General features: G+C 72.3%; 47 protein-coding genes and 1 pseudogene (1 of these 48 running past the window's edge). 11 read left to right on the top strand and 37 right to left on the bottom strand.

Translation table 11 applies throughout. The features are described 5' to 3' along the window. From ADL05_RS20690 to ADL05_RS20680, 3 genes are all read right to left on the bottom strand, one after another. Positions 1–1062: the 5' end (the start) of a bifunctional salicylyl-CoA 5-hydroxylase/oxidoreductase gene (locus ADL05_RS20690; RefSeq protein WP_053618651.1), read on the bottom strand. Its footprint begins 1371 nt before the window's first position; 1062 of the gene's 2433 nt are visible here — the first part of the coding sequence; it begins with the start codon at positions 1060–1062; its stop codon lies off the left edge, out of view. A gap of 88 nt (positions 1063–1150) precedes the next feature. Next, positions 1151–2797 carry an AMP-binding protein gene (locus tag ADL05_RS20685; protein ID WP_053618650.1) on the bottom strand — a complete coding sequence of 549 codons (1647 nt, stop codon included), beginning with the start codon at positions 2795–2797 and terminating at the stop codon, positions 1151–1153. Positions 2798–2820: 23 nt separating this feature from the next. Then, positions 2821–4116 carry an acyl-CoA dehydrogenase family protein gene (locus ADL05_RS20680; RefSeq protein WP_053618649.1) on the bottom strand — a complete coding sequence of 432 codons (1296 nt, stop codon included), beginning with the start codon at positions 4114–4116 and terminating at the stop codon, positions 2821–2823. A 163-nt stretch (positions 4117–4279) separates the two neighbouring features. Here ADL05_RS20680 and ADL05_RS20675 point away from each other — a divergent pair, with 163 nt between their 5' ends. Continuing rightward, on the top strand, positions 4280–5176 hold the full coding sequence (locus ADL05_RS20675; protein WP_082376648.1) for a PaaX family transcriptional regulator C-terminal domain-containing protein: 897 nt from the start codon (positions 4280–4282) through the stop codon (positions 5174–5176). On the opposite strand, the gene ADL05_RS20670 is transcribed toward ADL05_RS20675, so the two are convergent. The 5 genes from ADL05_RS20670 to ADL05_RS20650 all read right to left on the bottom strand — a co-directional run bounded on the left by ADL05_RS20670 (position 5163) and on the right by ADL05_RS20650 (position 10122). Next, complete coding sequence (locus ADL05_RS20670; protein ID WP_053618647.1) at positions 5163–5624, bottom strand: RidA family protein; 462 nt, start codon at positions 5622–5624, stop codon at positions 5163–5165. The genes ADL05_RS20675 and ADL05_RS20670 overlap by 14 nt on opposite strands. Beyond that, the gene (locus tag ADL05_RS20665) at positions 5624–6451 is read right to left on the bottom strand and encodes an enoyl-CoA hydratase family protein (protein ID WP_053618646.1); all 828 of its coding nucleotides are present in this window, start codon (positions 6449–6451) and stop codon (positions 5624–5626) included. The genes ADL05_RS20670 and ADL05_RS20665 overlap by 1 nt, the downstream gene beginning before the upstream one ends. Further along, positions 6448–7212, bottom strand: coding sequence for an SDR family NAD(P)-dependent oxidoreductase (locus ADL05_RS20660; protein WP_053618645.1), 765 nt, complete (start codon positions 7210–7212; stop codon positions 6448–6450). The genes ADL05_RS20665 and ADL05_RS20660 overlap by 4 nt, the downstream gene beginning before the upstream one ends. A gap of 355 nt (positions 7213–7567) precedes the next feature. After that, positions 7568–8539, bottom strand: a complete 972-nt coding sequence (locus ADL05_RS20655) for a hypothetical protein (RefSeq protein WP_053618644.1) — start codon at positions 8537–8539, stop codon at positions 7568–7570. Between the two features lie 308 nt (positions 8540–8847). Beyond that, positions 8848–10122 carry a glutamate-5-semialdehyde dehydrogenase gene (locus tag ADL05_RS20650; protein WP_053618643.1) on the bottom strand — a complete coding sequence of 425 codons (1275 nt, stop codon included), beginning with the start codon at positions 10120–10122 and terminating at the stop codon, positions 8848–8850. Positions 10123–10580: 458 nt separating this feature from the next. Here ADL05_RS20650 and ADL05_RS20645 point away from each other — a divergent pair, with 458 nt between their 5' ends. The 3 genes from ADL05_RS20645 (at position 10581) to ADL05_RS20635 (ending at position 13522) form a co-directional block, all read left to right on the top strand. Further along, positions 10581–11855 carry an AMP-dependent synthetase gene (locus ADL05_RS20645; RefSeq protein ID WP_231640839.1) on the top strand — a complete coding sequence of 425 codons (1275 nt, stop codon included), beginning with the start codon at positions 10581–10583 and terminating at the stop codon, positions 11853–11855. Between the two features lie 142 nt (positions 11856–11997). Next, positions 11998–12960 (top strand): aldo/keto reductase, encoded by a 963-nt coding sequence (locus ADL05_RS20640; RefSeq protein WP_053618642.1) that lies wholly within the window; start codon positions 11998–12000, stop codon positions 12958–12960. Between the two features lie 97 nt (positions 12961–13057). Continuing rightward, complete coding sequence (locus tag ADL05_RS20635) at positions 13058–13522, top strand: MarR family winged helix-turn-helix transcriptional regulator (RefSeq protein ID WP_053618641.1); 465 nt, start codon at positions 13058–13060, stop codon at positions 13520–13522. A 313-nt stretch (positions 13523–13835) separates the two neighbouring features. Here the strand turns inward: ADL05_RS20635 and ADL05_RS20630 are convergent, their stop codons facing one another. From ADL05_RS20630 to ADL05_RS20610, 5 genes are all read right to left on the bottom strand, one after another. Continuing rightward, complete coding sequence (locus ADL05_RS20630) at positions 13836–14888, bottom strand: 3-oxoacyl-ACP synthase III family protein (RefSeq protein WP_053618640.1); 1053 nt, start codon at positions 14886–14888, stop codon at positions 13836–13838. Positions 14889–14945: 57 nt separating this feature from the next. Next, positions 14946–16001 carry a cyclase family protein gene (locus tag ADL05_RS20625; protein ID WP_156365939.1) on the bottom strand — a complete coding sequence of 352 codons (1056 nt, stop codon included), beginning with the start codon at positions 15999–16001 and terminating at the stop codon, positions 14946–14948. Positions 16002–16049: 48 nt separating this feature from the next. Next, positions 16050–16799, bottom strand: a complete 750-nt coding sequence (locus ADL05_RS20620) for an HAD family phosphatase (protein WP_053618638.1) — start codon at positions 16797–16799, stop codon at positions 16050–16052. 34 nt (positions 16800–16833) lie between these two features. Further along, on the bottom strand, positions 16834–17922 hold the full coding sequence (locus ADL05_RS20615) for a ScbA/BarX family gamma-butyrolactone biosynthesis protein (RefSeq protein WP_053618637.1): 1089 nt from the start codon (positions 17920–17922) through the stop codon (positions 16834–16836). A gap of 146 nt (positions 17923–18068) precedes the next feature. Further along, entirely contained in the window at positions 18069–19619 is a 1551-nt protein-coding gene (locus ADL05_RS20610) for an MFS transporter (protein ID WP_053618636.1), read from the bottom strand. Positions 19620–19765: 146 nt separating this feature from the next. On the opposite strand from ADL05_RS20610, the gene ADL05_RS20605 reads away from it, so the two are divergent. After that, positions 19766–21424: an FAD-dependent oxidoreductase gene (locus ADL05_RS20605; RefSeq protein WP_053618635.1), complete on the top strand. Its 1659-nt coding sequence runs from the start codon at positions 19766–19768 to the stop codon at positions 21422–21424. A 158-nt stretch (positions 21425–21582) separates the two neighbouring features. On the opposite strand, the gene ADL05_RS20600 is transcribed toward ADL05_RS20605, so the two are convergent. After that, positions 21583–22194 (bottom strand): TetR/AcrR family transcriptional regulator, encoded by a 612-nt coding sequence (locus ADL05_RS20600; protein ID WP_053618660.1) that lies wholly within the window; start codon positions 22192–22194, stop codon positions 21583–21585. Positions 22195–22251: 57 nt separating this feature from the next. Between ADL05_RS20600 and ADL05_RS20595 the strand changes: the two genes are divergently transcribed. The 3 genes from ADL05_RS20595 to ADL05_RS20585 all read left to right on the top strand — a co-directional run bounded on the left by ADL05_RS20595 (position 22252) and on the right by ADL05_RS20585 (position 26151). Next, positions 22252–23013, top strand: a complete 762-nt coding sequence (locus ADL05_RS20595) for an SDR family NAD(P)-dependent oxidoreductase (protein ID WP_053618634.1) — start codon at positions 22252–22254, stop codon at positions 23011–23013. A 427-nt stretch (positions 23014–23440) separates the two neighbouring features. After that, complete coding sequence (locus ADL05_RS20590) at positions 23441–24772, top strand: AMP-dependent synthetase (protein WP_231640838.1); 1332 nt, start codon at positions 23441–23443, stop codon at positions 24770–24772. Positions 24773–25338: 566 nt separating this feature from the next. Then, complete coding sequence (locus ADL05_RS20585) at positions 25339–26151, top strand: cyclase family protein (protein WP_231640837.1); 813 nt, start codon at positions 25339–25341, stop codon at positions 26149–26151. A gap of 132 nt (positions 26152–26283) precedes the next feature. On the opposite strand, the gene ADL05_RS20580 is transcribed toward ADL05_RS20585, so the two are convergent. The 4 genes from ADL05_RS20580 to ADL05_RS20565 form a co-directional block, all read right to left on the bottom strand. Beyond that, positions 26284–26730 (bottom strand): type II toxin-antitoxin system PemK/MazF family toxin, encoded by a 447-nt coding sequence (locus ADL05_RS20580; protein WP_053618632.1) that lies wholly within the window; start codon positions 26728–26730, stop codon positions 26284–26286. Positions 26731–26831: 101 nt separating this feature from the next. After that, positions 26832–27716, bottom strand: a complete 885-nt coding sequence (locus ADL05_RS20575) for an alpha/beta hydrolase fold domain-containing protein (protein WP_156365938.1) — start codon at positions 27714–27716, stop codon at positions 26832–26834. A gap of 202 nt (positions 27717–27918) precedes the next feature. Continuing rightward, positions 27919–28995 carry a suppressor of fused domain protein gene (locus ADL05_RS20570; protein ID WP_053618631.1) on the bottom strand — a complete coding sequence of 359 codons (1077 nt, stop codon included), beginning with the start codon at positions 28993–28995 and terminating at the stop codon, positions 27919–27921. A gap of 41 nt (positions 28996–29036) precedes the next feature. Further along, a complete protein-coding gene (locus ADL05_RS20565) occupies positions 29037–29846 on the bottom strand; it encodes an endo alpha-1,4 polygalactosaminidase (protein ID WP_053618630.1) in 810 nt (269 codons plus the stop codon). A 271-nt stretch (positions 29847–30117) separates the two neighbouring features. Between ADL05_RS20565 and ADL05_RS20560 the strand changes: the two genes are divergently transcribed. Next, positions 30118–30807, top strand: coding sequence for a DUF2306 domain-containing protein (locus tag ADL05_RS20560; RefSeq protein WP_053618629.1), 690 nt, complete (start codon positions 30118–30120; stop codon positions 30805–30807). A 16-nt stretch (positions 30808–30823) separates the two neighbouring features. Here ADL05_RS20560 and proB read toward each other — a convergent pair whose 3' ends face one another. The 15 genes from proB to ADL05_RS20485 form a co-directional block, all read right to left on the bottom strand. Continuing rightward, positions 30824–31981 (bottom strand): glutamate 5-kinase, encoded by a 1158-nt coding sequence (gene proB / locus ADL05_RS20555; protein WP_053618628.1) that lies wholly within the window; start codon positions 31979–31981, stop codon positions 30824–30826. A 103-nt stretch (positions 31982–32084) separates the two neighbouring features. Then, the gene (gene obgE, locus ADL05_RS20550; protein WP_053618627.1) at positions 32085–33449 is read right to left on the bottom strand and encodes a GTPase ObgE; all 1365 of its coding nucleotides are present in this window, start codon (positions 33447–33449) and stop codon (positions 32085–32087) included. Positions 33450–33582: 133 nt separating this feature from the next. After that, on the bottom strand, positions 33583–33843 hold the full coding sequence (gene rpmA, locus ADL05_RS20545) for a 50S ribosomal protein L27 (RefSeq protein ID WP_053618626.1): 261 nt from the start codon (positions 33841–33843) through the stop codon (positions 33583–33585). A 13-nt stretch (positions 33844–33856) separates the two neighbouring features. Continuing rightward, positions 33857–34168 carry a 50S ribosomal protein L21 gene (gene rplU, locus ADL05_RS20540; RefSeq protein WP_053618658.1) on the bottom strand — a complete coding sequence of 104 codons (312 nt, stop codon included), beginning with the start codon at positions 34166–34168 and terminating at the stop codon, positions 33857–33859. Positions 34169–34511: 343 nt separating this feature from the next. Further along, a complete protein-coding gene (locus ADL05_RS20535) occupies positions 34512–37688 on the bottom strand; it encodes a ribonuclease E/G (RefSeq protein ID WP_053618625.1) in 3177 nt (1058 codons plus the stop codon). Between the two features lie 161 nt (positions 37689–37849). Further along, positions 37850–38626 carry a TIGR03936 family radical SAM-associated protein gene (locus ADL05_RS20530; protein WP_053618624.1) on the bottom strand — a complete coding sequence of 259 codons (777 nt, stop codon included), beginning with the start codon at positions 38624–38626 and terminating at the stop codon, positions 37850–37852. Between the two features lie 714 nt (positions 38627–39340). After that, positions 39341–41278: a TIGR03960 family B12-binding radical SAM protein gene (locus ADL05_RS20525; protein WP_053618623.1), complete on the bottom strand. Its 1938-nt coding sequence runs from the start codon at positions 41276–41278 to the stop codon at positions 39341–39343. 122 nt (positions 41279–41400) lie between these two features. After that, the gene (rodA, locus tag ADL05_RS20520) at positions 41401–42579 is read right to left on the bottom strand and encodes a rod shape-determining protein RodA (protein ID WP_053618622.1); all 1179 of its coding nucleotides are present in this window, start codon (positions 42577–42579) and stop codon (positions 41401–41403) included. A gap of 3 nt (positions 42580–42582) precedes the next feature. Continuing rightward, on the bottom strand, positions 42583–44682 hold the full coding sequence (gene mrdA / locus ADL05_RS20515) for a penicillin-binding protein 2 (RefSeq protein ID WP_053618657.1): 2100 nt from the start codon (positions 44680–44682) through the stop codon (positions 42583–42585). Between the two features lie 2 nt (positions 44683–44684). Next, on the bottom strand, positions 44685–45245 hold the full coding sequence (mreD, locus tag ADL05_RS20510; RefSeq protein WP_053618621.1) for a rod shape-determining protein MreD: 561 nt from the start codon (positions 45243–45245) through the stop codon (positions 44685–44687). Then, positions 45242–46141: a rod shape-determining protein MreC gene (gene mreC, locus ADL05_RS20505; protein WP_053618620.1), complete on the bottom strand. Its 900-nt coding sequence runs from the start codon at positions 46139–46141 to the stop codon at positions 45242–45244. The genes mreD and mreC overlap by 4 nt, the downstream gene beginning before the upstream one ends. Position 46142: 1 nt before the next feature. Beyond that, positions 46143–47177 carry a rod shape-determining protein gene (locus ADL05_RS20500; protein ID WP_053618619.1) on the bottom strand — a complete coding sequence of 345 codons (1035 nt, stop codon included), beginning with the start codon at positions 47175–47177 and terminating at the stop codon, positions 46143–46145. A 435-nt stretch (positions 47178–47612) separates the two neighbouring features. Then, positions 47613–48020, bottom strand: coding sequence for a nucleoside-diphosphate kinase (gene ndk, locus ADL05_RS20495; RefSeq protein WP_053618618.1), 408 nt, complete (start codon positions 48018–48020; stop codon positions 47613–47615). Between the two features lie 180 nt (positions 48021–48200). Continuing rightward, positions 48201–48554 (bottom strand): DUF4233 domain-containing protein, encoded by a 354-nt coding sequence (locus ADL05_RS20490; protein WP_053618617.1) that lies wholly within the window; start codon positions 48552–48554, stop codon positions 48201–48203. Between the two features lie 36 nt (positions 48555–48590). Next, a complete protein-coding gene (locus tag ADL05_RS20485; protein ID WP_053618616.1) occupies positions 48591–49943 on the bottom strand; it encodes a folylpolyglutamate synthase/dihydrofolate synthase family protein in 1353 nt (450 codons plus the stop codon). 110 nt (positions 49944–50053) lie between these two features. Here ADL05_RS20485 and ADL05_RS20480 point away from each other — a divergent pair, with 110 nt between their 5' ends. Continuing rightward, positions 50054–51313, top strand: a complete 1260-nt coding sequence (locus ADL05_RS20480) for a folylpolyglutamate synthase (RefSeq protein ID WP_053618615.1) — start codon at positions 50054–50056, stop codon at positions 51311–51313. 114 nt (positions 51314–51427) lie between these two features. Here the strand turns inward: ADL05_RS20480 and ADL05_RS20475 are convergent, their stop codons facing one another. The 3 genes from ADL05_RS20475 to ADL05_RS20465 form a co-directional block, all read right to left on the bottom strand. Continuing rightward, positions 51428–52858: an LVIVD repeat-containing protein gene (locus ADL05_RS20475; RefSeq protein WP_053618614.1), complete on the bottom strand. Its 1431-nt coding sequence runs from the start codon at positions 52856–52858 to the stop codon at positions 51428–51430. Positions 52859–53013: 155 nt separating this feature from the next. Next, on the bottom strand, positions 53014–54423 hold the full coding sequence (locus tag ADL05_RS20470) for an LVIVD repeat-containing protein (protein WP_053618613.1): 1410 nt from the start codon (positions 54421–54423) through the stop codon (positions 53014–53016). 223 nt (positions 54424–54646) lie between these two features. Further along, the gene (locus ADL05_RS20465; protein WP_156365940.1) at positions 54647–55870 is read right to left on the bottom strand and encodes an LVIVD repeat-containing protein; all 1224 of its coding nucleotides are present in this window, start codon (positions 55868–55870) and stop codon (positions 54647–54649) included. Between the two features lie 397 nt (positions 55871–56267). On the opposite strand from ADL05_RS20465, the gene ADL05_RS20460 reads away from it, so the two are divergent. Further along, positions 56268–56975, top strand: coding sequence for a DUF305 domain-containing protein (locus tag ADL05_RS20460; RefSeq protein WP_053618612.1), 708 nt, complete (start codon positions 56268–56270; stop codon positions 56973–56975). Between the two features lie 557 nt (positions 56976–57532). Here the strand turns inward: ADL05_RS20460 and ADL05_RS30660 are convergent. Beyond that, positions 57533–57671, bottom strand: a pseudogene (locus ADL05_RS30660) (ATP-dependent Clp protease ATP-binding subunit ClpX); the annotation flags it as partial.

Raw genomic sequence — 57671 nt, 5'->3', positions numbered from 1 at the left:
GAACGCGAACTGGACGGGTTCCTGACCCACGTGCCCGCCGATGTCCTCGAACCACTCCAGACTGGCCTGGGCGGCGCGCTGGGTACTGGCCACGAGGGGGACGCGCTCGGCCTCGTAGGCGGCCAGGGCCGCGTCGAGGGAATCGTTCTCGTGCAGGCAGGCGGCGAGGGCCAGGGCGTCCTCCATGGCGAGTTTGGTGCCCGAGCCGATGGAGAAGTGGGCGGTGTGCGCGGCGTCGCCCAGCAGCACGGTGTTGCCGTGCCGCCAGGTGGCGTTGCGCACGGTGGTGAAGCTCTGCCACCGCGAGTGGTTGGGCCGCAGCCGGTGCCCGTCCAGCACCTCGGCGAAGAGCTTCTCGCAGCGGGCGATGCTCTCGGTGTCACTCGCCCCCGGTGCCGGGTCGCGCGGGGCGAGGTCGGCGAACCCGGCCGCGCGCCACACGTCCTCGTGCATCTCCACCAGGAACGTGCTGGTGTCCGTGGCGTAGGGGTAGCAGTGCAGCTGCATCACGCCGTGCGGTGTCTCCAGGACGTGGAACCGGAAAGCGTCGAAGACCAGGTCCGTGCCCAGCCACATGAACCGGTTGCCGCGGCGGTCGAGGGTGGTGCCGAAGGCGTCGGCGTGCGCGGCCCGGGTCGCGCTGTTGGCGCCGTCGGCGGCCACGACGAGGTCGTGGGTGCGGGCCAGCCCGGCCGCGGGCGGTGCCTCGGTGCGGGTGCGCACCACGACGCCGAGTTCGGCGCAGCGGGCGCGCAGGATCCGCAGGAGGCGCCGGCGCCCGATCGCCGCGAACCCGTGGCCGCCGGAGGTGACGACGGCGCCCCGGTAGTGGATGTCGATGTCGTCCCAGCGCGCGAACTCCGCCGCCAGCGCGGCGTACGCCTCCGGGTCGGCGTGCTCGATGCCGCCGAGGGTCTCGTCGGAGAGCACGACGCCGAACCCGAACGTGTCGTCGGGCGCGCTGCGCTCGTAGACGGTGATCTCGTGCGCGGGGTCGAGCCGCTTGGTCAGTGCCGCGAAGTAGAGGCCGCCGGGACCGCCCCCGACGCACGCGATGCGCATGCCGCCCGCCTTTCTGCTGGATTCGGTTCCGGTCCGCGTCCCCGGCCCCGGCCGTGCGCCCGGGACACGCTGGTCCTGCGGTCCCGGCTCAGGGCGCCTCGCGGAGCTTGAACCGCTGGAGCTTGCCGGTGGCCGTGCGGGGCAGCGCGGCCAGGAACTCGATGGACCGCGGCGTCTTGTAGGGGCTGATCCGCTCGCGGACGTGCGCCTTGAGCCGGGCGGCCGTGTCGTCCCCGGGGGCGGTGCCCTCGCGCAGGACCACGTAGGCGCGGGCGATCTGGCCGCGCTCGGGGTCGGCCACGCCCACGACGGCGGCCTCCTCCACCTCCGGGGCGGTGAGCAGTGCCTCCTCCACCTCCGCGGGGGAGATGTTGTAGCCGGCGGAGACGATCATGTCGTCGCTGCGCGCCCGGTACCACAGGTAGCCGTCCTCGTCGCGGACGTAGGTGTCGCCGGTGACGTTCCAGCCGTGCCGGACGTAGACGGTCTGGCGCTCGTCGGCGAGGTAGCGGCAGCCGACCGGGCCCCGGATCGCCAGGTGGCCGGGCTGGCCGTCGGGCACGGGCCGGCCGTCGTCGTCCAGGACGGCGGCGGTGAAGCCGGGGACCGGCACACCGGTGGAGCCGGGGCGCAGGCGCTCGTCCGAGGAGGACACGAAGATGTGCAGCATCTCGGTGGCCCCGATGCCGTCGAGCATGCGCACCCCCGTCGCCTCGTACCAGGCCCGCCAGGTGGCGGCGGGCAGGTGCTCCCCGGCGGAGACGCACCGGCGCAGGCCGGACAGGTCGTAGCCGTTCCGCCCGTCGGCCTCCAGTCGCGCGAGCATGGCGCGGTAGGCCGTGGGCGCGGTGAACACGATCGTCGCGCCCCGCGCGGAGACCGCCTCCAGCAGGGCCTCGGGGCGGGGGCGCTCCAGGAGGAGCGAGGAGGCGCCCGCGCGCAGGGGGAAGACGAGCAGCCCGCCGAGGCCGAACGTGAACCCGAAGGGCGGGCTTCCGGTGAAGACGTCCTCCGGGGTGGGCCGGAGCACGTGCGCGGAGTAGGTGTCGGCGATCGCCAGGACGTCGCGGTGGAAGTGCACGCAGCCCTTGGGGGCTCCGGTGGTGCCGGAGGTGAAGGCGATCACGCAGGCGTCGTCCGCGGCGACGCGGACCGCGGTGAACGGTGCGGGGTGGCGCTGTGCGCGCGCCGTGAGGTCGTCGGGGCCGGTGCCCCCGTAGGCCAGGACCGTGGGAGCGGCGCCCAGGTCGGCGGCGCTGTCGGCGCAGGCGGTGGCCAGCTCGTCGAGGAAGCGGGCGTCGCACAGGGCGTGGGTGACGCGCGCGGAGCGAAGGACGGTGGCCAGTTCGGTCGACCGCAGGACGGGCAGGACGGTGACGGCCACGCCCCCGGCCTTGAGGACGGCGAGCCAGCAGGCGGCGGTCCACGGGGAGTTGGGGCCGCGCAGCAGGACGCGTTGGCCGGGGACCAGGCCGGTCTCCTCCACGAGCACGTGCGCGATCCGGTCGACGCGGTCGCGCAGATCGCCGTAGGTCCAGGACTCGTCCTCGCCGGTCAGGCACGGGCGATCGGCGCCGTGGGCGGCGATCGTGCCGTCCAGGAGGTGCTCGGCGCAGTTGAGGCGGTCGGGGTAGGAGGGCGCGCGGTCGAACGTGAGGACGGGCCACTGGTCCGGCGGCGGCAGGTGGTCGCGGGTGAACGTGTCGACGTGGCCGGTGGGTGACAGGGACGACATGGAGGCCTCCGGTCGGGGCGGGGCTACGAGTGCCGAGCGATGATCTGGCGCTGCACCTCCGAAGCGCCTTCGTAGACGCGGGGCGCGCGGACCTCGCGGTAGAGGTGTTCGAGCAGGTGGCCGCGTTCCAGCGCGCGGGCTCCGTGCAGCTGGACGGCGGCGTCGACGACGTACTGGGCGGTCTCGGTGGCGAAGAGCTTGGCCATGGCCGAGCGGACGGTGACGGCGTCGCCGCCGGAGTCGTACTCCTGCGCGGCGGAGTAGACGAGCAGGCGGGCCGCCTCGGTGCGTGTGGCCATCTCGGCCAGGGTGTGGGCGACCGTCTGCATCCGGTCCAGCGGGCCGCCGAAGGCCTCGCGCTCGCGGGTGTGCGCCCGGGCGGCGGCCAGCGCGGCGTCGGCCATGCCCACCGCGAACGCCCCGACGCTGGGGCGGAACAGGTCGAGCGTGCGCATGGCCACGGGAAAGCCCTGGTCGGGGATGCCGATGACGTCGTCCGGACCGACGGGGACGCCGTCCAGGACCAGGTGGCCCAGGGCGTGCGGAGAGAGCATCTCCAGCGGTGTGCCCGACAGTCCGGGGCGGTCGGCGGGCACGAGGAACGCGGTCACGCCCCGCGACCGGGTGCCCGGAGTGGTCCGGGCGAAGACGGTGTAGAAGTCGGCGTCGGGCGCGTTGGAGATCCACGTCTTCTCGCCGTGCAGGCGCCAGCCGCCACCGTGGGGGCGCGCGGCCAGGGCGAGGGCGGCGGCGTCGGACCCGGCGCCGGGCTCGGTGAGGGCGAAGGCGGCCACGGCCGTGCCGGAGGCGGCGGCGGGGATCCACCGGCGGCGCTGGTCGTCGGTCCCGGACTGCAGGACGGGATAGGCGCCCAGGCCCTGCAGGGCCAGCGCGGTCTCGGCGTGGGTGTCGACGCGGGCGAGCCGTTCGCGGAGCAGGCAGATCCGGGTGGCGGGTGCCTCCCGCGGTCCGTCGGCGGCGTCGTCACCCCTGCCGTCGCTCCCGGCACCGCTGTCACCACCCTCACCGCCCCCGGCACCGCCGTCACCACGCCCATCGCCCCCGGCAGCACCGTCACCGCCCTCACCGCCCCGGGCAGCACCGTCACCGCCCCCATCGCCCCCGGCACCGCCGTGACCGCGCCCGCCGGCCCCGGGGAAGAGCGCCGCGAGGAGTCCGGCCCCGGCCAGGCGGCGCAGCAGCCCGCGGTCGACCCGGCCCGGCGGGGCCTGCGGCCCCCCGGAGCGCGCGAGTTCCGCGGCGCGCGCGTCCACCCAGTCGGCGAACGCGCGGTCGGCGTCGGTCAGGGAGAACCCCATGGGCGACCTCGACTCTCGTAGTGATCCACCCCACATTCCCGAATCTACAGGAAGCATGACGGCCGTCAATAGAGCAACATGAAGTATCGACCGGCGCCGCCCGTACGACCCCGCCCCCGACGCGGCCCGGGGCCCGTCGGCCCGGCCGCGCTATCGTGTGTCCGTGACGTCAAACAGCGAACAGGCACCCCCGGCCGCGACCGGGGACTCCGAGAGGGTCAACCGCCGCCCGCGCTCGCTGATCGTCTCCTTCTTCGGCACCTACGCCCGCGACATCGGCGGCTGGATCAGCGTCGCCGACCTCATCGCGCTCATGGCCGAGCTCGGCGTGGACGCGCCCTCGGTGCGCTCGGCCGTCTCCCGGCTCAAACGGCGCGGCCTCCTGGCCCCCGAGCGCCTCGGCGGCGTGGCCGGATACCGGCTCTCCGACGAGGGTCGGCGCATCCTCGCCGAGGGCGACCGCCGCATCTTCGGCCACCAGGTGGCCAGGGTCGGCGACGGCTGGGTGCTCGTGGTCTTCTCCGTCCCCGAGTCCGAGCGGCGGCGCCGGCACGCACTGCGCTCCCGGCTGACCACGCTCGGGTTCGGCACGACCGCCGCCGGGGTGTGGATCGCGCCCGCGCACATGGCCGACCAGGCCCGCCAGGCCCTGCGCGACCTCGGCATGGACGGCTACGCGGAGCTGTTCCACGCCACCCACCTGGACTTCCGGGACCTGGGCGAGGCGGTGGCCCTCTGGTGGGACCTGCCCGCCCTCCAGGCGATGTACCAGGAGTTCCTGTCCGAGCACGAGCCCGTCCTGGGCGCCTGGCGCCGCGGCGGACCCGCGGGGCGCACGGGCCCCGCCGGAGCGGGCGACCCGCGGGCGGCGGCCTTCGCCGACCACCTGCGGACCGTCGACGCCTGGCGCCGGATGCCCTTCCTCGACCCGGGGCTGCCGCCCGAGCTGCTGCCCGGCCCGTGGGCGGGCAGCCGTGCCTCCCGGGTGTTCTTCGACCTGCACGCCCGGCTGCGCGAGCCCGCCCTGGCCCACGTGCGCGCGGTGGTCAGTCGGGGATGACGGCCAGTCCGACGAGCTCGACCAGGGCCCCGGGCTCGTAGAGCTCCGTGACGCCGAACAGGGCCATCGCCGGGTAGTGGCGTCCCAGGTGGCGGCGGTAGGTCCGGCCGATGTCCCTGGCGGCGGCCCGGTAGCCGGCGACGTCGGTGGTGTAGACGGTGAGGTTGACGAGGTGCTCGGGCGCGGCGCCCGCGGCCCGCACGGCGGTCACCACGTTGGCCAGGGCCAGGTCGAACTGGGCGGTGATCCCCTCCGCGGCCAGGCGCCCGTCCACCCCCGAGGCGATCTGCCCCGCCAGGTGGACCGTCGTGCCCGGTGCCGTCACGACGGCGTGCGAGAAGCCGACCGGAGGCCCGAGTTCGGGCGGATTGACCAGGCTGTGCGGGGTCGGCAGCATGGGGTTCGGTCGGAAGTCGTCCAGCGGGACGTCGTTCGGTTCCGGTTCCATCAGCGGCCCTTCCATTCGGGTCGGCGCTTGCCGGTGAAGGCGGCGTGGAACTCGGCGTAGTCGGCGCTCTTCATCAGCAGTGCCTGGGTCATGGCCTCCAGCTCGATCGAGCCGGACAGGTTCATGTCCAGCTCGCGCGAGAGCAGGGCCTTGGTCTGGGCGTAGCCGAAGGCGGGTCCGCCCGAGAGGCGCTCGGCCAGCGCGGCGACCGCGGAGTCCAGGGCGTCGTCCTCGACGAGTTCGCTCACCAGCCCGCAGCGGTCGGCCTCCTGCGCGCCGATGGTGTCGCCGAGCATGAGCAGCCTGGTGGCGTGGCCGAGCCCGACCACGCGCGGCAGCAGGTAGGCGGCGCCCATGTCGGCGCCGGAGAGCCCCACCTTGGTGAAGAGGAAGGCGAACCGGGCCGAGCGGGCCACCACCCGGAAGTCGGCGGCCAGGGCGAGGACGGATCCGGCGCCGGCCGCGATGCCGTGCACTCCCGCGATCACCGGGACCGGGCACTCGCGCATGGCCTTGACCACCTCGCCGGTCATCCGGGTGAAGGCCAGGAGGTCGTCGGGGTCCATCCGCAGGGTCGCGCCGATGATCTCGTCGACGTCGCCGCCGGAGCAGAACCCGCGCCCGCTCCCCCGCAGGACCAGGACCCGGGTGTCGCCGCGGTGGGGGAGTTCGAGCAGCAGGTCGCGCAGGTCGGCGTAGGCCTCGAAGGTCAGCGCGTTGAGCTTGTCGGGGCGGTCGAGGGTCACCGTCGCCACCCCGTCGGCCCGGTGGAGGTCGAAGTGGTCCCAGCGGTCGGTCAGGGGTACGGACCCCCGGAACGGACTCACGAGTGGATGCCTCCTCCGTCGATGGTCAGGGTCTGGCCGTTGACCGCGCGCGCCGCCGGGCTCACGAAGTAGGCGACGGCGGCGGCCACCTCCTCCGGTTCGACGAGGCGGCCCAGGGGTGAGGCCGCGGCCAGGGCGGCCTCGGCCTGGCCGGCGTCGCGTCCGGTGCGCTCGACGATGTGGGCCACCGAGCGGTCGGTCATGGGGCTGCGGACGAACGTGGGGCACACGGCGTTGCTGGTGACGCCGGTACCCGACACCTCGGCCGCCACCGCACGGGCCAGCCCGAGCATGGCGTGTTTGGAGGCGGTGTAGGCGGCCGTGTAGCGGGCGCCCACGAGCGCCGCGGTGGAGGCGATGAACACGACCCGCCCGTGGTCGCGTTCGAGCATGCCGTTGAGCAGGGTGCGGGTGAGCAGGAAGGCGGAGGTCGCGTTGACGCGGATCTGGTCCTCCCACAGCTCCAGGCCGGTCCCGCGCAGGGGCGCCGTCCGCGCGGTCCCGGCGTTGTTGACCAGGACCGACACCGGTTCGAGCCGCTCGGCGACCGAGACCGCCTGCTGTTCGTCGCGCAGATCGCACACCTCGGTGCGCACGGCCAGGCCGTAGGCTCCGGCCTCCCGTTCCAGGGCGGCCAGGCGCGCGGAGTCGCGCCCGAGGGCCACGACCTCGTACCCCTCGGAGGCGAGCGCGACCACGATCGCCCGTCCGATACCGCCGGATCCTCCCGAGACCACGACACGCCGCACGGAGTCAGCCATGTGTGGACTGTATCACTCGACCATGACCGTCGTCATGGTTCCAACATAGAATCGTCCGGCTCCCCGACCGGGCTCCCCGGGTCCCTTCCATGGTCCCTTCCCGTTCGCGCGGCGATGACCCGCACTCCCGCGTCGATCGCCCCGGCGCGGACTCCGGGCACGTCCCTGACCCCGTGGCCCGCCCCTCCCGTACCGGTGGCGACGACCCGCACGCGGGCTCCACTGGTGTCCGGCGGGGCCCCGGACACACGACAGCGCCGACGGTGTGGGGCCCGTCGGCGCTGCTTCGGTGTTCGTGTCCGCCCGGCTGTGGGGACCGGGCACCCGGCTGTGGGGACCGGGACGTCAGGTGTCCCTAGAAGGCGGGACCGGCCTCCATGGCCTCGTCGATGGTCTCGGAACGCGCTTCCTCGACCTCGTCCTGCAGGCCGTCCTCGTGCTCGGCGAACTCCTCGGTGACGGCGGCGGCCAGGGCGCGCAGGGCGACCTCCTCGGTGAGGATCTCGCCGCGCACGCGGTTGGCGTCGCCGACCTGGGCGGTCGGCTGGTTGCCGGAGGTGACCAGGTCCCCGCCGACGATGTTGTTGTCGACGTAGGCGCCGCCGGTGACGTCGCTGACGGTCAGGTCGCCGTCCACGTAGTTGACCGAGGAGCAGAAGTCCTCCTGCTCGCCGGCGCCGACCGCGATCGGGCCGGTGCCGCCCGTGAACGTGGCGTCGCCGATCACCTCGCTGTCGCACAGGATGCCGCCGCTCGTGGCACCGGTGACCGTGAGGTCGCCGCGCACGGCGGTGTCGTAGACGTCGGCGAACTCCACACCCTCGGCCTTGACCGCGCCGTTCACGTGCGAACCGGTCACGTAGACCGTGCCGGTGGAGGCGTTGATGTTGCGCACGCTGGAGTCGACGACGTAGGCGAAGCCGTCGTTCTCGGCCCCGTCGACGGCGACCGCGCGCACGGCGGCGCCGGTGGAGCTGTCCTCCAGGTAGGTGCCGTAGGAGCCGCGGTTGACGACCCGGTCGCCGACCGAGGTCTCCGAGGCGTCGAAGTAGCCGTCCTTGCGGACGATCACCTCGCCCTCGATCTCGCCGCCGACGACGTGCAGGTTGGCGCCCTGGCGGACGATCACGTCGCCCTGGACGACCGTGCCGTCCAGGAAGCAGCTCTTACCCGCCGGGACCGCCAGGTCCGTCGGCAGTGTGATGGCACCGCCGTGTCCCGAACACACGGTGACCAGGTCTGCCTGGGCCGGGGAGGCCATCAGGGTGGATCCGCCGACGGCCAGTGCCGCCACGGCCACGGTCGCGGCCTTGTTCCGGAGCTTCATGCGAGGGGGTTCCTCTCGTGGTGACTGCGGGGGAAACGGGCGCTCCTCGGTGACCGAGAGCGGGGAGAGCGCCGTGACACCTCAGCGAAGCTACCGACTCATGGTCGCTTTGGGAATCCTCTTTGGACGAATATCCGCTTCCGTCCAGGTTTCCAACACGAGAATGGACCGCGTGCCAAGGCATTCCGGGACCGCACGGGTGTGCGGGCGCGGGCGTCGACCGCGGGAAGGAGGAGGCCGCCCGGAACTCCGGGCGGCCTCGCGGCACGGCGTCGCGCGCACGGCCTCGGACGGCCCCGCGCGTGCGGCTACTTCAGGTGTCCGTCCCCCGTGACCACGTACTTCGTGGAGGTCATCTCGGTGAGCCCCATCGGTCCACGGGCGTGCAGCTTCTGCGTGGAGATGCCGATCTCCGCGCCGAAGCCGAACTCGCCGCCGTCGGTGAACCGCGTGGAGGCGTTGACCATGACCGCGGCGGAGTCCACCCGGGACACGAAGTACCGGGAGGCCCGCAGGGAGTCGGTGACGATGGCCTCGGTGTGCTGCGTGGAGTACCGGCGGATGTGCGCGAGCGCGTCGTCGATGGTGGGCACCACGCGCACGGCCAGGTCCATGGACAGGTACTCGGTGGCCCAGTCCTCCTCGGTGGCCTCGACCACGGTCGCCGGGGAGCCGTGGGCGGCGGCGACCGACAGGACGCGCTCGTCCCCGTGCACCGTCACCCCGGCCTCGGCGAGGGAGTCCAGGACACGCGGCAGGTAGGCGTCGGCGACGTCCGCGTGGACCAGCAGGGTCTCGGCGGAGTTGCACACCGAGCACCGCTGGGCCTTGGCGTTGGTGGCGATGGCCACCGCCTTGTCGAGGTCGGCGTCGGCGTCCACGTAGACGTGGCACAGCCCCTCGCCGGTCTCGATGACCGGAACGGTGGAGTCGCGCACGACCGACTGGATGAGCGTCTTGCCCCCGCGCGGGATGAGGACGTCGACCAGGCCGCGGGCCTTCATCAGGGCGGTCGCGGACTCGCGGGTCCGGCCGGGCACCAGCTGGACGGCGTCGACGGGGACGCCGGTGCCCTCCAGGGCCTCCCGCAGGACCGCGACGATCGCGCTGTTGGAGGAGTAGGCGGAGGAGGAGCCGCGCAGCAGGACCGCGTTGCCGCTCTTGAGGCACAGGGCCGCGGCGTCCACCGTGACGTTGGGGCGGCCCTCGTAGATGATGCCGATGACGCCGAGCGGCACGCGGATCTGGCGCAGGTCCAGGCCGTTGGGCAGGACACCGCCGCGCACGGACTCGCCCACGGGGTCCGGGAGCTCGACGATCTCCCGCACGGCGTCGGCGATGGCCTCCACGCGCTGCGGAGTGAGGGTGAGCCGGTCGATCATCGCCGGCGTGGTGCCGTCCGCCTTCGCCCGCTCGACGTCCTCGGCGTTGGCGGCCGTGACCTCGTCGGCGCGCTTGACGAGGGTGTCGGCGATCGCCAGCAGGGCGGCGTCCTTCACGGCGCGGCTGAGCGGGGCGAGGTCGGCCGCCGCGTCCTTGGCCCGTGCGGCCACCGTGTGGACCTCGCGCTCGATGTCACTCATCACAGACTTCCTCGCTCGGGCGGGCGCCCCGTCGGGCCCCGCGGCGGTGCGGTGCTCCCGGGTGATCGGGTCCAGCTTATAGCGCGGGCCCCGCGACGGCACGGGGCCGGGCACGAATCCGATGCTCCGCCCCCCTTTCACCGTCGAAATACTTCCTGGTGAAGTGATCAAGGTCATATCTGGAAACGCCGCCGCCGAGCCAATCCGGAAGCCGCCCCCCACGACGGAATATAACGATCGGTACACACCTGGTCACCGATGCCGTGACTTCGCTCCGGATTCTCGTCGCACACTTCTGCTTAACTGCTTCATGTGCGTGGTTCCGGCTTCGGCCCCGTCCGCCACTGAATGCGAAATGGCAGGGCGTTTCCCGGTACTTCCAGTTCATTTACGGCACCGCAATCGATCCGGGTGGCCAGTATTGGCCATCTCGGAATACAAGGAATGCGAGTACGAGAATGACGATGACCTTCGAAGCGCGAGTATCACGCCGAGGGGGCCAGTCCCTGAGGCAGGCACTGGCCAGGCTCTCCAGGATCCCGGTCCTGCGGGACAAGTACGGCAGCTTCACCGGCAGCCGTCCACTGGACCTGGCCGACCTGCCCACGCTGGCGCGGGACGAACTGGGCCGGGCGATCGACGCCCTGGTGCGCAGCGACCCCGCGGCCCTGACCCGGGCCTCGCTGCACGTGATGGGCGGCACACGGTCCACCATGCGCTTGGGCGCGGTCCCCTCCGACCTGTATCTGGACGAGATCGCGCCGCACGTGCGCCCCCTCGAGCCGGGCGACCTGCTCGTCACCCTGAGCACTCCCTTCCACATGCGCGCGTGCCACGATCTGCACAACGCGCTCGCCGCCCGGGCCGGAGTGCCCACACTGTCCATGGACGCCCCGACCGACCAGATGATCGACGCCTACCTCGACCTGTTCGAGCGGCACGGCGTCACCGCCCTGGCCACCACCCTGGACACCCTTCGCAGTGTGCTGCGCTTCTGCGCGGCCTCCGGCCGCGACCTGGGCTTCCTGCGCAAGGTGCTCTGGAGCGGGCCGGCCATGGACGCCGACACACGCTCCCTGATCCGCACGCACTTCCCCCACCTGCGCGCCTGGAGCCTGTTCGGGTCGGCCGAAACCTGGATCATCGGCCACAGCGGCCCCGACTGCGCGGTCGACACCTTCCATCCCCTCCCCTACCAGCACACCGAGATCACCGGCGGGCGCATGCTGGTCACGGTCACGCACGGCAAAGCCGTCATTCCCCTGCTGCGCTACGACACCGGCACCACCGCCGAGTGGACGACGTGCCCATGCGGCCTGCCCGGACGCGCGGTCCGCACCCACAGCCGCATCGACGCCCCGCAGGGGCCGCTCAGCCGCCTGGTCTCCCCGCACGATCTGGTCCCGCTGGCCCTCCAGGTCGACTCGGTGGAGGCCGCCCAGGTCATGGTGGTCTCCCCGCACACCGAGGACGAGCGCCTGCACCTGCGGGTCCGACTGCGCCCCGGGACCGAAACCGACCTGTACACCGCCCCGACCTGTACACCGCCGAGTGGATCCGTCACCACGTGCTGTCCGGCTGCCTGGCCCTGGCCGAGGCCGTCGAAGAGGCCCCGGAGACCTTCGAGGTCATCGTCTCCCGCCACCTGCCGCACGAGTCGCCGGAAGGCACGGCCCCGCCCCTGGTGGTCCGGGAGGGCGGCCACCTCCTGGAGTCATCGATGTCGATGTTGAATCAGAGTCCTTATGATAGGTTGACCCCATAGATTCAGGAGGATAGGCCGTACGCGCCGTCCACGGCGTCCTCGCCGTGTCCCCCGCAGGAGGCGCCGTCCCTGAGTCGCGTCGAACACGACCACCGACCACAGGAGTACGTATGCGGACCGTCCCGTTGACCACCAACGGCCCCGACGTATCCGTCCAGGGGCTCGGCTGCATGGGCATGAGCGAGTTCTACGGCCCCAGCGACGAGACCGAGTCCCTCGCCACCCTTCACCACGCCCTGGACCAGGGCCTCAACTTCCTCGACACCGCGGACATGTACGGGCACGGGGCCAACGAGCAGTTGGTCGGAAAGGTGGTCCGAGAGCGCCGCGACGAGGTCGTCCTGGCCACCAAGTTCGGGATCATCCGGGACCGGGACACCGGGGCCCGGAGCTTCCGGGGGGACCCGGAGTACGTGCGCACGGCCTGCGACGCCAGCCTCTCCCGCCTCGGCGTCGACACCATCGACCTCTACTACATGCACCGCCGCGACTCCTCCGTCCCCATCGAGGAGACCGTCGGGGCCATGGCCGACCTGGTCGCCCGGGGCAAGGTCCGCCACCTCGGGCTGTCCGAGGTGAGCGCCGAGGAACTGCGCGCCGCCCACTCCACGCACCCGATCACCGCCGTGCAGTCGGAGTGGTCGCTGTGGAGCCGTGACGTGGAGGAGTCCGTCGTGGCGGAGTGCGCGCGCCTCGGTGTGGGCTTCGTTCCCTACTCCCCGCTGGGCCGGGGCTTCCTCACCGGCGCGCTGCCCGCGGAATCCGAGCTGGCACCCGACGACTTCCGGCGCGGCAAGCCGCGCTTCTCCGGTGAGAACGCCGTGCGCAACCAGGCGCTGCTCGACATCGTGCAACGGGTGGCCGCGGCCCACGGCGCGACCCCGGGGCAGGTGGCGCTGGCCTGGGTCCACGCCCAGGCCGAGCGGTGGGGGCTGCCCGTCGTGCCCATCCCGGGCACCAAGCGGCGCGCCCGCCTGGACGAGAACCTCCGGGGCGCCGACCTGGTCCTGGCCCAGGAGGACATCGCCGACCTCGACACCATCGCCGCGGCCACCTCGGGCGCGCGGTACTGACTCCCCCGTGCCGGGGGCGGCTCGCGCCGCCCCGGTACCGGCCGGGTCCACGGCCGACGAGCACGGAGGGACGAGCGCCCTGAGATACGATTCCCAGATGACCCAGCTTCCCATGGACCAGCGGATCGGTCATCACCTCAAGCGTGCCGAGCAGGAGCTGATCTCCGCGAAGCACGCCGTTCTGCGGCAGTTCAACCTCTCGGTCCCCCAGTACACGGTGCTCCTCGTCCTGTCCGAGGAGCCCGGGGCCTCAGGTGCGATCCTGGCCCGCCGGTGCCTGGTGACCCCCCAGACGATGTCATCGGTGCTCGCGACGCTGAGCAGGCGTGAACTCATCGAGCGCAAACCCCACCCGCTGCACTCCCACATCCTGGAGACCCGGCTCTCCCCCAGCGGCCGCGCCCTGCTCGAACAGGCGGACGAGGCCGCGATCCGGGTGGAGAAGCGGTTGAGCGGCGCCTTCACCGCGGATGAGGAGAAGGATTTCGTGCGCTTTCTGGGACGGTGCGCCGAGGTCTGCGCCGAGGCACGCACCGAATTGGTGGACCTGAACGAGGAATGACACCGGGCCCGCGGGCGCGCCCACGGGCCCGGGTCTACTCAAAGCCGGGCGCGGCGTCCAGGATCATGTGAGCGACGCCGTCGGCATGGCGCACGACGGCCTGGATCCGGAACACGGTGGGCGTCACGGAATGCGGATCCGTGTCCGGTGGTCCCGTGGTGTCCCGAATCCTTTCCGAGGAGGAATCCGGGAACGGCCACGACGGCCGGCGGGATATGGACGGAACCGCGTATCCGCGCGAATGGCGCCCCCGGAGTGTGCGCGTACGCGCGGTCCCCGGCGGCCCGCCCCCGCGCGTCCCCGGGACGGGACCTCACGCGGGGACGTGGACGGGGGCCGCCCCGACGCGGGTGTCGTGGCGGACGGGGCTCGGGACCTCGGCGACGGGGCTCCACCGCACCAGGGCCAGCCCGACGCTCATGCCGCCGCCGAAGCCCGCGAGCAGGACGAGGTCGTCCCGCTGGAGGAGGCCGGACCGGTGCACCGTGTCCAGGGCCACGGGGATCGATCCCGCACCCGTGTTCCCCTGTGTCTCCACGGTCAGGTGCAGGTGGGCGTGGTCCAGCCCCAGCGAGGGCCAGATGTCGGTGAGCATCGCGCCGTTGGCCTGGTGGGGGACGAAGTGGCGGACGTCGTCCCTGTCCACGCCCAGCCCGTCGAGCATCCGGTGGATCGTGCCGGGCAGACGCCGGGTGACGTACTCCCGCACGCCCCGCCCCTCCATCTGGAAGAAGTGCTCCCCCCGCTCCAGGGTCTCCGGGGAGGCCGGCAGGCGTGAGCCGCCCGCGGGCACCCGGATCAGGTGGTGGTGGTCGCCGTCGGTGAGCAGCTCGGTGCCGATGACGCCGGCGCGGTCGTGGGCCGGGCCCAGCAGGACCGCTCCCGCGCCGTCACCGAACAGGACGGCGGTCCTGCGGTCGCCGTAGTCGAGGATGCGGGAGTAGATGTCCGCGCCGATGACCAGGGCGTAGGCGTCCCCGTGGGGGCGCAGCAGGTGTTCGGCCACGGAGAGGGCGTAGACGAACCCGCTGCACACCGCGTTGACGTCGAAGGCGGCGGCCGACCGGGCGCCCAGCAGGTCCTGGGTGATGCTGGCCGTCGCCGGCTGGGGGTGGTCCGGAGTGGACGTGGCGACGATGACGTAGGCGAGCCGGTCGGCGGGAACGCCCGCCTGGGCCAGGGCCCGGCGGCCCGCTTCGGCGGCGAGGTCGGAGGTGGCCTGGTCCGGTGCGGCGCGCCTGCGCTCCCGGATCCCCGTCTTACGGCGGATCCACTCGTCGGTGACACCCGCCGCGTGGGCGAGCGGGGCGTTTCCGACCACGTCGGTCGGCAGGTACGAGCCCGTACTGAGGATGGCGATCGTCATCGTGCTGTCTCCTTCTTGCTGTATGGCTGTGAGGAGGACGGTGGCCCCCGGGCCCGGTCAGACCAGGGCCGTGGCCCGCACCGGAGCGCCGAACCCGCCCCGGAGGCGGGGCACACCGACCATGAGCACGGCCCCCTTGTCGGGCACCTGGTCGAGCGCGGCCAGGTTCTCCAGCCCGTAGTGGCCGGTCGTCAGCAGGATGCTGTGGACGACGGGCTCGGGGTCGGCGCCGATGTCCAGGCTGGGCGTGTCGACGCCCAGCCCCACGACGCCCCTGCCGGTGACCAGGAAGTCGGCGGCCTCCGCGGTGAAGCCGGGAAAACGCGTCGCACCGGTGACCGGGTCGACGTTGAGGAAGTCCCCCGGGCTGTCGACCCTGCGGTACCAGCCGCTGTCCATGGCCACGAACGCCCTCCGGGGCACGCGGCCGTTCGCGCGCTCCCAGGCCCGGATGTCGGCCACCGTGACCCCGGTGACGTTGTCCTGTTCGGCGCGGTCGGCGATGCGGATGACCACCAGCGGCGCCACCAGGTCCTTCAGTGGGACCTCGTCGACGGTGGCCAGACCGTTCTCCCAGTGGGCGGGCACGTCGATGTGCGTGCCCGAGTGCTCGTTGAAGGTCCACTCGGCGGTGTTGAAGCCGATCTCGTCCTCGAACATCACCTGGTTCTGCTCGGGCTTGCGCACGAACCGCTCGAACACCGGGAAGTCGGCGCTGAGCGGATGGGTGAGGTCGGCCATCCGCACCCGTCCGCTGTGCAGCAGTTCCGGCAGCCGGTGCACGGGGCCGCGCGGCGCCGTGGGGGCCGCGGCCGCGGCGGCCGGTCCGGCCAGCACGGTCGCACCGGCCAGGCCGAAGGCTCCGGCCACCGCGGTGCGCAGCGCGTGGCGGCGGCTGGCGCCCCCGGGCCGGGGGCCCTCGGAGGTCCGGGCCGGACCGGGCTCCGTCGAAGGGCGGGTGCCCTCGGGCCGGCGCTCGCGCACCGCCCGGCGGGTCCGCTCCGGTGCGCCGCCCGCGGGCGGCGTGTCGGCGGCGGAGGGGGCGTGGTGGTGCGGGCAGGCGTGCCCGCCCTCGCCGCCGATGGCGGCCATGATCATCGCGGGGGAACACATGGGTCGTCTCCTTGAACAGAACGTGTGGCGTGATCGGACGTGCCGGTCTCACCGGTCGGACGAGCGGGATGCTCCCCCGACGGGGGCCGTCCCGGCCGTCGTGGGGTGCGGCGCGAGTCTGATGCGCTCCCACCCGTGGGTTTCGGCGTGCTCGGCGAGCACCGCGTCCTCGCCGACGGCGACCGGGCGGCCCACGGCCGACAGCAGTGGCAGGTCGCTCGCGTGGTCGCCGTAGGCGGTGCAGTCGGCGAGGGGGACGGCGTGTACCGCGGCGGCCGCACGGGCCGCCGTCCCCTTGGTCGCGCCGATCATCGGGACGAGGACCTCCCCGGTGAGGAACCCGTCGCGGACCACCGGCCGGGTCCCCAGCGCCCAGTGGGCTCCCGCGGCCTCGCCGACCGGTTCCAGGCAGGCGAAGAAGGATCCCGACAGCAGGACGACCAGGTCTCCCTCGGCGCGGTGCCGGCTCAGCCGCTCCAGGACCGGGGAGTGCCAGAACCCGGGGTCCAGGGCGGCCTCGGCGAACCACTCCCGGCCCCGCGCCCGCAGGTCGACGGCGGACTCACCCGCCATGAGCCGGTAGTAGAGGCGGTTGACGTCCCGGCGGGGCACGCCCCGGGCCGCCGCGGCGCTCAGTTCGGCCACGGCCCGTTCGTAGGAACCGGCGGACCGGGAGCCGTCCCGGAGGTGGAACTCCAGGAACGAGAACATGCTCTTGGGTCCGATGAGCGTCTCGTCCACGTCGAAGAAGGCGATGCTCCGGACTCCCGTACCGGGCACGCCACCTGTGGCGATCATGGGTTCTCCTGTCTGTGGAGCGGTGCGGCCGGTGTCACGAGGGGAAGCGGACGAGGCCGACGTCCATCCGGCAGATCGACGCGCCCCCCTGGAGCACGTCCACCTCGACGGCGGTCGGGCCGGTGCCGTCCCCGTCCCCGGACGCGAGGAACTCCACGACCCCGCCCTGGGTGTAGTAGACGCCGTGCGCGGGCTCGTTCGCGGGCACGACGCGGGCCCGCAGGTCGGTCCGGGGCTCCAACTCGCCGAAGCTGGTGAAGGAGGCGGTGATCTCGGCCGGGTAGGCCTTGGCGGGCGAGGTGCCCTGGGCTTCCAGGAGCGTGTTCAGGGCCAGCTGGCGGCCGGCCTCGACCAGCACCATGCCCGGAAGGTGGTCCTGGGCGTGGTCGAACAGGCTCGGATGGTGGGGCAGCACCCGCAGCGAGGCCGACGCGGTGTCACCGTCGCCGGCGAGCCCGGCCAGGACCACGTTGTCGTTGCTCGTCCGGCCGACCAGGTAGGGGGTGGGCACCTCACCGGCGACGGTGAAGTCGAAGGTCGCCGTGGAGGGCACCGGGGCGCCCTCCCGGTTGCGCAGGCGCAGCGCCCGGTAGCTCTCGGGGGACTTGAAGCGCAGTCCGACGAGGGCGTTGCCGACCTCGGTGCCGTCGACGAAGAGCCGGAACCGGGCGTCGTAGCCGACCACGCGCCCCTCCTTGACCCGCTTGTCCTCGACCGAGCACAGCATCCTGAGCTCGCACGGCGCCGAGCCCACGGCCATGCGTTCGGGCCTGGTGATGCTGATGCCCAGGGAGGTGAGGACGAACTTGTGGTCGAAGGGAACGCCGTAGTGGGTGTGCGCGATGGCCAGGCCCACCTGTCGGCACGCTTCGAGCAGCAGCACCGGGTCGTGGCGGCGGGGGCGCAGCAGGTGGTCGCCGTAGTAGGCGTGCGAGCGGGGGAGCTGGGAGGCGGCCGCGTGCGCGTCGTCGCCCAGGGACTGGGTGTCGGTGACGAAGACCTCCGCCAGGGACTCCCGGTGGACGACGGTGCGGTCGAGGGTTCGGACGTAGTCCAGGCGCGGGTCGTCGGTCCGGGTGGCGGCCGTGTCTCCGGTGAGGAGGGGGTGCACGGGCATCTGCATGGATCTGTCTCACTTTCCTCGGGTGCGTGAACCTGGGGCGGTGGGAAGACCGCTGAGCGGGGCGGCCCCCGAAGGAGCGGCGGACGGAGCGGGGTCCCGCGGTCGCTCGCGTGGGAGAAGTCGAAGGTGTGCGGGGGGCGGCCCCCTCAGCCGGCCTTGCGCAGTTCGCTTTCCTTGACGACCAGGAAGGTGACCACCGCGCCGGCCAGCGCGAGGAGGGCCAGGCCGAGGAACGCGGTGTGCATGGCGGAGGTGAGGCTGGCCGAGACCGCTTCCAGGGCGGAGTCGCGGTCGGCGGAGGCGAACTGGCCCAGCGCCGTGTCCAACCGCCCCTGGGTGGCCTCTCCCGCCAGGACCCGCTCCTGTTCGGTGGTGGCGAAGGGCAGGTCGAGGCCGCGCAGGGAGAGGGTCGCCAGCAGTGAGCCGGCACCCGCGATGGCCACGCTCTCCCCCGCGATGCGCATGGTGTTGAAGATCCCGGAGGCCATCCCCGCGCGCTCGACCTCCACCGAGCTGAGGGCGGCGTTGTCCATGACCCCGAAGGCGCTGCCCACTCCGACACCGAACACGGCCAGCGGGGCCGCGAGCGCGGTCCAGGGCTGGCCCGGCTGGAGGACCATCAGCCACAGCGAGCCGCCCGCGATGAGCAGCGAGCTGGTGGCGAGCATGAACCTCAGGGGGATCCTGGCGGCGAGCTGGCCCGCGAGCATCGGCAGGGCGAGCACCGGCAGGGTCAGGGGAAGGAGCAGTGCCCCGGCCTCGGCCGCGCCGAACCCGCCGACGCCCTGGAAGAAGGGCGGCAGGTAGACGAGCAGGACGACGAATCCGAAGGTGATGGTGAAGGGCTGGCAGACGACCACGACGAAGGTGGGCCGGGTGAACAGCGACAGGTCGAACATGGGGCGCCGGACCCGCGACTCCACGACGACGAAGGCCGCGAGGAAGAGGACGAAGCCGACCGCGGACCCGATCGCGCCCGCGCTGAGCCATCCGGTCTCCGCGCCCTGGACGAAGGCCATGGAGAGCAGGAACAGGCTGGTGCTGAAGGTGATGACGCCGCCCCAGTCCACGCTGGTGGCGTCGGGGTCGCTCGACTCCCGGAGCGAGCGCACCAGGAGCAGCACGACGGCGGCGAACACGAGGTTCATCAGGAACACCATGCGCCAGTTGAGGAAGTTGACCATCAGTCCGGCGACGAAGGGCCCCATCGCCAGGCCGAACCCGAAGGAGGTCCCCAGCACGCCGAAGGCCCGTGCCCGGGCGGCCCCCCGGAAGGCGTCGGCGAGGATCGCGGCACCGCTGGTCATGATGCCCGCCGCGCCGACGCCCTGGACGGCCCGGGCGATGTCGATGACGATGATGTTGGACGACAGTCCGATGACGGTGGCCATCGCGGTGAAGACCACGAGGCCCACGACGAGGATCCGGCGCCTGCCGAACCGGTCCGCGAGTCCGCCCGCGGCGAGCATGAACGCCGCGAAGGTGACGTTGTAGGCGTTCTGGACCCACTGCGCCTCGCCGACACTGGCGTCCAGGTCGGCCGCGAGCTGGGTGAGCGCCACCGCCGGAGCGGTGACGGCGAGTGGCAGCATCACGCTGGCCAGGGCCACGGCCACGAGGGTGGCCGCCTGCTGCCCTCTGGTCAGTCGGTCCGGGGCGATCCGGGCGCCCTGCGGATTCGTTGCGTCGATCGCCATACCCTCACCTTTGATTCGTCTTCTTACAACCATCCACTTAACGATGAGAGTAAGGTATCTTATGATCATCGTCAATCGTATTGTCCTGGCCGGTGCGCGCGGACCCGGCCGGGTCACCGCCGCCTGATCGATCGGAGCTCACCGAGATGCCGTTGACCAGTGAGGACAGCTCTTCCCACCGAAGCCCCCGGCCTCCGGCCGACCCCGCCGACGTCCTGGTGGTCGGCGCCGGGCCCGTGGGCCTGACGACCGCGTGCGAACTCCTGCGGCGGGGGGTGCGCGTACGGCTCGTCGACCGCGCGCACACCGCCTCCCCCTTCCCCAAGGCGCTGCTGCTCTGGCCCCGGACCCTGGACCTGCTGGACGATCTGGGCGCGCTCGAATCCACCCGGCGGGCCGGCATCGACATCAGGACGTTTCGCTACTACTCCTCCGGTGAGCCGCTGGCCGCGTTCACCTTCCCCGACCACCTGACTCCGCTGTGCCTGCCGCAGAACGAGACCGAGCGCGTGCTCACGGAGCGGCTGCACGCGCTGGGCGGCCACGTCGAACGCGGCGTGCGCCTGCTCGCCTTCGACGGGATGGACTACTCGGGCGACATCACCGCGACCGACGGCGTGACCGCGATCCTCGAACACGCCGACGGCGCCGTCGAGCGCTACCGCGCCCCCTTCGTGGTCGGCGCGGACGGGGCGGGCAGCGCGGTACGCGCCCAGATGGGCACCGGATTCTCCGGAAGCACCTACGAGGCGGCGTTCGCCCTCGTGGACTGCCGCATCGAGGGCGAACTGCCGACCGACGAAGCGCTCTACTACCAGTCCCCCCAGGGCGCGCTGGTCATCGTGGCCCTGCCCGACGGCGTCTTCCGGTTCTTCGCCAGCCTCCCGCCGGGCGAGAAGGCCGGCGTGGAACTGCTCCAGCGCATCGCCGACGAGCAGGGACCGGGCGGCGTCCGGCTGGTCGACCCGGTGTGGGAGTCCGTGTTCCGCGTACACCGCCGGCACGCCGACGAGTTCCAGCGCGGCCGTGTCCTGCTCGCCGGGGACGCCGCGCACGTGCACAGTCCGGCGGGCGGCCAGGGGCTCAACACCGGGATGCAGGACGCGCAGAACCTCTCCTGGAAGCTGGCCGCGGTGATCGGCGGCCAGGCCGGACCGGACCTGCTCGGTACCTACGGACCCGAGCGCGCCGACGTCGCCCGGCAGGTGGTGCGCGACACCGACATCCAGACCCGGGGGTGGATGCTCCAGCGCCCCTGGCAGACCGCGGCCAGGGACACCGCGTTCCGGCTCCTGGAACCGGTGGTGGAGCGCGGCTATCTGCCGGTCATGGCGGGTTACCGGTTCCGGTACGCGCCCGTGCGGTCCACGCAGGAGCCCGCCTGGCCGTCGCTCTGCCGGCTGACCGGGCGGGTGGCCGGCGCGGTCCGGGTGGGACACGCCCTTCCGCGCCCGCTCGCCGTGGCCCTGGGGGCGTCCGGCTCCCCGGACGAGGCGGCCGGAGCCGGGGGCGGGCCCGCCGGGTGGACGCTCGCCGTCACCCCGGGTCCGTCGTCGCCGCGCCTCATCGAGTCGCTCTCCGCGACGGTCGCCGACCTGCCTCAGGTCCGCGTGGCGGCGATGCCCCCCGGCCAGGCGGCGGGGCACCGGCTGTGCTCAGCGCCGGGCTACCACCTGATCCGCCCGGACGGGTACGTCGCCGCCCACGGGCACGGACGGGACGGGGCACGGCTGCGCGTGGAGCTGATCGCGCACCTGGGCGGCCCGCGCCGCCCGGCCGGGTCTCCCGCGCTCAGCCGCGCCTGAGCCGCGCCCGTCCGGCCGCGGGGCGCCGGGTCCCGGCCTCGCCGAGGCCCTCCCCGCGGCCGGGCGCGTGCCCGCCCGCCGCGGCGCCACGACGGCGCCACCACGTCGCGGGCTCCCGCGCCCCGCCCATGGCGCGCGGTGCGGGTGCACCGCCGTACTCACCCGGGCGGCCACGCGCCCATGGCCACGTCCGCCATCGCCTCCAGTTCGGCGCGGTCCGCCCCGTCCCCGGCCTGCACGGACATTCCCTGGATGATGGCGCCGAAGTGGCGCGCCAGGGCCGCGGTGTCCGCCTGCGCCGAGAGCCGTCCCTCCTGCTGGGCGCGCACGAGGTAGGCCTCGACCGCCCCCAGCGTCCGAGCCCGCCGGGCGCAGACGGCTCGACCGACGTCCGTGTGCCGCTCGCCCACGGACAGGGCGGCGGTGGAGATCATGCACCCGCGCGGCCGGTCCGGATCGCTGAACTCCCGGGCCGCATTCATGAGCACCCGCCGCATGCCCTCGCGGTCGGCCCGGGCCCCGTCCAGCGGCTCCGTGACGCGGGAGCCCACCCCCTCGGTGTAGTGGTCCAGGCAGGCCTCGTAGAGCCCCTGCTTGGACCCGAAGGCGTTGTAGATGCTCGGCGGCGCCAGCCCGGTGGCCCGCTGGAGCTCGCTCAGGCTCGCTCCCTCGTATCCGTGGCGCCAGAAGACGGTCATGGCCCGATCCAGGACCCGCTCCTGGTCGAACTCGCGCGGCCTGCCCCGCCTGCCCGGCTTCCCTTTTTCCATAGTGGTCACTATAGTAATCCTCATTCTGTAGTGATCACTATGAAAAGAGTTGGCACGATGAGCCGGACGGCACTGGTCACAGGCGGCACCCGCGGGATCGGACGCGCGATCGCGCTCGCCCTCGCCGAGGACGGCGCCTCCCTCGTGGGCGTGCAGTACCGCGGCGACGAGGAGTCGGCCGCCCTCACCGCGCGCCTGATCGAGGAGCGCGAGGCCACGGCGGTCACGATCCGCGCCGACTTCGGAACGGATCCGCTGCACGGGGTGGACACCACCGCGCGCGAGTTCCTCAAGGCCGTCGAGGAGCTGACCGGCCGACGCGAGGTGGACGTCCTGGTCAACAACGCGGGCATCGCCGCCCCCCAGCCGCTCGGGCAGATCGACGCGTCCACCTACCGCCAGGTCATGGACGTCAACCTCACCGCGCCGCTGTTCCTGATCCAGGAACTGGCCCCGTGCATCGCCCAGGACGGCAGGATCGTCAACGTCTCCACCGGGTACACCCGCATCGCGGCACCCACCCACCCGGTCTACTCGGCGTCCAAGGCCGCGCTCAACGCCCTCACCCTGGCGCTCGCGCCGACCCTGGGACCGCGCGGGATCACGGTCAACGCCGTCATGCCCGGGGTGATCGACACCGACATGAACGCGGAGTGGCTCAGCGAGCCCGGCGCGCGGGAGTACGCGGAGGGCCTGTCGGTCTTCAAGCGCGTCGGCGAGGTGGACGACGTCGCCGGACTGGTCCGCTACCTGGCCTCGCCCCAGGCCCGCTGGACCACCGGACAGGTCATCGACGCGACCGGCGGCAGCGCCCTCTGAGACACCGGGGACCTCCCGGGGCGGCCGGCCCCGGGAGGTCCCCGACGGCAGGCCCGGCACGCACCCCGTGAGTAAGGTCACACGGCCGCACCGGCCAATCGTGATGCGTGGTCGCAACCTCACTCAACAAGAGAATATGACCGGCGGTGATCGCATGCTCACCACCTCGGAGAATTTTCTCCCATTCTCATCTCCAGAGGGATCTGCTTTACTGTGCGAACAGGCCGGAACCAGTCGCACCCCCTATCTGGCCGTCCCCCAACATTTCACAATCATTAACGTCACCGCAGCCGGAACGGGAAGACGGAAAGCAATCCCCAGAACCTCCAGAGATGCGAGCACGAAAATGACGACGAATAACGGTGGGAAAGAGCAGGGACCGTCCTCACTCACCCAGGCCCTGCGGCGCCTGGCGAGGATCCCGGTGATGCGGCGCAAGTACCGCCGCTACGTCGGTCAGGGGCAGGACCCGAGCCTCTCTGAGCTGCCCCCGCTCACACGGGGCGAGCTCGGCGAGGCCGTCGACACGATGATGAGGGACGACCCGGCCGCTCTGACCAGGGCCTCCCTCCACATCATGGGCGGAACGACCGCCATGATCCGCATGGGGGCGCTTCCCTCCGACCTGCACGTGGACGAGATCGCCCCCCACGTCCGGCCCTTCGAGCCGGGCGACCTCCTCGCCAGCCTGAGCACCCCCTTCCACATGCGCGCCTCGCACGACCTGCACAACGCGCTCGCCTCGCGCGCGGGCATCCCCACGCTCTCCCTCGACGCGCCGACGGACCAGATGATCGCTCCCTGCCTCGACCTGTTCGAGCGACACGGCGTCACCGCCCTGGCGACCACCCTGGACACCGTCCGGCGCATCCTGCGCTTCTGCGCGGCCTCCGGCCGCGACCTGGGCTTCCTGCGCAAGGTCCTCTGGAGCGGACCGGCCATGGACGCCGACACACGCTCCCTGATCCACACGCACTTCCCCCACCTGCGCACCTGGAGCCTGTTCGGGTCGGCCGAAACCTGGATCATCGGCCACAGCGGCCCCGACTGCGCCGTCGACACCTTCCACCCCCTCCCCTACCAGCACACCGAGATCACCGGCGGGCGCATGCTCGTCACGGTCACACACGGCAAAGCCGTCATCCCCCTGCTGCGCTACGACACCGGCACCACCGCCGAGTGGACCACATGCCCATGCGGCCTGCCCGGACGCGCGGTCCGCACCCACAGCCGCATCGACACGCCCCACGGTCCCCTCAGCCGCCTCGTGGAACCGGCCGATCTGGCCGTGCTCGCCCTCCAACTCGACTCGGTGGAGGCCGCCCAGGTGGTCATGGTCTCCCCGCACACCGAGGACGAGCGCCTGCACCTGCGGGTCCGACTGCGCCCCGGGACCGAAACCGACCTGTACACCGCCGAGTGGATCCGTCACCGACCTGTACACCGCCGAGTGGATCCGTCACCACGTGCTGTCCGGCTGCCTGGCCCTGGCCGAGGCCGTCGAAGAGGCCCCGGAGACCTTCGAGGTCACCGCGTCCCGCCGACTCCTGGAGCAGTCCTCGGACGGGTCGGCCCCCACCGTCGTGGTCAGGAGCGGGCCCGTGGCTCCCCGGCTCAGCATGACCGGCTGAAAAGGCCGCGGTCCCACTCCGGAAAGGCCGGTGCGGATCCCGGTCGCCACGGTTTTCCCAGGCGCACTCACCGCCTCCGAGAAATGGACGTGGGCGACGCCATCAGCACCGCGGCAAGAACATTCTGACCGTTCTTCGACGGACCTCGGGGAAAGGCTGGAATTCACCCCTTTCCGGGCGGACTCCACGGCTGTGAGACCATTCTCCGGAACATGCCCGAGGGCACCGCGTATTCTCCCCGCGCATCCGTTCCCACCGTTCTTCCACCCTGGGGCCCGTGGGGGACGCGGCGCGGCGGGCGGCCGTGCGGACGCCGCGCCGCCGCCGACCGAGGCCCTGGGCTCCGCGCTCCGGACCCGGCCACCGGCTCCGCCCTGAACAGGCGACCCGTCCGGCCCCGGCCCGGCGCGCCACCGCGCGCACGCGCACCTCCCATGGCCGCACCAGGGAAAACGATATCTTATGTGAGTAAGTGTTCCTTTATATATAAGATTCCGTATACTCCTCTTGGATCGATCAGCCAACGACCTGGAAGAGGAGCACGGTCATGTGCGGACCAGACGTGATCCACAAGGCCCGGAAGCGTTTCACGACCGGCCACCAAGAACCCCAGGAAACATCTGGGAACACGATCGTCGCGGATCGGCCCGATCCGCCTTCGCCCCCTTCCGGTTCCAGGGTGGGCCGGCGCCGGATGCTCACGGGATCGGCCGCCGTCGGAGCACTCCTGACCGGGATCGGCGCCCTCGGCGGCCCGACCGAGTCCGCCCACGCCCGGACCATCGCCGGGCTGAGCCCGTCCCGGTGCAGGGTCACCGACCTCACCCACGCCCTGCACCACGACTTCCCGATCTACCGGCCCTACATCCTGGACCCCAACATCTTCCAGTTCGCCTCGATCGAGGAGGACGGCTTCAACGCGCTCAAGCTGGAGATCGACGAGCACACCGGGACGCACTTCGACGCCCCGTGGCACTTCAACGACAGCCCCGACGCGCTGCACACCCATGAGGTCGACCCGGCCGACCTGGTCTGCCCCCTCGTCGTCGTCCGCATCGCCCACCGCGCCGCGAGGGACTACGACGCGGAGGTCACCGTGGGCGACCTCAGGCGCTGGGAGCGCCGCCACGGCCGCATCCCCCGGCGGGCCCTGGTCGCGATGGACTCCGGGTGGAGCGCCCGGGTGCTCCGGAGCGAGGAGGAGATGCTCAACGTGGACTCCGAGGGCGTCGCGCACTTCCCCGGGTTCAGCATCGAGGCGGTCGCCTGGCTGCTGACCGAACGCGACATCGCCGGGATCTCGGTCGACACCCCGAGCTTCGACCACGGCCCGGCGTCCGCGTCCGACCCCGAAGTGCACGTGCTGCTGTTGGGCCAGAACAAGTACGGCGTGGAGATGGCCGCGCACATGGAGGAGGCGCCGGACGCGGGCGCCATGGTGATCGTCGGCGTCGCCAACATCAGGGGCGGCTCCGGCGGCCCCACGCGCCTGCTCGCCCTCTCCTGACCGGTCCTCCCGGCCAGTCCCCCTGGCACACCGAAGGCCCCGGCCGCGTCGGCATCGGCCGTCGACGCGGCCGGGGACGCACGTCCCGGCACCGGCGTGACACCCCCTCCTCGGACACAGGAGGGGGTGTGGTCAGCTCCAGCCGTACCGGCTGCGCAGGCAGTCGGCGACCAGCCAGAACAGTTCCTCGTCCATGACGGCGGCCTCGCGGCGGATGGCGTCCTCGTCGAACTCGAAGAGGCGGTCCACCCGGATGAAGGAGTCGCGCCGTTCACGGTCCCAGGGCCCGGAGCCGATCGGCAGCCAGTCCTCGCGCTCGTGGTGGTCGGGGCGCTGGGAGGACAGCATCAGGCCGTGCAGCCGGGCGGCGCGGCGGCCGATCACCAGCATGGGCCGGTCCTTGCCCTGGTCCGGGTCCTCCTCGAAGGGGACCCAGGTCCACACGATCTCGCCCGCGTCGGCGAGGCCGTCGCGTTCGGGTGCGTAGACGAGTCTGGTCGCGTTGTCGGCGGTGGGGATCTCGCGCACCGCGCCCCGGTGGGGGTGGGCGTCGGCCTCGTTCGTCGCAGGTTGGTTCACGCCCCGCATCCTAGGGCCTGGACACGCGCCGGCGCACGACGCGCTTCCAGGGGTACGCCGTCCCGGGAGCACCCCGCCCCGGGACGGCGGCTTCCCGCCGCTCAGACCGTCCGGAGCGTGCGCAGGATCCGCGCCCGGGCCCGCCGCCCCTCCGGGGACGGCACCAGCGGGAAGACGTGGATCGCGTCCTGCTCCTCGTACAGTTCCGACGTGCCCCCCGCCAGGGCGATCAGGTCGTTCAGGCGCCGGGTGTCGGGGTGGAACACGTCGGCGGTGCCGATGTACAGGTCCACCGGCGGCAGGTCCGCCAGGGGACCGTTCACCGGACTCAGGGAGGGCAGGCCGAGGTCGTCGCCGCCCGCCCAGGCCCGCGCGGCCTCGGCGAGCCACACCGGGCTGAGCCAGGGGTCGCGGACCCCGATCAGCGGGATGTCCGGGTGGGACAGCGTCAGGTCGACCCACGGGGAGATGAGCAGGAGCCGGGCCGGCCGGGGCAGGCCCTCCCCCGCCAGGTCCTGGGTGAGGGCGAGGACCAGTCCGGCGCCCGCGGAGTCACCGGCGAACACCGTGCGCTCGGGCGAGGTGTAGGCCAGCAGCTCGCGGTAGACCGCCGTCAGGAAGGGGAACGCCTCGCGGTGGGTGTGCTCCGGCGCCAGCCCGTAGATCGGGACCTCGACCCGGAAGCCCTCGTCCACGATGTGTGAGACCAGGACCCAGTGCCACGGTGAGATCTCGGAGACGTAGGAGCCGCCGTGGACGTAGAGCACCGACCGGGCGGGCTCCCCGTGCGCGGGCAGCACGGTGTAGCTCTCGAAACCTCCCACGCCGCGCCGCTCGACCCGGTGGCGCCGTGTGAACCAGAGGGGCGGCGCGGGGTCGTCCTTGGGCGCGTGGAGGCGCTTGCGCGCCCCGTCCACGCTCTCCACCGGGCGCTTGCGCGTCCGGCGCAGCCCCGCCGCGAGCAGCCGCATCGCCAGACTCGACATGCGTCGTTCCTCCCCCTCAGAACTGACTCGTCCTGAGAGGACCTTTTCACGTCCGACGGGCAGGACGGCCGAGGCACCCCCGACCGCGCGTCCGCTCCGGGTCCGCCCGCCCCCGGAGGGCGGGCCCGGAGCGGTGGTCGGCGCCGGGTGTCGGCGGGGTCGCACGCCGTCCAGCGGGTGGGCCGGGCCGCCGGGGTCCGGCTCAGCCGACGACCTCCCCCGTCTCCTTCCCGTGCTCGTCGAGCATGACCGTGGGCACGACCTCCAGCCGCAGCCCCGGCATGCCGGAGAACGAGGCGCTGCCCCGCTCGGGCCGCAGCGCCGCGGTGAGCTCGTCCAGCGCCGCCGGCGGGACCACGACGGTCAGGGCGCCCCCGCCCTCGTCGCGGACGGCGAACTCCTCGCCCGGCACGAACCCCACGCTGGAGCCCTCGGCCTCCAGGAGCAGCCCGTGACCGAACGGCAGACGGCCGCGCAGGGTCTGGGCGACGCCGGGCGCCTGCAGCGCCCCGACACGGACCAGGGCGCCGGCGTCGTCGATCTCCCACGAGAGGTGGCCCACGTACAGCGCTCCGGTGGTGGAGCCGTCCCGCTCGATGCCCGCCCGGACCGCGGCGGCGAACGCCGGGTCGGCCATCCGCGAGGAGCGGTCGACGTCGGTGACGAACAGCGGGGTGGTCGGCTCCAGGAGGTCCAGGACACCCATGGTGCTCCACTGCCCCGCGGCCTCGTACTCGTCCTCGGCGAGCCCGACCACCTGGAGGAAGGACATCCGGCCGTGCGGCGTGTCGGTGCCGCCGAGTTCGGGGTCCTCGGCGAAGCCCAGCGCGCGTATCACCGAGTCCTGGCGGTCGGTCGCAATGGGGCCGTTGGCGTTCATCCGGTGGCCGGGCTCGAACCGGTTCCCCGAGGTGAACACGTAGCGCGCGAGGTTCTGCATCAGCGCGGCCGCCCACATGGGGGGCATGTCGTCGTCCGGGTCGCGGACCGGCCGGAAGGTCAGCTCGAAGCCCCAGCCGGACGCCTCGGGGTCCTCCGACTCCTTGCTGTACAGCTCGGTCAGGCCGTAGCCGACCATGTGCCAGTGCGGCACCGGTTCGGTACGCGGATAGGCGCTGATCCCGTCGAGCGGGTCCTTGCCGCCCAGGGCCCACGGGAGCATGGTGGCGAGGTGCCTGGGCTCGACGCCGGAGTACAGGCGCGCCAGAGCGCCGTCGATCGCCTCCCAGCCGGGAGCGGAGTCGTCCTCGTCGATGTGGTCGATGCCGTCGTTGTCCATGGCCGATAGACGGACCGGCACGGGATCCGGTTCCCTCCCACTCAACAGCTCTCGCGCACGTGTCCGGGGTCGCCGGGCACGACGAGGCCGCGGTCGCGCAGGATCGTCGTCGCGGGCGTGTCGGGGTCGGCGCAGACCTGGTCGAACGGGGTGTCGAGCGTGTCGGGGTACTCGACGGCCAGGACGGTGCCGTAGGCGCCGGTGTAGGCGGGGCACTCGTCGAAGGCCGCGCACTCCTCGGCGACCGCGAAGTCGAACCCGGCCTCGTCCCGGGCCCGCCCCGCCAGTTCGGCGGCGTTCTTCTGGGCGGCGGCCAGGCCGCGCGCGTGGGCCCCGGAGACGAGCGCGGACGCCAGCTCCAGGTTGTCGTCGGCCGTCAGGCGTCCGCCGGAACGGGTGTGGGAGTCCAGGTTGTCGAACTCCACGGCGTCGAAGCCGCGCTCGGCGCAGGCGGCGACCGTCTCCCCCACCACGCGGGCGATCTCCTCCCTGGCCCCGGCGGTCGAGGTGTCCAGCAGCAGCTCGTCCGGCCACGCGGGGTCGGCGACGGGCTCACCGTCGTCGCCGCGCAGGAGCAGGTGCGGGTGCTCGGCCTCCCACCGCGCGCTCTCCTGCGGCTGCGTCTGGAAGCCGTTGACGTAGCAGACGGAGTAGCGGCCCTCGGCGGGCCGCGCGGTGGCGTCGCGGACGACCGTGTCCACGTCGGCCGCCGGATCGTAGGCGCCGCCGAGCTGGTAGTCGAACGGGCCGTCGGGGGGCGGTGCGGGTGCCGCCCCGGCGCGGGTGGCGGCGCATCCGGCGCACAGGAGCAGGGCCAGGAGCGCCGCCGCGCACCGCGTCGTGTCGACCATGGCGGGAGCCTATCGCCGTCCGGCGCGCGGCCCGCCCGGGCCCCGGGCACGTCCCGCGGCCGCTCCGGGGAGGCCCCGGTCCGTGTCAGGGGAGCGCCCGGGCCCCGGACACGCCCCCCGACCGTCCCCGGGGTCGTCCCGGAGGCCCGCTCCAGGGGACCGCCCGGGACGGACCGGGGGACGGCCCCGATGCCGTCCGCCGCACCGGACGCGAGGCTGGGAGCACCGGCCGCCGACCCACGGCCGCCGGCTCCTCCTCGAACGGACTCCCATGGACGCCCCCTCGACCACCACGTCCTCCTCCCGGCCCCGACCCCGCCCCCGCTCCCGGCGCCCGCGCGTCGGGCTCGTCGTCCTGACCGCGCTGTGCGTGCTGACCGCGTTGTTCGCGGTGTCCTCCTACGTGGGCCTGGACCCCGGCGACTCCCAGGTCGGCCTGCGGGAGGACGTGGCCTTCCACTACCCGCTGCTGATCGTCCACATCGTGACGTCGACGCTCGCGCTCCTGGCCCTCCCCCTCCAGTTCTGGCCCGCGCTGCGGCGCTCGGGCGCGCACCGCGTCATCGGCCGCGCCGCCCTGTTCGCCGGGGTCCTGCCGGGCGCCGTGTCCGGCCTCGGCGTGGCCGTGCTGGGCACGTCCGGGCTGGTCGCCCAGGCCGGCTTCGCGCTGCTGTCCGTGCTGTGGTTCACCTTCGCCGCGGCCGGGTACCGGGCGGTGCGCCAGGGACGCCACGCCGACCACCGGGAGTGGATGGTCCGCGTGTTCGCGCTGACCCTGGCCGGTGTGACGCTGCGGGTGCTCATCCCGCTCCTGACGCTGCTCCTGCTGCCGCTGCTGGAACCCGTGTACGGCGGCGACGAGGACCTGTACTTCCTGGAGATCTACCAGGCGATCACGTGGCTGTGCTGGGTGCCCAACCTCATCGCCGCCGAGTGGTACCTGCGCCGCCGCGGCCGGTAGGGCCGGTACGCGTTCCCTAGAGCAGCACCAGGTCGTCGCGGTGGACGAGTTCGCGCTCGTAGGAGGGGCCCATCTCGCGGGCCAGCCAGCGCGTGGAGCGCCCCATCAGGTCGGGCACCTCGGCGGCGTCGTAGTTGACCAGGCCGCGCGCCACCACGGTGCCCTGCTCGTCGCGCAGGTCGACGGGGTCGCCCGCGCTGAAGTCGCCCGTCACCCGCACGACCCCGGCGGGCAGCAGTGAGGCCTTCTCGCTGACCACCGCGACGACCGCGCCGGGGTCCAGGACCAGACTGCCGCGGCCCGCGGTGGCGTGCGCCAGCCACAGCTGGCGCGCGGAGGGCCGCCGGCCCTCCGCGGGCGCGAACAGTGTGCCCACGCGGTCACCGGCCAGGGCGGAGCGCGCGTTGGCGGCGGAGGTGAGCACGGTGTGGATCCCGGCCTGCGTCGCGATGCGCGCCGAGTCCACCTTGGTCACCATGCCGCCAGTGCCGACCCCGCGCTTGCCCGCGCTGCCGATGTCGATGCCGTCCAGGTCCAGCGGGCCGCGCACCAGGTGCACGACGCTGGTCCCCGGGGCGGCGGGGTTCCCGTCGTAGAGGGCGTCGACGTCGGAGAGCAGCACGAGGGCGTCGGCGCGCATCAGGTGGGCGACCAGGGCGGCCAGGCGGTCGTTGTCGCCGAAGCGCAGCTCGTGGGTGGCCACGGTGTCGTTCTCGTTGACGATCGGCACGGCGCCGATGTCGAGCAGGCGCCGCAGCGTGCGCTGGGCGTTGCGGTGCTGGACCCGGCGCATCATGTCCTCGACCGTGAGCAGGACCTGCGCCGCGTTCAGCCCGCGCTCGGCCAGCTCGGCGGTGTAGGCGGCCAGGAGCAGGCCCTGGCCGACGCTCGCCGCGGCCTGCTGCGAGGCCAGGTCGCGCGGGCGGCGTGTCAGTCCCAGCGGTGTCATACCGGCGGCGACCGCGCCGGAGGAGACGACGATCACCTCCTGGCCCTGGGCCCGGCGCTCCGCCAGCACCTCGACCAGGTCGCGGATGCGTCCCGTGTCGATGAGGCCGTCGGGGGTGGTCAGGGACGACGACCCGACCTTGACCACGATCCGGCGTGCGCCCGCCACCGCCGTCCGTCCGGCGGTCTCCAGGGTGTCGGGCTGTTCGATCTTCGCGCTGTGCACCGTCTGCGGCTTTCCGTCCAGTGGCGCGGCGCCCGGGGGTCGGGCGCCGCGCGCGTGCCTGAGAGAGGGGTCGGCTGGGTGGCGGCTTCGGTCCCCGCGCGGATCAGCCCAGCCGGGCGTCGGTCCCGCGCGGGCCGGACGGGACGACCTCGGCGTCGGTGGACGGGTCCCAGTCGAAGACCACGGAGTCCTCCTCGGTCCCGATGTGCACCTCCGCGCCGGGGGTGGCGCCGGCCTTGGCCAGCTCCTCCTCGATCCCCAGGCGGTTGAGGCGCTCGGCCAGGTAGCCCACGGCCTCGTCGTTGGAGAAGTCGGTCTGGTTCACCCAGCGGGCGGGCTTGTCGCCCCGCACCTGGAAGGCGTTGCCGCCCAGCGGCACGACCTGGAAGGGCGTCTCGCCGATCATCTTGGGCCGGATCACGATGCGCGTGGGCTCGGCGACCGGTGCGGCGTCGCGGGCCGCCGCGACCTGCTCGCCCAGGGCGAAGGACAGCTCGCGCAGGCCCTCGCGGGAGGCCGCGGAGACCTCCAGCACGCGGTAGCCGCGCTCGGTCAGCATGGGGGTGACCAGCTCGGCGAGCTCACGGGCCTCGGGCACGTCGACCTTGTTGAGGGCGACCAGGCGCGGCCGGTCCGACAGGTCGAGGCCGGCCTTCTCGCCGTAGGCGGCCAGTTCGGCCTCCAGGGCCTCCAGGTCGCTGACCGGGTCGCGGCCGGACTCGTAGGTGGCGCAGTCGAGCACGTGCAGCAGGGTGGAGCAGCGCTCGATGTGGCGCAGGAACTCCAGCCCCAGGCCCTTGCCGTCGCTGGCGCCGGGGATGAGCCCGGGCACGTCGGCGATGACGTACTGGACCGAGCCCGCCTCGACCACGCCCAGGTTGGGCACGAGGGTGGTGAAGGGGTAGTCGGCGATCTTGGGCCGGGCCGCGGACATCGCGGCGATGAGCGAGGACTTGCCCGCGCTGGGGAAGCCGACGAGTCCGACGTCGGCGATGGTCTTCATCTCCAGCCGGACGTCGAAGGCCTCGCCCTCCTCGCCCTTGAGCGCGAACCCGGGGGCCTTGCGCTTCTTGGAGGCCAGCGCCGCGTTGCCGAGCCCGCCGTGCCCGCCCTGGGCCAGCACCAGGCGGGTGCCGTGGCCGACCAGGTCGGCGACGAACTCGCCGTCGGCCCGGGTGACCACGGTGCCGTCGGGCACGGTGAGCACCAGGTCCTGGCCGTTGGCCCCGGCGCGGTGGCCGCCCTGGCCGGGCGTACCGTTCGGGGCGCCGCGGTGCGGCCGCCGCTGGTACTCCAGCAGCGTCGCGGTCTGGGCGTCGACCTCCAGGACGACGTCGCCGCCCCGGCCGCCGTTGCCGCCGTCCGGACCGCCCAGCGGCTTGAACTTCTCACGGTGCACGGAGGCGCAGCCATGCCCGCCGTTCCCGGCCTTGACGTGCAAGACCGCCTCGTCGACGAAGTCTGGCATAGCTCTCCCCGTTTGCTCTGCGGCCCCGCCCGACGGCGGTGCCCACACTCACACGCGTGTCACCCAGTGACAACGCGAGAGGCGGGCCAGTGTTCCCTGGCCCGCCTCGACACTTCAACGTCCGTGCGCGAGCCTACTCGGCGGCGGCCGGGACGATGTTGACGGCCTTGCGGCCACGGTGGTTGGCGAACTTGACCTCGCCCGCGACCAGCGCGAACAGCGTGTCGTCGCCGCCACGGCCGACGTTCACGCCGGGGTGGAACTTGGTTCCACGCTGACGGATGAGGATCTCGCCGGCCGACACGGCCTGACCGCCGAAGCGCTTCACGCCGAGGCGCTTGGCGTTGGAGTCACGACCGTTACGGCTGGACGAAGCGCCCTTCTTGTGTGCCATTTCCCAAGGCCTCCTACTTCGCCGCGATGCCGGTGACGCGCACCTGGGTGTGCTTCTGGCGGTGCCCCTGGCGCTTCTTGTAACCGGTCTTGTTCTTGTACTTCATGATGTTGATCTTGGGGCCCTTGGTCTCGCCGAGAACCTCGGCGGTGACCGTGTAGCCACTCAGCTTGTCGGCGTCGCTGACGACGTTTCCGTCCTCAACGACGAGGATGGGCTGCCAAGTAATGGTGGCACCGGTCTCCTGGGAGACCCTGTCGATGTTCAGAACGTCATCGACAGACACCTTCTCCTGTCGGCCGCCCGCTCGCACGATCGCGTACACCGGGTCACTCTCTTCCTGCTCGCTCAACGAAAAAATGCGGGACCGGACCGTTTCCGCGTTCACGGGGGTCCGAGGTCCGGCCGTGCCCGTACCAGGCATGGCCGGGAGGATCATCACCACCGAGGTGGAGTGAAGCCTCATTCCACGATCCACTGATCGCCTGTAGCGGGGCGCGGGGATCTGAGGGAAACAAACCCTGCGTGGAGAGCACTTCGGTCTCGGGGCGCGCGATCATGGCACGCCAACGCACCGTCCACCAGATTACCATCGCCCGGCCACGGACCGGCACGTGTGTCCGGGTCCGGACCAGAACGTGCCTGGTCCGGACCCGGTGTGATGCTCCCTAGGACGCGTCGACCGCGGTGGGCGGGGTCGAGGCGGCCTTGGTCCGACGGGTGCGGCGACGCTTGGGCCGCTCGGCGGCCTCCTCGTCCCCGCCCTCGGCCGCGGGGGCCTCGGCGACCGGTTCGGTGGCCGGGCCGCCGTTCGCGGCCTGCTCGCCCTCGCCGCCCTCGGCCGCCGTGTCCGCGGTACGGCGGGTGGTGCGCCGGGTGCGGGTCCGCTTGGCCGGGGCCTCCTCCTTGGCCGGAGCCTCGTCCGCGGCCTCGGCGGGGGCCTCGGCGGCCTCCGGCGCGGGCTCGGGGGCGGTCACCGCCTCGGTGCCCGCCTCCTCCACGGCCTCCGCGGGCCGCTCGGCCGCCGTGTCGGCGCCCTTGCGGGACCGGGAGGCGCGCTTGCGCGTCTTCTTGGCGGGCGCCGCCTGCTCGGCCTCGGCCGCCTGCTCGGCCTCGGCCGGCGCCGCACCGGTCCCGGACTGCTCCGGGCTCTCGGCCGCGGCCTCGGCTTCCGCCTTGGCCTCGGCCTTGGCCCGGCGCGAACCCCTGCCGGACTTCTCGGACCGGCCGGACTTCTCCTGCTTCGCGGCCGGCTCCGCCTGCTCGGCGGCCTCGGACTCGGCCGGCTCGGGCTTGTCGGCGGCCTTCTGCTCCGCCTCGGCCCTGCCCTTGTCGGCCTTGTTCTTCTTCTTGCGGCCGCCGTTGCCGTTCTTGCCCTCGTCCAGGTCCAGGACCAGGCCGCGGCCGTTGCAGTGGTCGCAGTTGTGGGAGAAGGCCTCCAGCAGGCCCTGGCCGACCCGCTTGCGGGTCATCTGGACCAGGCCCAGCGAGGTGACCTCCGCCACCTGGTGCTTGGTGCGGTCGCGGGAGAGGCACTCCAGCATCCGGCGCAGCACGAGGTCGCGGTTGGACTCCAGCACCATGTCGATGAAGTCGATGACGATGATGCCGCCGATGTCGCGCAGCCGGAGCTGGCGCACGATCTCCTCGGCCGCCTCCAGGTTGTTCTTGGTGACGGTCTCCTCGAGGTTGCCGCCCTGACCGGTGAACTTGCCGGTGTTGACGTCGACCACGGTCATGGCCTCGGTGCGGTCGATGATCAGCGACCCGCCGCTGGGCAGCCACACCTTGCGTTCGAGGGCCTTGTTGATCTGCTCGTCGATCCGGTACGCGGCGAAGACGTCGCGGTCCTCGTCCCAGTGGGAGAGGCGCTCGGCGAGGTTGGGCGCCACGTAGTCCACGTACTCGTGGACGGTGGTCCAGGCCTCCTCGCCGGACACGACCAGGCTGGAGAAGTCCTCGTTGAAGACGTCGCGCACGACCCGCACCGTCAGGTCCGGCTCGCTGTTGAGCAGCGACGGCGCGCTCGCCGACTTCGACTTGCGCTTGATGGAGTCCCACTGCTTGGCCAGGCGCGTGATGTCGCGCTCCAGCTCCTCCTCGCTGGCGCCCTCGGCGGCCGTGCGCACGATCACGCCGGCGCCGGAGGGCATCACCTTCTTGAGGATCTGCTTGAGGCGGGCGCGCTCCTTGTCGGGGAGCTTGCGGCTGATGCCCGTCATGGAGCCGCCGGGCACGTACACCAGGTAGCGGCCGGGCAGGCTGACCTGGCTGGTCAGGCGGGCGCCCTTGTGGCCGACCGGGTCCTTGGTGACCTGCACCAGGACCGACTGGCCGGACTTGAGCACGGACTCGATGCGCTTGGGCTGGCCGTCCAGGCCGAAGGAGTCCCAGTTGACCTCGCCGGCGTACAGGACCGCGTTGCGGCCCTTGCCGATGTCGACGAAGGCCGCCTCCATCGACGGCAGCACGTTCTGGACCCGGCCCAGGTAGACGTTGCCGACGTAGGAGCGGTGGGTGGCGCGGTCGACGTAGTGCTCGACGAGGACGTCGTCCTCCAGCACCGCGATCTGGGTGCGGTCGCCGTTGCGGCGGATGACCAGGTCGCGCTTGACCGCCTCGCGGCGGGCCAGGAACTCCGACTCGGTGACGATGGGGGCGCGGCGGCGGCCCTGCTCGCGGCCCTCGCGGCGGCGCTGCTTCTTGGCCTCCAGTCGCGTGGAGCCGCGGACCGCCTGGACCTCGTCCTCGATCGGCTTCTCCTGGCGCGGCTCGCGCACCTTGACCACGGTGTTCGGCGGGTCGTCGCTGGTGGCGTCGCCCCCCGTGCCGGCCCGGCGGCGCCGACGGCGCCGACGGCGGCTGCCCCGCTCGGAGTCGGACTCGCCCTCGAACCGCTCCTCCTCGCCCCCGGCCTCGGCCGCGGGTTCGGCGCTCTGCTGGTCCTGGTCCTTGGCCTTGGCCTTGGCCTTGCGCTCGACGCCGGAGGGTGCGGACTCGGGCGCCTCGTCCTCGCCCTCGTCGCCCCCGCGGGAGCGGCCGCGGCCACGGCCGCCGCGACGGCGGCGACGGCGGCTGGAGCGCTCCTCGGCGGCGGTGTCTCCGTTGTCGGTGCCCGCCTGCTCGGCACCGGTCTCCTCGGCCTCGTCCTCGTCCTCCTCCTCGGCCTCGTCCCGGACCGGCTCGACGGCGGGCGCGGTGCGGGAGGCGACGGGAGGCTGGAAGAGCATGCCGGGCGGCTGGAAGAGCGAGCCGCCACCGGTGTCGTCGGTGCGCTCGTCGTCGCGTTCGGCGGCGGGCTCCCCGGCACCGCGGCGCGCGGCGCGCGGCGCCTCGGTCTTCGGCTTCCCAGTCTTGGGCGCCTCGGTCTTGGGCGCTTCGGTCTTCGGCTCCTCGGGCCGGGTCTCCTCCGCGGCCCTGGCGCGCGTCCGGGAGCGGGCACGGGTCCGGGCGGGGCGCTCCTCGGCCTGCTCGGCCGCGGGCGCCTCCTCGGGCTCGGACTCCGCCGGACGGGCGGTCACCTGCGCGGGGGCCGGGGCCTCCTCCGGGCTGCCGGCCGGGCGCACGGTGCGCCGACGCGCGGCGGACGTGCTCACGGACGTCTTGACCGTGCCCACCTCACCGGAGCCCGCGAGTGTGGTGACGGGCTGGGCGGGGGCGGTGACGGCCGGGGCGTCGTCGGGTTCGGGGGGTGGGCCCGCGGCACGGCGAGCGCCCTTGGCGGACGCGCCGGTGGTCACGCGCACTCCGCCCTCCCCCTGGGGAGGCGTCGCCGCCGTTGTTCCGGTTGTTTCAGTTGTACCCGTGGTGCCTTCGGCACCGTCGTTGGGCTCGTGGTCGAGCATCCGGGCGGTCTCCCGTCAGAGTTCTCGGGCACGGCGCGACCTCTCGGTCGGCGGCACGGCTCACGAGAACTGTCGTCGCTGTGTCGGCGCCGGGGGCACGTGTGCGCCTCCGGGCCGAAGTCCTGTGGTTTCGCCCATGGTCCCCGCCTTGGGGCCGCCCATCAGTGCGGTCCCGTCATGGGCGATGACGGCCGTGGTGCGTTCTCGCTCCGCTCGTCAGCGTGGTTCGCCGCGGTCCCGGTGCTCATCACCTGAGCCATGGGCCGGTCCGCGGTGAGCGGGTCAGCGATCGCACCCGTGGTCTCGTCCAGTGGTCCCTGCGCCAGCCTGGTCATCATGGGAGATGACGGCGGCGCCAGGTCAGCCACGTGGCGGAGACCCGTCAGCACGTCGTCTGGCCGTACGGCAGGTGTCGTGTGCCGAACGACCAATCGAAGTATGGCATATGTCGCGGGTTGTTCCCCTGGGGCGCGCCCGTCGGCCGCGTCACCCACGTCGACGCGGACCACGGCCTGTCGCGTGTCGAATCTGCGACGGCCCTTCTTCGTCAGGCGTTCCACCTCGACGCTCTCGGCGGCCAGGAAGGCCGCCACCGCCTCGGCCGCTTCGTCGTGGCCGACGCCGGGGAGCTCCACCAGCCACTGCGAGGCCTGGAGGCGGTCGGCCAGTCCCGGCCCGCGCGCCTCGACGACCTCGATGATGTCGATACCGTCCGGCATGGCGGCGTCGATGTCGGTTCCGACCCGCTCGGGCGAGCGCCTCTCGGCCAGCGTCAGTTCCAGGTACTCCGCCTCGCTGGCGACTCCCGTGGGGGCCGCGCCGGTGTAGGAGACCTTCGGATGCGGCGAGAAGCCCGCGGAGAACGCCACCGGTACGTCCGCCCTGCGCAGGGCGCGTTCCAGCGCCCGGGCGATGTCACGGTGGCTGGCGAATCTCATGCGTCCGCGCTTGGCGTAGCGGACTCGGAGCCGTTGTCCGGGTCGGGCGGTGGAGGGTGAGGTGGTGCCCTCGGATGCGGGGGGCAGCTCAGCTCCTTTCCTCATGCCCCCTGTGAGCGGCCGGCGGAGCGACCTGAAGGGGCTGTTCCTCGTCGTGATCAGCGTACGGTGCGCTGCGGTGCGGATGCGCCAGCGGAACGGCGCTTACCGGTATCTCCCCCACTGACCTGCGATCGAAAAGTCCTTGAGGCGTCCGGACGGATCCCGCACGTGCCTCGACCACCAGAACGCGAGCGGCCCGGAAAAAAATCCGAAGAAAATCCTGAACCCATGGCAACCCCCCGCGAACCCCACGAGTCCTATTACACGTACGGCCCGGCGCGAGCGGGGCGCCGGGCCGTACCTTTCCTCCCCGGGCTCCCCACACAGGGTCGAGCGGGACCGGGTCGAGACACCCGGTGCGGAGCACCCGAGGCCGCGCATCCTACCGCCACCCCCGCGCACGGCGCCGAAGCGGTCCCCCTCCCCGGCACCGGACCCGACCGCGCACCGCCCTCACCCCGCCACCCCAGGCCAGAACCCCCGCGCCTCCTTCGCCGCAGACAACCGGGATGTGCGTTCCGTATCTTGGCGACAAGCGGGACCATGATCCCGCATCGGCTCCGGATGCTCGGGCGGGCCGACCCGCGTCCTCCCGGGCCGGCCCGGCGGGTGTCAGAGGACGGTCAGGGGCAGGCTCGGGCGGCCCTCGGCCGGGGCGTTGATCTGGATCTCGGTCCCCATGCTCGGGCACACCCCGCAGTCGTAGCAGGGGTTCCACCGGCAGTCGTCGACCTCCAGCGACTCCTCGCCGTGCAGCGAGTCCTGCCAGTCCTGCCACAGCCACGACCGGTCGAGCCCGGCGTCGAGGTGGTCCCAGGGCAGGACCTCGTCCTCGTCCCGGTCACGCGTGGTGTACCAGTCCAGGTCCACGGGCGTGCCGTCCAGGGCCGTCCGGGCGGCCTCGGCCCAGCGCTCGTAGGAGAAGTGTTCGCTCCAGCCGTCGAAGCGGCCTCCGGCCCGCCAGGCCTCCTCCACCACGCGGCCGACCCGGCGGTCGCCCCGGGAGAGCAGGCCCTCGATGATCGACGGCCGCCCCTCGTGGTAGCGCAGACCGATCGACTTGCCGTACTTGCGGTCCCCCCGCAGCCGGTCGCGGAGCTTGCGCAGCCGGGCGTCGACGTCCTCGTGCGAGGTCTGCCCCGCCCACTGGAACGGCGTCTGCGGCTTGGGCACGAAGCCGCCGATGGACACGGTGCACCGGATGTCCTTGCGCCCGGTCACCTCGCGGCCGGTCCGGATGACCTCGGTGGCCAGGTCGGCGATGGCCAGGACGTCCTCGTCCTCCTCGGTCGGCAGCCCGCACATGAAGTACAGCTTCACCTGGCGCCACCCCGCGGCGTAGGCCGCGGTGACGGTGCGGATGAGGTCCTCCTCGGTGACCATCTTGTTGATCACCCGCCGCATCCGCTCGCTGCCGCCCTCGGGCGCGAAGGTCAGCCCGGAGCGGCGCCCGTTGCGCGTCAGCTCGTTGGCCAGGTCGATGTTGAAGGCGTCCACGCGGGTGGAGGGCAGCGACAGGCCCGTGTTGGTGCCCTCGTAGCGGTCGGCGAGGCCCTTGGCGATGCCGCCGATCTCGCTGTGGTCGGCGCTGGAGAGCGAGAGCAGCCCCACCTCCTGGAACCCCGAGGCCTTCACGCCCTCCTCGACCATCCTGGTGACGGTCTCCTTGTTGCGCTCGCGCACCGGCCGCGTGATCATGCCCGCCTGGCAGAACCGGCAGCCGCGGGTGCACCCGCGGAAGATCTCCACGCTGTAGCGCTCGTGCACCGACTCGGCGGTGGGCACGATCGGCTTCTTCGGGTAGGGCCACTGGTCGAGGTCCATCACGGTGTGCTTCTGCACCACCGGGGGTACGCCCGGCCGGTTGGGCCGGTAGGCGGCGATCCGGCCGTCCTCGTGGTAGTCCACGTCGAAGAACCGGGGCACGTAGACGCCGCCGGTCGCGGCCAGTCGCAGCAGCAGCCCGTCGCGCCCGCCCGGCTCGCCCTCGTCCTTGAACTCGCGGATGATCTCGGTGATCGCGAGGGTGATCTCCTCGCCGTCGCCCAGCACGACCGCGTCCAGGAAGTCGGCGATCGGCTCGGGGTTGAACGCCGAGTGCCCGCCCGCCAGCACGACCGGGTGCTCGTCCGTGCGGTCGCCCGAGCGCAGCGGGATCCCCGCCAGGTCCAGCGCCGTGAGCATGTTCGTGTAGCCCATCTCGCTGGCGAAGCTCAGTCCGAGCACGTCGAAGGCGGCGAGCGGGCGGTGCGCGTCCACGGTGAAGTGCGGCACCCCGTGCTCGCGCATGAGCTTCTCCATGTCCGGCCACACGGCGTAGCAGCGTTCGGCCAGCACGCCCTCGCGCTCGTTGAGGACCTCGTACAGGATCTGGACGCCCTGGTTGGGCACACCGACCTCGTAGGCGTCCGGGTACATCAGCGCCCAGCGCACCTGCGCCGCGTCCCAGTCCTTCACGACGGAGTTCAGTTCGCCCCCGACGTACTGGATGGGCTTGCCCACCTGCGAGAGCAGCGGCTCCAGTCGCGGGAAGAGGCTTTCGACGGGCATGGTCTGCACCTTCGGTCGTCGGCGACACGGGTCCCATCAGGCTATTCGACTCCGCACCCGGGCGCGCGGAACCCGCGCACGATCCGCGGACCGCACGGGATCGCGGAGCCGGGCCGGAGACGCTACTCGAACCCGCGGTCCCGGGAGTTCACCCCGAGCACCAGGCCAAGCGCGAGCAGGTTGGCCACGATCGCCGTACCGCCGTAGGACACGAACGGCAGCGGCAGGCCGGTCACCGGCATGATGCCCAGTCCCATGCCGATGTTGATGAAGGCCTGGAAGGCGAACCACGCGGCCACGCCCACGCACAGCAGTCGCGGATAGGGCTGGTCGCAGCCCTGGGCGATGCGCAGGATCCGCCACACGATCAGGGTGAAGAGCACCAGGATCGTCCCGGCGCCCACGAAGCCCAGCTCCTCCCCCGCCACGGTGAAGATGAAGTCCGTGTGCTGCTCGGGCACGAACCGGCCGTGCGTCTGCTCGCCCTGGAAGAGCCCGGTGCCGTCGAACCCGCCCGACCCCACCGCGATCAGCGCCTGGGCGGAGTTGTACCCCGCCCCCTGCGGGTCCGCCGACGGGTCGATGAGGGTGGTGATCCGGTCGAGCTGGTAGGGCTCCAGCAGGTCGAACCACCACACGCAGAACCCGGCCGCCACGCCGCTGGCCAGCATGCCCGCCACCCACACCACGGGGGCGCCCGACAGGGTCAGCATCCCCAGGAAGATCGCGCCCAGGACCAGCCCCGTCCCCAGGTCGGGCTGGAGCATGACCAGCGCCAGCGGCGCCGCCAGCAGGGCCAGGCAGAAGAGCACGTCCCTGGTCATCGGCTTGGTCTCGCCGTCGCGCGGCTCCCCCAGCATCGACGCCAGCATCAGCACCAGCCCGACCTTGGCCAGTTCGCTGGGCTGGAACTGGAAGCCGCCGACGACGATCCAGCCCCGCGAACCGTTGATCACCGCGCCGAGCGGGGTGAGCACCAGCAGCAGGGCCACGACGGTGGCCAGGTAGACCAGGGGCGCGTAGGCCCGCACGGTCCGGTGGTCGACGGAGGCCACGGCCAGACAGAACGCCCAGGCCACCGCCGTGTGCAGCAGGTGGCGGCGCAGGTGGTCGGTCGAGGCCCACGGGCTCCCGCCGTCGCCGGGCAGGGTGGCCGACCACACCAGCAGCGAGCCGACCGCGCACAGCGCCGCCGTCGCGGTGATGAGCGTCCAGTCCAGCCGCCTGGCCCTGCCCGCGGCCCCGGTGGCGGTCCGGAGCAGTCCGGCGCCCCTGCTCGGGACCCCCATGTGTGTACTCATGCCCTACCGCTCCAACACGTCGATGGAACCGTCCGAGCGCACGACGGGCAGCTCGTCACGGGGTTCGCCGCCGGGCAGCGCCGGCTTCGACCCGCCGGAGAAGCCGTAGATGGCCTCGTAGATCTCGCGGGCGATGGGCGCGGCGGCCGCGCCGCCGGTGCCGCCCTGGTGCACGAACACCGCGATGGCGAACTGCGGGTCGTCGGCGGGCGCGTAGGACGCGAACCAGGCCGAGGTCTCCTTGTTCTGCTGGTCGGCACTGCCGGTCTTGCCCGCCACCGACACCCGGTCCTGCGGGAAGTCGCCGAAGGCGCCCCGGGCGGTGCCCTCCTTGGGTACGGCGGTGAGCGCCTTCTGCAGGTACCGCAGGGTCTCGTCGCTCACCGGGAGCTCCCCGGCCACGCTCGGCTCGATCTCCTGGACAGTGGAGCCGTCTGCGGCGACCAGGGCCCGGCCCACGCGGGGCTCGTAGAGCGTGCCGCCGTTGGCGATGGCCGCGTAGGCCCTGGCCAGCTGGAGCGGGCTGACCAGGACGTCGCCCTGGCCGATCGCGAAGTTGACCGCCTCGCCCGCACGCCACTCGAAGCCCTGCACGCAGTGTTCGTGGGCCAGGCGCTTGAGGTAGGAGGCGTGGCCGGGGTTGGTCTCTGCGACCTCCGGGTAGCCCTCCTCGGCGCGTCGGCAGTTGACCTCCCTGGTCTGCTCCCAGAAGGTGCGCTTCCACTCGCGGTCGGGGATGCGGCCCCCGCTCTCGAAGGGCAGGTCGATCCCGGTCGGGGAGCCGAACCCGTAGCCGCGCGCCATGTTCGCCATGGCCTCGTCGGGCTCGCCCTCGGGGTGGAGCCCGCCGTCCTGCTGCCACATCTGGTAGCCGAAGTTGTAGAAGATGGTGTTGCAGGAGACGACGATCGCCTGGTGCAGTGACAGCGACCCGTGTCCCCCGCCGGCGTAGTTCTGGTAGCTCTGACCGGCGAGGGTGACGGAGCCGGGGCACGCGTAGGTGCTGCGCAGCGAGTAGCCGTTCTCGGCCGCCGCCGACAGCGACGACACCTTGAACGTCGAGCCGGGCGGGTAGTGGCCCTGGTAGGCGCGGGAGACCAGCGGCTCGCCCGCCTCCTCGCTGAGCATCTCGTCGAAGGTCTCCTGGTCGATGCCGCCCCGCCACACGCTGGGATCGTAGGTGGGCAGGCTGGCCATCGCCACGACGCCGCCGTTGGTCACGTCCAGGACGACGGCCGCTCCGGAGTCGGCGTTGGGCTGGGCGGCGATGCCGTCGGCCAGCGCCTTCTCCGCGACCTTCTGCACCCCCAGGTCCAGATGGGTGACCAGGTGCATCCCCGCGACGGGCGGCTCGTCGGAGATGACGTCCATGACCTCGCCGTGGTTGTTCACTCCCAGCGTCCGCAGGCCCGGGGTGCCGCGCAGCTCGGTGTCGTAGACCCGCTCCAGGCCGTCGCGGCCCACCTGGTCCACACCGGTGAACCGCGTGCGCAGCTCCTCGCGGGCGTCCAGCTCCTCCTGGGTGACGGGCTGCAGGTAGCCGAGGATCTGGCCGGCGTGGGTGCCCTGCGGATACTCGCGGACGGCCTGCGCCTGGGCGGTGATGCCCGGGTAGTCGTCGGCGCTCTCCATGATCTGCAGTGCCACGGAGGGTTCGACGTCGTCGGCGAGCGTGACGGGCTGGTAGGGCGACCCGGGCCAGCACGGGCGCTGCACGGTGGGCCCGCACAGGCGCATGCGCTGACGCAGGTCCTCCACCGGCACGTCCAGGACCTCGGCGAGCCGGCCCAGGACCTCCTCACCTCCGTCGTCCATGCCCTGGAGCGCGTGGTAGTCGGCGGAGACGACGAGATCGGTCCGGTTGCTCACCAGCGGGCGGCCGGCGGAGTCGAGGATCTGGCCGCGGGTCGCGGGGACCACGAGGCGCTGGTGGTGGTTGGACACCGCCAGGTCGCGGTAGTGGTCGGCCATCGGCACCTGCAGGTACCACAGGCGCACGCCCAGGACGGCGAAGAGCAGCACGACGAACAGTTGGACGAGGATGAGCCCCACGCGGCCGAGTCTGCGGCCGGGCAGCGCCGGGTCGACGGGCGGACGGCGCACGGTCACCACCCCACCGGGGACGTCGGGCCCTGGACGGTGGCGAAGTCGCTGTCGGCCAGGGCGTCGCGCAGGCGGACCAGCGGCAGAGTCACCACGGGCGCCGCGAGCGCGGTGAGCAGTGTGCTCAGCCCGGTGTTGACGGCCACGGCGCCCAGGGCCACGCGCGGATCGCCCATGACGAAGCCGACCGCCGCGTAGCAGAGGCCGACGGCCAGCGCGGCCGAGGCGGTGGCGCCGACCACGGCCGGGAGTCCGGTGCGCAGCCCCACGGCGCCCTGGGCGCCGGTGTTGGTGCGCAGCAGGGCGGCGGTGTAGGCGACCAGGCACAGCACCAGGGCGTAGCGCCCGACGGCGTGCTCGGCGGGCGGCAGCAGGTCCATGGCCAGCCCGGCGGCGAACCCGTAGCCGGCCGCGGTCGCGGGCCTGGCGGTCAGGGCCACCGCGGCCACCGCCGCCACGACCAGGTCGGGGCCGGGGCCCCAGGGCAGCGGCAGGCGTTGGACGACGACGGCCTGGACCAGTACCGCGACCGTCACCAGTACGACGGTGGCTACGGCCCTCATTGGTCCTCCTCGGGGTCGGGTTCGGGCGGCAGGACGGAGTCGCGCGGGTCCTCGGCCGGTCCGGCGACGACCACTCCGACCACGTCCAGGGCCGCGAAGTCCACGGCGGGATCGATGCGCGCCAGGCGGCTGAGCGCGCCGGGCGAGACCTGCACGTCCCGGACCGTGCCGACCGGCACGCCCGGGACGAAGGGCGCGCCCTCGTGCGAGCCGAGCGTGACGACGCGGTCCCCGGACTCCACCGGCGCCTCCATGTCGAAGAGCTCGAACGCGAGCTCGGACTCGGCGCCGCCGGGCACGGACCCGCCGTTGACCACGCCGATCTTGCGGGTCTCGGCCAGTCGCGCGCCCACGGCCGAGGTGGCGTCCGTGGCGAGCAGGACCGTGCTAGTGCGCGGCCCCGCCTCCACCACGCGGCCGACGAGCCCGTCGCCGTTGACGACGGTCATGTCGGTGCGCACACCGGAGCCGGTGCCGACGTCGAGGGTGACCGCGTGGGCGTACCCCCGCGACGTCGTGCGGGTCACGGCCTGGGCCGGGACGATCTCGTAGCCGCCCAGCCCGGACAGGTGGAGCAGGTCCTCCAGCTGGGCGGCCCGGGCCTCGTCGAGCCGGGCGGCCTGGAGCTCGGACTCCAGTGCGGCGTTGGCCTCCTCCAGCTCGCCGACGCGCTCGACGGCCTCGGGCCCCCGGCGCAGTCCCTCGTAGAGCGAGGCCGCGGGTCCGCCCGCCCAGCCCGCCCCGGCCGCGGCGGGGGCGAAGACGAGTTCGCCCGCGGCGCGGCCGGCGGTGGTGAGCGGATCGGGTCCGGGCCGGGTGTCCAGGACGAGCAGGGCCACGCAGACCACGACCAGGACGAGCAGGACGAGCCGTGATCTCGTTGAGTCGCGGAACATGTCAGCGCCGCCGTTCCGGGACCAGCACCTGGTGCAGGCGCTCGTAGTTCTCCACGCAGGTGCCCGACCCGATCGCGACCGAGTCCAGGGCGTTCTCCGCCACGTGGATGGGCATGCCGGTCTCGTGCAGGAGCCGGTCGTCGAGGCCGCGCAGCAGGGCGCCGCCCCCGGTGACCGCGACGCCGCGGTCCATGATGTCGCCCGACAGCTCGGGCGGGCACTTGTCGAGGCTGGTGCGGACCGCGTCGATGATGGTCGTGACCGGTTCCTCGATGGCCTGTCGGACGTCGCTCTCCGACATCACGATGGTCTTGGGCAGGCCGCTGATGAGGTCCCGGCCGCGCACCTCGGCGTGGAGTTCCTCGGCGCCGGTCGGATAGGCCGATCCGATGGCCATCTTGAGCTCTTCTGCGGTGCGCTCCCCGATCATCAGGGAGTACTCCTTCTTGACGAAGGTCATGATGGCCTGGTCGAGTTCGTCGCCGCCGACCCGGATGGACTGCGAGGTGACGATCCCGCCCATGGAGATGACGGCGACCTCGGTCGTGCCGCCGCCGATGTCGACGACCATGTTGCCGGTGGGCTCGTGGACGGGGAGCCCGGCGCCGATCGCGGCGGCCATGGGCTCCTCGATGATGTACACGCGGCGGGCGCCCGCCTGGTAGCCCGCCTCCTTCACGGCGCGGTGCTCCACCGAGGTGATCCCGCTGGGCACGGCCACGATGACGCGCGGCTTGGCGAAGTGCCGCCTGCGGTGGATCTTCTGGATGAAGTAGCGCAGCATCCGCTCGGTGATCTCGAAGTCGGCGATCACACCGTCCTTGAGCGGTCGTACGGCGGTGATGTTGTGCGGCGTGCGGCCGATCATCTGTTTGGCCTCGATGCCGACCGCGACGATCTTGCCCGTGGACGTGTTGAGCGCGACGACCGAGGGCTCGTTCAGAACGATGCCGCGGCCGCGCACGTACACGAGCGTGTTGGCGGTGCCAAGGTCGACGGCCATGTCTCGGCCGAGAAAAGCAAGGTTGTTCGGCATGTAACGTCCTCAGAGGCGCCGTGACGGACGTGGTTGCACGGTGCGACCATACGTAGTCGATCCGGCACGATAGGTAAACAGTCCCCCGTATCGTAACGGTCGGCACCTAGGCGGCTACGCAAACACACCGAATTGTTGCCTCGATTTCGGACGACGCAGAGCGAGACGGCCAAATCGGTCATATCGTCGCACTGGGACACCAGAACGGCACTCGGAGTGACGATCCTAGTCGTGCGCGCCCGCGTTCCGCCACCGATTCGCCGCTGTCGGGAGCCGCCGGGAACTGCTGGGAGCCGCCGGATCGGCGCCGCCGCCCCCGCCGCACGACCGATACCGTGGGCGCCCGCTCCGGGCGCACCCCCGGTTCCGGACACGGGAACGCCCGGTCCGTGGCGCTCCACGAACCGGGCGGTGGCGCCGGTGCCGCCGGGCCGCTCAGGCCAGGTCGGGGAAGAACAGCTTGATCTCGCGCTCGGCGGAGTAGGTGGAGTCCGAACCGTGCACGATGTTCTGCTGCACCTCCAGGGCGAAGTCGCCGCGGATGGTGCCGGGAGCGGCGGTGACCGGGTCGGTGGCGCCGGCCAGGGCGCGGAAGGCCTCCACGGCGCGCTCGCCCTCGACGACCATGGCCACCAGCGGACCGCCGGTGATGAACTCGACCAGGGAGCCGAAGAACGGACGCTCGGCGTGCTCCTCGTAGTGCGTCCTGGCGGTGTCCGCGTCCAGCGTGCGCAGCTCCATCGCGACGAGGCGCAGGCCCTTGCGCTCGATGCGGGAGATCACCTCGCCCACGATGTTGCGGCGGACGCCGTCGGGCTTGATGAGAACGAGAGTGCGCTCCACGTGCGTGTCAACTCCTCAGGGGACGTCCGCGTGGCACGCGTGGGCGCTGCCCACGGCTCCGGCCGCACGCGGAGGTTCGGGTGAAAGAAGCGGGCGCCGGGCCCGCGGGAGGAACACCCCGCGGGCGGCCTGCCCGGATACGCGCCACACTACCGCTTCCGGGCCTGGCGCGTACCGCCCTCAGGCGTCGACGGTCTCGGCCTCGGCCTCCCTGTCCCGGGCGGCCTTCAGGGCGTCGGTGCGGCGCCCCACGATGACGCCGGTCACCCACAGGGACACGAAGACCACCGCGATGAGCAGCATCCCCGACACCTGGAAGGCGGAGAACAGGAAACCTGCCTGCAGGGCCCAGGCGGCGTAGTGCGCCCAGGTGTACTTCTGCAGGGCGGACAGGACGAGCACGGCCACGGCCATGCCGCCCCAGACACCCCCCGCCAGTGCCGGGTCGATGCCCTCGGTGTTGATGGCGACGGGTATGGCGAGTCCGAGGACGATCGCCTCGAAAGCGAGAACGACAGCGCAGACGACGCGCATGGCGCAGATCCCTTCGTCGGAGGAACGCCGTGTCCGCTACTCGCCCGCGCCGCGCAGCAGGTGGACGGCGTCACCGGCGGTGACGACCGACCCGGTGACGAGCACCCCGCTGCCGCCGAACTCTCCGGTCTCCTCCGCCAGGCCCACGGCCTGGTCGATGGCGTCGTCGAGTCGGGCGGCCGCGTGGACGCGGTCCTCACCGAAGATCTGCTGGGCGATGGCGGTCAGCCGCGCGGGGTCGAGGGAGCGCGGCGACGAGTTGCGGGTGACGACGATCTCGTCGAGTAGTGGTTCGAGGGGTTCGAGAATCCCCTCGACATCCTTGTCGGCCATGATGGCGACCACGCCGACCAGTCGGCTGAAGCCGAAGGCCTCCTCCACGGCGGCCGCGGTCGCGGTCATTCCGGCCGGGTTGTGTGCGGCGTCGGCGATCACGGTCGGGCTGGTGCGCACGACCTCCATCCGGCCGGGGGAGTCGACCCCGGCCAGGGCCTCACCGACGATCCGGGGATCCATCCCCTCGGCGTCCTCGCCCGTGGCGGCGAACGCCTCCACGGCGGCGATGGCGACGGCGGCGTTGCCGGCCTGATGGGCGCCGAAGAGGGGCAGGAACAGGTCTTCGTATCCTCCGGTGAGGCCCTTGACGGCGACCTGCTGGCCGCCGACGGCCACCTCACGGGAGGTGACGCCGAACTCCAGGCCTTCCCGGGCCACCCGCGCGCCGACCTCGGCGGCGTGGCGGATCAGGACCTCGGCCGCGGGCACCGGCTGCTGGGCGATGACCGCGATGGAGTCGGGCTTGATGATGCCGGCCTTCTCGTCGGCGATGCCGTCGAGTGTGTCCGGCAGGTACTCGGTGTGGTCGATACCGATCGGGGTCACCACGGCGACGTCTCCGTCGACGACGTTGGTGGCGTCCCATCGGCCGCCCATCCCCACCTCGACCACGGCGACGTCGACAGGGGTGTCGGCGAAGGCGGCGTAGGCCATGACGGTGAGGATCTCGAAGAACGACAGGCGTGTGTCGCTCATCGAGTCCGCCATGTCCACGTAGGGACTGATCTCGTCGTAGATCTCGACGAACCTGTCCTGGGAGACGGGTTCGCCGTCGACGACGATGCGCTCGCGCACGGTGCGCAGGTGCGGGCTGGTGTAGCGGCCCACGCGCAGGCCTCGTGCGCGCATGAGCGCGTCGATCATGCGGGCTGTGGATGTCTTGCCGTTGGTGCCGGTGACGTGGATGACCCGGAAGCCGCGCTGCGGGTCGCCCAGAAGGTCCAGGAGAGTGCGGACCCGGTCGAGAGTCGGGTCGATCTCGGACTCGGGAGCACGGGAGAGGATCTGCGCCGTCACCTCGGCGTAGCGCTCATCGGCGCCGGCGCCGCTCACGGCGTGTCGGTCGTAGGGGTGTACACCCGCGCCAGTGTACGCGCCCCGACCTGCGCCCGGGCTCCGAGCCGGGGTGCGACGGCGGAAATCACGGAGACCATACTTGGAGCATGCGATTCCTTGACCCGTTCTTCTCCGAGTGGGCGGACCGGCGCCCCGGCCAGACCCGCAGCCTGGACCGCGCCGCCGCCCTCATGCGCGTCCTCGACCTGGATCCGGACGCCCTGCCGGTCCTGGGCGTGGTCGGCTCCAAGGGCAAGGGCAGCACCGCGACCTGCGCCGCCGCGGTGCTGGGCGCCGCCGGGCTGCGGACCGTCCTGGCCACCGGGCCGAGCTTCCGGTCCTACCGCGAGCGCGTGCGGGTGGACGGCACGTCGGTGACCGACGAGGAGATGGACGCGCTGGGCGAGCGGATCGACGCCGCCCGCCGGCGCCTGCCGTCGGTGCGCGAGACCGGCGGCCACCTGGCTCCGAGCGGACTGTTCCTGATCGCCGCGCTGCTGCGCGCCCGCGACGTGGGCGCCGACGTGTGCGTCCTGGAGGCGGGGGCGGGCGGGCACCGCGACGAGCTCCGCCTCATCGGGCCGGACGTGGTGGCGATGAGCACGGTCTTCGGCGAGCACCTGGGGGTGCTGGGCGACACCGTTCCGGAGATCGCGCGCGAGAAGGCCCGTGTGGCCGGTCCGCGCACGCGGGCCCTGGTGACGCTCCCGCAGACCGGGGAGGTGGCCGAGGCGATGGCGCAGGCGCTGGCCCAGGCCACCGACGGGCGCGTGGTCGCCGAGACCGCGGACCCGGCCGTTCCCGGCACCGAGCCGCCGCCCGAGCTGCGCCCGCCCGGCCTGTCGGCGGCCTCGGGGGTCCTGGGGACGGCGGCGGCCCTGCGCGCGCTGGACGTCCTGGGCCGGCCCCGCCCCTCCGCCGAGCGCCTGCACGAGGTGCTGGGCACCGTGCGCCTGCCGGCCCGGCTGTCCCGCCACGGCGTGCCCGGGAGCCCGTCGGCGGAGGTCGTGGTGGACTCGGCGATCAACGGCACCGGGGTCGCGGCGGCGCTGGACCACGCCCGCGGGGTGTGGGGCGGGGTGGACCACGTCCTGCTGTGCCTGCCCGACCACAAGGACGTCTCCGGGGTCGTGGAGTCGCTGGGCGACCTGCCGGTGACGACCGTCGTCCTGCCGGAGGCCCACCTGAGGTTCGAGCGGGCCCTGCCCGGCCACTGGCGGACCATCGCGGCCGAGGACCTGTCCCCCGCCCTCCTGGCAGGGTTGGGGGACCGGGTGCTGGCGCTGGGCACGGTGTACTTCACCGGCCGCGTCCTGGAGGCCGTCCGGGCCCCGACCGACCGGCTCTTCGACACCGTCCGGAGCTGAGGCCGCGGGCACGGCCGCCACGGCGGTCGGCCGCGACCGGCCGGAACGGCGAAGGGGCCCGGGGGCGTGTGCCCCCGGACCCCCGTGCCCCTCCACGGGGCCGGTCGTCAGGCGCTAGTCGCGGCCGTGGCCTCGTCCGGGACGGTAGCCCGGCTGGGACTGCGGGTTGAACTCGTCCATGTGGACCTGTTCGGCCGCGCGCAGGCGCGGGTCGTCCAGGCGGAGCACGTCGATGCCCCGCTCGATGTCGGAGGAGAACACGTAGCCGTTGTAGTAGTAGGTCGACCAGGTGTCGTTGTCACGCACACCCTCCTCGACACGGGAGTCCATGTCGAAGTAGCCGATCTCCTTCGGGTCGGTCGGGTCGTTGAAGTCGATCACCGACACGCCGCCCTGGTACCAGGACTGCACGAAGTAGTCGCGGCCGGGGACCGGGATCAGCGAGCCGTTGTGCGCCACGCAGATCTGGTCGCCCTGGTGGCGCTCGATCTTGAAGTAGCTGGCGAAGTCCAGCTCCGGCTCCGCGTCGGTGCCGCCGATCTCGTAGATCGCGTCGGCGCCGCGCTCGGGGCCGATCTCCTCGGTGCAGGTGGGGGCGCCACCGCCGCCGAGCTCGTCGGTGAACATGACCGTCTCGGCGTTGTTGGTGAAGGTCGCCGAGTGCCAGAACGCGAAGTTCGGGTCCTGGATCCGCTCGGTGACGACCGGGTTCACCGGGTCGGAGATGTCCATGAGGACGCCGTCGCCCATGCAGGCGCCGGCCGCGATGTCCTTCTCCGCGAACACGGTGATGTCGTGGCAGCCCTGCGTCGGCAGGAGCAGGTTGTCCTGGTCGTGGTTGCCGCCGTCCGGGAACAGGACCGGCTCGTTGACGACCGCCGCGTCCTCCGGTGCGTCGTGCGGCACCTCGATGATCGAGATGCTGTCGTGCGGCGGCTGGCAGTTCGGGAAGCTCTCCCTGGGCGAGTAGGACGACACGTAGAGCAGGTCGCTCTCGCCGTCCTTGCTCGGGACGAGCGTGTTGGTGTGCGAACCGCAGTCGGTGCGCACCGCGGACACGTACTCCGGAGCCGCCTTGTCGGAGATGTCGAAGACCCGGATGCCCTCGAACCCGTCCGGGTCCGAGGTGGGCACGGCCGGCGCGCCGCAGTCCTCGTTGGCGCGCGCGTAGTCGACGGAGAAGTAGAGCAGGTCGCCGCTGACCGACACGTCGCCCTGACCGCCGGGGCAGACCACCTCGGAGACGATCTCGGGCCGCTCCGGCTCGGAGATGTCGTAGATGACGAAGCCGTCGTAGTTGCCGCCGATGGCGTAGTCACCCGAGAACGCGAGGTCCGAGTTGACGCTGCTCACGGCTTCGGGCTTGGGCACGTTGGTCACGTGGGTGACGTTGTCGCTGGAGATGTCGTCCGCGGGCGGGACCGTGTCGGCGGACGCGACGCCCGGACCGAGCAGTCCGACCGCCAGCGTGGCCGCCGCCGCGAGGGCCACGGCGGTCGATCGCCGCGGCCTTCCGCGTGCCGCGCGGGAGGGTGAAGGGGGCATGGGCACTCCTGTGTGCGTTGGGGGTGGTGAACGCATCGGGGCCACGGCGTGGTCAGGGCCGTGGCCCCCTCCCTCCTCCCGGCGCGCGGCCGGGCGGATCAGAGTCGGATGCCCCGGCCGCCGCGGGGGTGCGCGGCGGCCGGGGCGTGCGCCGGTCAGCCGCGACCGTGGCCCCGCCCGGGCCGGTAGCCGGGCTGGGACTGCGGGTTGAACTCGTCCATGTGGACCTGTTCGGCCACGCGCATGCGCGGGTCCTCCAGGCGCAGGACGTCCAGGCCGCGGGTGATGTCGGAGGAGTAGACGTAGCCGTTGTAGTAGTAGGCCGACCAGGAGCCGCCCAGGACGAGGGAGTCCTCATCGATGGGGTCGCGGTCGAAGTGGCCGATCTCCCTCGGGTCGGTGGAGTCGTTGAAGTCGATCACCGACACGCCGCCCTGGTACCAGGACTGCACGAAGAAGTTGCGGCCGGGGACCGGGATCAGCGAGCCGTTGTGCGCCACGCAGTTCTCGGTCTCGGACTGCAGGCGCGGGATCTTGAAGTAGCCCTCGAAGGCCAGCTCGGGCTCCGCGTCGCTGCCGCCGATCCCGTAGATCGCGTCGGCGCCGCGCTCGGTGCCGTACTCGTCGGTGCAGATGGCGCCGCCACCGCCGCCGAGCTCGTCGGTGAACATGACCGTGTCGGCGTTGTTGGTGAAGGTCGCCGAGTGCCAGAACGCGAAGTTCGGGTCGCGGACGACGTCGGTGACCACGGGGTGCGCCGGGTCGGAGATGTCCATCAGGATGCCGTCGCCCATGCAGGCGCCGGCCGCGATGCCCTTCTCCGGGTAGGCCGTGATGTCGTGGCAGCCGGCCGTGCCGCTGTTGCCGCCGTCCGGGAAGAGCACCGGCTCCTCCACGACCGCCGCCGAGGCCGGGTCGTCCACGGGGATCTCGATGACCGAGATCTTGTCGTGCGGCGGCTGGCAGTTCGGGAAGTTCGACGAGGGCGAGTAGGAGGACACGTAGACGTAGTCGTACTCGCCGTCCTCGCTCGGGACGAGCGTGTTGGTGTGCGAACCGCAGTCGGTGCGCACCGCCGTCACGTACTCCGGAGCCGCCTTGTCGGAGATGTCGAACACGCGGATGCCCTCGAACCCGTCCGGGTCCGAGGTGGGCACGGCCGGCGCTCCGCAGTCCTCGTTGGCGCGCGCGTAGTCGACCGAGAAGTAGAGCAGGTCGCCGCTGACCGACACGTCGCCCTGACCGCCGGGGCACAGGACCTCGGAGACGATCTCGGGCCGCTCCGGCTCGGAGATGTCGTAGATGACGAAGCCGTTGTAGTTGCCGCCGATGGCGTAGTCGCCCGAGAAGGCGAGGTCGGAGTTGAAGCCGCTGCCCATCACCTCGGTCTTGGGGATGTTGGCGACGTGCGTGACGTTGTCACTGGTCTCCGCGTCGCTCACGAAGTCGTCGGCGGCGGCCGCCGAGGGGGCCAGGAGGCCGACGAGGAGGGCCGCGGCGCCGGTGAGGGCGACCGCGGCTCCACGCCTCCGTCGGGCCCGGGGGGAGGTGGGGGATGACGCCATGTGTACTCCTGATGCAGTTTGGAGCGAAGCAGGAAGAACGTACACAATTCAACATCAATATGTATAGGGGGAGACGAAAGAAACATGACAGTTAACATCCTGCCGCCCTGACCTGATCCGACTACACACAGTGCCTAGGGCGGCGGGCCCCGGCCCCCGCGAACGGGGCCGCGCGGGCCACCACGGGCCCGCCGGGCGGCCCGCGCGCCGCTCCGCCGCGGCGTCACCGTTCCGGTGGCAGGACGGGCTGCGACTGCGGGTTGAACTCCGTCATGACGACCGACTCGGCCCCCTCCAGCCGGGGGTCGGTGAGCCTGAGCACGTCGAGGCCGTGTCGGATGTCCGATGAATAGACGTGGCCGTTGTAGTAGTACGCCGACCACGACCCGGCCGTGGCCAGACGCGCGGGATCCCAGGGGCCGCGGTCGAAGTGGCCGATCTCCCGGGGAGCGGCGGGATCGCCCAGGTCGATGACGGAGACTCCGCCCTGGTACCAGGACTGTACGAAGTAGTCATGGCCGGGAACGGGGATCAGCGAGCCATTGTGGGCCACACAGTTCTCCGTTTCGGTCTGGTGACGCGGCAGTTTGTAGTAGCTCCGGAAGTCGAGTTTCGGGTCCTCGCCGTGGTCGAGCGCGTACACCGCGTCGGCGCCGCGTTCGGGCCCGATCTCCGCCGAACAGGTCGCCGCCCCGCCGCCGCCGAGTTCGTCGGTGAAGACCACGTGCCGGGCGTCGTTGGTGAACGTGGCCGAGTGCCAGAACACGAAGTTGGCGTCCCACACCCGCTCGACCACCACGGGCGCCAGGGGGTCGGTGATGTCCAGCAGCAGGCCGTCGCCCAGACAGGCCGCGGCGGCCACGCCGCGTTCCGGATAGGCGGTGATGTCGTGGCAGCCCGTGGTGCTCGCCTCTCCCCCGTCGGGGAAGAGCACGGGCTCGTCGACCACGGCGGCCTCCTCCGGGGTGTCGTGCGCGACCTCGATGACCGCGATCCTGTCGTGCGGCGGCCGGCAGTTCGGGAACCGCTCCGAGGGCGAGTACGAGGACACGTAGACCACGTCGCTCTCACCGTCCGCGCCCGGAACGAGCGTGTTGGTGTGCGAACCGCAGTCGGTGCGCACCGCCGCCACGTACTCGGGCGCCGCCTTGTCCGAGATGTCGAAGATCCGGACGCCCTCGAACCCGTCCGGATCGGAGGGCGACACCGCCGGCGCGCCGCACTCGTCGCTCGCCCGCGGGTAGTCCACGGAGAAGTACAGCAGGTCGCCGCTCACGGACACGTCGCCCTGACCGCCGGGACAGACCACCTCGGAGACGATCTCGGGCCGCTCCGGCTCGGAGACGTCGTAGACGACGAAGCCGCCGTAGTTGCCGCCGATCACGTGGTCGCCCGTGAACGCGAGGTCGGAGTTGAACGTGTCGGTGAGCGCCTCGGGCTTGGGCATGTTCGCCACGTGCTCCACACCGCTCCCGGTGACGTCCCCGGCCCACACCGGCGGCGCCCCCACACCCCCCGCCGCGAGGCACAGGACCGCACCGGCGACACCCCAGCGCCCACACCGCCCGTCGAGCGCCACCATCGCCCACCTCCGCCAATAACCCTGTGCCATCATCTGTACACAATTGGTTATTACCCTCGCGGACCAGGCGAAACTCCAACACCGGACATCCCAGGCGTATCGCCCACGGGCCCGGCGAGTCACGAACGGGTGAACGAATCAGCGCCAACACGCACCCAGGGCTGGACAAAGCACCCACCGAGTGAGTAGAAAACCCGCAGGGTGTCGCGTCCACTCGGCACCGCGGACCCCCGTCCGGCCACCCCCACCCTGGAGGACATTCGTGCGACGCCTGGCACTCGCGGCCGGAACCGCTCTCGTACTGCTCGGAGCCTCGGCCTGCACCGGCGACGGGGAACCGGTGTCGGGCAACGTCATCGCACCCGGCGCCCCGGGCGAGTCCGCCTCCCCCGCCACCGCCGACCAGATCGCCGCCCTCGCCGAGGAGCAGGGCCACAACGAGGCCGACGTGTTCTACCTGGTGAACATGATCGAGCACCACCGGCAGGCGCTGGAGATGACCGACCTGGTCGAGGAGCGCTACGAGCGCGACGGGATCGAGCGCATCGCTGACCGCATCTCCGCCGCGCAGGGCCCCGAGATCACCGCCATGGAGAGCTGGCTGGAGGAGAACATCTTCGGCCCGGCCAGGGAGAACGAGGCCCACCAGAACTTCTGCGGACTGGAGGGCGACGGCTCCCACCACGACGAGAGCGGTGAGGTCCCGACCTGCCAGCTGGAGGTCGACCACGACGACATGCCCGGCATGGCCACCGAGGAGGAGCTGGACGACCTGGCCGCCGCCGAGGGCGACGACTTCGACCAGCTCTTCGTGGAGCTCATGACGACCCACCACGAGGGCGCCGTCACCATGGCGGAGGAGGTCCTCGAAGAGGGCAAGGACCACACGGTGCTGCGGATGGCCAACGACGTCATCGCCGAGCAGAACGCCGACATCAACCGCATGGCCGAGGTCCTCGAAGAGGAGTAGCGGCCACGCGGAAGGCCCATGGCCTCGCTCTCGCGGACAGCCATGGGCCGATCCCTACCTCACCCGCGCGACCCAGGGCATCGCACCTGCCCTCACCCCGGGAGGTCCGCCCGGAACAGCCAACCCACCTCTCCCCCACTTACGGTGTGGACAGCCACGGGACCCGGGGTGGAAGGCGTCCCCTGGAGGTCGGCTCAGAGCGCGCCAGTATTCTGCGGCCCGAGGAGGAAGGAAGCCAGAGAGGCTGCGCCGCAGCCGACCGTCGAGGGTGATGACGGGCGACGGTACCGGCGCGAGCGCCGGGCCGATCAGGCCAGCCTGCACCCCAGGAGGTTGGAGCTGCACGAAAACGACCTACCTCAGTCCCAGGGGGTGAGAGGTAGGCCGTTGCGCATAGGGGGCCACAGGGGGTTTGGTCGGGCCAAAGCGAGGCACGAGCGGAGGCCCAAAGAAAGCACGCAGCGTAGGGCGCGCCGGTGCCTGCAGGAGGAGTCTCTGCCGCCAGCGAGCCTGCGAGCCAGGCAGTAGCGACGACGAAGGCCCCGGCGTGAAGCGCCCTACGCGGACCGCTCCTGGTGCTCCTCATCCAGCTGGGCACGCGGCACGATCGTGGGGTTCACGTTGTCGATCACCGTCTCCCGCGTAATGATCACCTGACCCACATCCTCACGCGAAGGCACCTCATACATCACCGAC

The organism is Nocardiopsis sp. NRRL B-16309 (assembly GCF_001279585.1).
Taxonomy (GTDB): domain Bacteria; phylum Actinomycetota; class Actinomycetes; order Streptosporangiales; family Streptosporangiaceae; genus Nocardiopsis.
Note: the sequence above shows the minus strand (reverse complement) of the source record. Positions and strands in the feature narration are given on the sequence as shown.

Coding starts and splice junctions, on each gene's coding strand:
- ADL05_RS20685 (WP_053618650.1), bottom strand. CDS start 2,797: ATGTCGTCCCTGTCACCCACCGGCCACGTCGACACGTTCACCCGCGAC.
- ADL05_RS20680 (WP_053618649.1), bottom strand. CDS start 4,116: ATGGGGTTCTCCCTGACCGACGCCGACCGCGCGTTCGCCGACTGGGTG.
- ADL05_RS20670 (WP_053618647.1), bottom strand. CDS start 5,624: ATGGAACCGGAACCGAACGACGTCCCGCTGGACGACTTCCGACCGAAC.
- ADL05_RS20660 (WP_053618645.1), bottom strand. CDS start 7,212: ATGGCTGACTCCGTGCGGCGTGTCGTGGTCTCGGGAGGATCCGGCGGT.
- ADL05_RS20655 (WP_053618644.1), bottom strand. CDS start 8,539: ATGAAGCTCCGGAACAAGGCCGCGACCGTGGCCGTGGCGGCACTGGCC.
- ADL05_RS20650 (WP_053618643.1), bottom strand. CDS start 10,122: ATGAGTGACATCGAGCGCGAGGTCCACACGGTGGCCGCACGGGCCAAG.
- ADL05_RS20645 (WP_231640839.1), top strand. CDS start 10,581: ATGACGATGACCTTCGAAGCGCGAGTATCACGCCGAGGGGGCCAGTCC.
- ADL05_RS20640 (WP_053618642.1), top strand. CDS start 11,998: ATGCGGACCGTCCCGTTGACCACCAACGGCCCCGACGTATCCGTCCAG.
- ADL05_RS20635 (WP_053618641.1), top strand. CDS start 13,058: ATGACCCAGCTTCCCATGGACCAGCGGATCGGTCATCACCTCAAGCGT.
- ADL05_RS20630 (WP_053618640.1), bottom strand. CDS start 14,888: ATGACGATCGCCATCCTCAGTACGGGCTCGTACCTGCCGACCGACGTG.
- ADL05_RS20625 (WP_156365939.1), bottom strand. CDS start 16,001: ATGTGTTCCCCCGCGATGATCATGGCCGCCATCGGCGGCGAGGGCGGG.
- ADL05_RS20620 (WP_053618638.1), bottom strand. CDS start 16,799: ATGATCGCCACAGGTGGCGTGCCCGGTACGGGAGTCCGGAGCATCGCC.
- ADL05_RS20615 (WP_053618637.1), bottom strand. CDS start 17,922: ATGCAGATGCCCGTGCACCCCCTCCTCACCGGAGACACGGCCGCCACC.
- ADL05_RS20610 (WP_053618636.1), bottom strand. CDS start 19,619: ATGGCGATCGACGCAACGAATCCGCAGGGCGCCCGGATCGCCCCGGAC.
- ADL05_RS20605 (WP_053618635.1), top strand. CDS start 19,766: ATGCCGTTGACCAGTGAGGACAGCTCTTCCCACCGAAGCCCCCGGCCT.
- ADL05_RS20600 (WP_053618660.1), bottom strand. CDS start 22,194: ATGGAAAAAGGGAAGCCGGGCAGGCGGGGCAGGCCGCGCGAGTTCGAC.
- ADL05_RS20595 (WP_053618634.1), top strand. CDS start 22,252: ATGAGCCGGACGGCACTGGTCACAGGCGGCACCCGCGGGATCGGACGC.
- ADL05_RS20590 (WP_231640838.1), top strand. CDS start 23,441: ATGCGGCGCAAGTACCGCCGCTACGTCGGTCAGGGGCAGGACCCGAGC.
- ADL05_RS20585 (WP_231640837.1), top strand. CDS start 25,339: ATGCTCACGGGATCGGCCGCCGTCGGAGCACTCCTGACCGGGATCGGC.
- ADL05_RS20575 (WP_156365938.1), bottom strand. CDS start 27,716: ATGTCGAGTCTGGCGATGCGGCTGCTCGCGGCGGGGCTGCGCCGGACG.
- ADL05_RS20570 (WP_053618631.1), bottom strand. CDS start 28,995: ATGGACAACGACGGCATCGACCACATCGACGAGGACGACTCCGCTCCC.
- ADL05_RS20565 (WP_053618630.1), bottom strand. CDS start 29,846: ATGGTCGACACGACGCGGTGCGCGGCGGCGCTCCTGGCCCTGCTCCTG.
- ADL05_RS20560 (WP_053618629.1), top strand. CDS start 30,118: ATGGACGCCCCCTCGACCACCACGTCCTCCTCCCGGCCCCGACCCCGC.
- obgE (WP_053618627.1), bottom strand. CDS start 33,449: ATGCCAGACTTCGTCGACGAGGCGGTCTTGCACGTCAAGGCCGGGAAC.
- rpmA (WP_053618626.1), bottom strand. CDS start 33,843: ATGGCACACAAGAAGGGCGCTTCGTCCAGCCGTAACGGTCGTGACTCC.
- ADL05_RS20535 (WP_053618625.1), bottom strand. CDS start 37,688: ATGCTCGACCACGAGCCCAACGACGGTGCCGAAGGCACCACGGGTACA.
- ADL05_RS20530 (WP_053618624.1), bottom strand. CDS start 38,626: ATGAGATTCGCCAGCCACCGTGACATCGCCCGGGCGCTGGAACGCGCC.
- ADL05_RS20525 (WP_053618623.1), bottom strand. CDS start 41,278: ATGCCCGTCGAAAGCCTCTTCCCGCGACTGGAGCCGCTGCTCTCGCAG.
- rodA (WP_053618622.1), bottom strand. CDS start 42,579: ATGAGTACACACATGGGGGTCCCGAGCAGGGGCGCCGGACTGCTCCGG.
- mreD (WP_053618621.1), bottom strand. CDS start 45,245: ATGAGGGCCGTAGCCACCGTCGTACTGGTGACGGTCGCGGTACTGGTC.
- mreC (WP_053618620.1), bottom strand. CDS start 46,141: ATGTTCCGCGACTCAACGAGATCACGGCTCGTCCTGCTCGTCCTGGTC.
- ADL05_RS20500 (WP_053618619.1), bottom strand. CDS start 47,177: ATGCCGAACAACCTTGCTTTTCTCGGCCGAGACATGGCCGTCGACCTT.
- ADL05_RS20490 (WP_053618617.1), bottom strand. CDS start 48,554: ATGCGCGTCGTCTGCGCTGTCGTTCTCGCTTTCGAGGCGATCGTCCTC.
- ADL05_RS20480 (WP_053618615.1), top strand. CDS start 50,054: ATGCGATTCCTTGACCCGTTCTTCTCCGAGTGGGCGGACCGGCGCCCC.
- ADL05_RS20475 (WP_053618614.1), bottom strand. CDS start 52,858: ATGCCCCCTTCACCCTCCCGCGCGGCACGCGGAAGGCCGCGGCGATCG.
- ADL05_RS20470 (WP_053618613.1), bottom strand. CDS start 54,423: ATGGCGTCATCCCCCACCTCCCCCCGGGCCCGACGGAGGCGTGGAGCC.
- ADL05_RS20465 (WP_156365940.1), bottom strand. CDS start 55,870: ATGCCCAAGCCCGAGGCGCTCACCGACACGTTCAACTCCGACCTCGCG.